Source organism: Micromonospora tulbaghiae, from assembly GCF_900091605.1.
Taxonomy (GTDB): Bacteria; Actinomycetota; Actinomycetes; order Mycobacteriales; family Micromonosporaceae; genus Micromonospora; species Micromonospora tulbaghiae.
In genome coordinates this window covers 746,787-802,011 of the sequence record NZ_FMCQ01000001.1, presented here as the reverse complement: position 1 = coordinate 802,011, position 55,225 = coordinate 746,787, and the positions used below count along the sequence as shown (strand labels likewise).

Genomic DNA, 55,225 nt, shown 5'->3' with positions numbered 1-55,225 from the left:
ATCGTCCGGTCCTTCCTCGACGAACGGCGGCGGGGCTGGTGGCGGCGGGAACGGGTGGGCACGCCCGACGCCGACCCGCCGGCGCCGGCGAGTCCGCCCGAGGACCGGCTCGTGGTGCTCCAGGCGCTCGCCGCCGTACCGCCCCGGCAGCGGGCCGTCCTGGTCCTGCGCTACTGGGAGGACCTGCCGGTCGACGAGGTGGCGGCGCTGCTGGACTGCTCGCCGGGAACGGTGAAGAGCCAGTCCGCCCGCGGTCTGGACACGCTGCGCGGCCTCCTGTCACCCATGCACTCACCGAGCGAAAAGGGGCAACGATGAACGGAGACCAGCTGCGCGAGGCGCTTCGCGACGAGATGCTCAGCGTGACCGCGCCACCGCAACTGAGCACCGACGGCATGCTGCGCTCCGCCCGGCGGGCACGCAACAAGCGCCGAGCCGTCCGGGCCTGCGCCGGATCGGCGACTGCGGTACTCGCGGTCGCGGGCGTCGCGGGTGTCGTGGCGCTCTCCACCCCGGACGGCGGCGACCGACGCCCGCCGGCCGCGCTGCCGCAGGCCGCCCCGCCGCCGTCGTCGGACGGCAGCGCCGAACCGATGCCCACCGGGCCCGACGGCCTGCCGCAGGAGGACCGCACCGCGCGGGCGGGTTCCCGGTATGACCAGGCCGCCCTGCTGCTCGACCGGCTCGTCACAGTGGTGCCCGCCGGCTACACCGCCGAGAGGACCGTCTCCAGCGAGACCGGGAAGGAGACGCTGGGCACCCATCAGGCGGGCTTCACCGGACGAGCCGGCGGCGTCGAGCTGTGGAGCTACCTGGCCTCGGTCGACGTGACGAAGGGGACGTGGAGGGGACGCCTGCTCACCGAGGTGCACACACCGGGGAACCTGCTGCCGACCGAACCGTGCGCCCTGGCGCGTGAGTTCTGGGGCATGGGGGGCGAGTGCCGGCCGACGACAGTCGGCGAGGCGACAGTGGGTGTGGTGGTCCGGCCCGGCTCGGACGACCGGTTCGACCAGTGGGCCGCCTACCGGCATCCCGACGGCGTGGTGGTCTTCGTCGCGCAGGGCGCCTACGACAGGCAGGCGCCCGCGTCCCCGCTGCCGTTCACCGCGCGCCAACTGGCGGCACTCGCCGTGGACGAACGGCTGCACCTTCGGTAGCCCCGCCGCGGGCACGCCTGAACTACCCTCGCCGCCGTGGACACTGTGGAGATCGATGCGCCGGTCGTCGGCGTGACCGTCTACCCGGACCGCGCCCGGGTCACCCGCCGCGGCGGCGTCCGGCTGGCCGCCGGCGACCACCGGGTACGCGTCGCCCCGCTCTCGCCGGGCCTGCGCCGGGACTCGATCCGGGTGGGTGGCCGGGGCGCGGTGACGGTGCTCGGGGTGGACGTGAGCGCGTGGCGGCAGGCCCGCAGCACCGACGCCCAGGTCGTCGAGCTGGAACGGCGGCGCCTGGAACTGGCCGACGAGCTGGCCGAGGTCGGCGACACCGACGCGGTCGAGGAACAGCGCGGCGAGTTCCTCACCCGGCTGGCTGAGCGGGCCGGTGGCACGTACGCCCGGGCGCTGGCCGCCGGCGACGCGGCCCCGGCCGACGTGGCGGCCTTCACCGACTCGGTGTCCGGTCAGCTCGCCGAGTCCCGGGCCCGGCGGCGCGGGCTGGCCCGGCGGCGCACCGAGCTGGCCGAGGAGCTGGCCGCTGTCGACCGGGAGCTGGACGCGGCGCGTGGCAAGCGGGAGCCGGACCGGCTGGCCGCCGACGTGTCCGTCTCGGTGGACGCCGACGACACCGAGGTGGAGCTGGAGCTGACGTACCTGGTGGACGGCGCCCGCTGGACGCCCTCCTACGACCTGCGGCTGGTCGAGGACACCATGACCGTCACCTGGTTCGGGCTGGTCAGCCAGGGCACCGGGGAGGACTGGCCGGAGTGCGAACTCCAGCTCTCCACCGCCCGCCCGGCGGCGGCGAGCGGCGTACCCGAATTGTCGCCCTGGTATCTCGACCGGCTCCGGCCGGAGCCGCCGATGGCCGCGTCGTTCGGCGGCATGGTGCCGCCGCCGGCGCCCGGCGCGGCGCCGGCGGGCCGCCCCCGCGCGGCGCGGTCGGCGGCGCCGGCAATGCGGGAGAGCGTCGCCGAGGTCGAGCAGGGTGTGACGGCGGCGACCTACCGGCCGGCCCGGCCGGTGGCGGTGCCGGCCGACGGCAGCGCGCACCGGGTGTCGATCGCGGTGCTGGAGCTGCCGGCCCGGCTGGACCATGTGAGCGCGCCGGTGCGCGCCGCCGAGGCGCACCTGCGGGCCACGGTACGCAACACGTCGGACCACACGCTGCTGCCCGGCCCGGCGTCGGTCTTCCACGGCGCTGATTTCGTGGCGGCGACGCGGCTGACGACGTGGGCGCCGGGCGAGGAGACGGAGCTGGCGCTCGGGATCGACGACCGGGTGCGGGTGGAGCGGAAGCTGTCCCGGCGCACCGAGAGCAAGGCCACGCTCGGGTCGACCCGGCGGCGGGAGGTGGAGTACCGGATCACGGTCGCGAACCACACGCCCCGCCCGGCCACCGTCGAGGTGCGGGACCAGCTACCGGTGTCCCGGGACGAGGCGGTGGCGGTACGCGAGACCGCGCTGACGCCACCGCCCGCCGAGCGTACGGAGCTGGGCGAGCTGACCTGGCGGCTGTCGCTGGCGCCGGGTGAGAGCGGCGAGATCGCGCTGGGCTTCCGGGTGGAGCTGGCCAAGGGGGTCGAGCTGACCGGCTGGCGGGAATAGCACGACGGGGCCGCTTCCGCGACGTGCGGAAGCGGCCCCGGCGCATGCGTCAGACGCGGCGACGACCGTACAGGCCGGCGAAGACGGCGACGCCGATGGCGGCGAAGGCCACCTGGAGCGCCAGCTCGATCCAGTCGATGCCGGCGGTGTCGTCGACGCCGAACGCGCCGGCCACCAGGGTGCCGACGAACGCGGCGACCACACCGATGAGCAGGGTCAGCCAGATCGGGATGTTCTGCTTGCCCGGCACCACCAGGCGCCCGAGCGCACCGATGACGAGGCCGATGATGAGCGCGGTGAAGAAGCCCGTGATCTCCACGAGAGGCGTCCCTTCCCTCGGATGTGTTGACGCCTCGCTGGTTGCCCCGATCAACCACCCGGCCAAACCCGGGAGCGGCTTTCGTCACGGAACTGTCATGACCGTCCCTGATCAGTGCTCCGAGGGCTGACGGCGGCGGGGTGCACCCGGTGCCTCCTCCCGGTCGATGCGCAGTTCCCGCTCCAGCTCGGCGATCACCATCCGCAGGTCGTCCAGGCGCTGGCTGATCGCGATCCGGTCCACCTCGTCCGGTATCCCGTCCCCGTCGGAGTCGTAGTCCGAGGCCAGCCCCTCGGTCATCTCCAGCCGGCGCGCCTCCTCCATCGAGTTGACGATGACGGCGATGAGGATGTTCAGCAGGAGGTTGACCGCGATCATCACGAAGCTGACGTAGTAGAGCAGCGTCCACGGCGACACCTCCAGACCCTGTTCCAGCAGGTCCGGCAGCGTCTCCAGGGACAGCAGCACGAACAGCGTGACGAGCGAGCGGCCGATGTCGCCGTACTGCTCGGGGTAGCGGTCGCCGAAGATCAGCCAGCCCGCCATTCCGTACACGTAGAGCGTGACGGCGGCGAGCGCGAGGAAACCCGCGACGCCGGGCAGGCTGCGCCACAGCGCCGCGACGATGGTCCGCAGGCCGGGCGAGAAGCGGACCAGGCGCAGCACCCGGGCGACCCGGATGAATCGCAGCACCGCGGAGTCGCCGTGCAGGCCCGGGATGAATATGGCCGCGGTGACCAGCAGGTCGAAGACGTTCCAGCCGTGCCGGAAGAAGTCCTGCGGGCGGCGGCCGTACGCGAGCACCCGGATGGTGATCTCCACGACGAAGACCGCCCGGAACATCCATTCCGTCCACCGCAGTACCGGCCCGGCGGCGCCGAGGTCCCGGTACGTCTCGATGCCCAGCACGACCCCGTTGGCCATGATGAGCACCACGATGGCCACCTCGAACGGCCGGGACGCGACGAGCCGTGCACAGTGGCCGGCCAGCCCGCGTTTTCCGGTGGCGGTCCGGCGCCCGCCGCGCGGTGCCGGAACCGTGTCCCCGATCAGCGTTCCCCTCCGGCACACGAGAACCGGCCGACGTGCGGACGACAGGGGGTAGCCACCCGGACACTCTAGTGGATCACCGACGGTGAACTGTTCCGGCCGAGGCGCGCCCGGCCGGGCTCACAGCCAGCCGCGGCGCTTGAACAGCAGGTAGAGCGCGGCGCAGACGGCCAGCATCAGGGCCACCGCGAACAGGTAGCCGAACCGCCAGTCCAGCTCCGGCATGTGGGTGAAGTTCATCCCGTAGACGGTGCCGATCAGGGTGGGCGCGAACAGGATCGCCGCCCACGCGGAGACCCGTTTGATCTCCTCGTTCTGCTCGAAGCTCGCCGCGGTCAGGCTGCGCATCTCCTCGTTCTGCGCCTGCGAGACCAGTGTGGCGTTGACGGTGAGGATGTTCTGGAGCAGGTGCCGGAACCCGTCCACCCGCTCCACCACCTGGGTCAGGTGGTCGGCCACGTCGCGCAGCCGGCGGCGCAGTTCCTCGTCCGTGCCGTACCTGTCGAAGCCGTGAGCGAGCGCGTCGACCACCTTCAGCAGCGGCCGGGCGGCTCGCTGGAACTGGATCACCTCGCGGCTCAGCTCGTAGATGCGGCGGCTGGCGTTCGGGTCGCCGCCGAACACACCGGTCTCGATCTCGTCGATGTCGTTCTCCAGCCCGGCGACCACCGGCGCGTAACCGTCCACCACCCGGTCGAGCACGGCGTAGAGCACGGCTTCCGGGCCGAGTGCGAGCACCTCGGGTTCCGCCTCCAGCCGCCGCCGTACCCCGGCCAGGTCGGGCGTGCCGCCGTGCCGGACGGTGATCACGAAACCGGGGCCGAGGAACAGGTGCAGCTCGGCGAACTCGACCGCGTCCCGCTCGTCCAGGTAGCGGGCGGCGCGCAGCACCACGAACAGGGTGTCGCCGTACCGTTCCAGCTTGGGGCGCTGGTGGGCGTTGATCGCGTCCTCGACGGCCAGGTCGGGAAGCTGGAACTCGGCGGCGAGCGAGGCGATCTGCTCACGGCCCGGCCGGCGCAGCCCGATCCAGGCCATCGCGTCGTCGAGCTGTTGCAGGCAGCGGTACGTGTCGGCGAGGCTGACCGGCGAAGCCAGGCGTACGCCGCCGACGTAGACGCCGCTGTCGACCAGCCCGTCGGGGCGCTCCGGCTCGGCCGCGCCGGCGTCGATGGCGTGCTCGTCCAGGCGCCGGCCGAACCCCTCCGAGGACCGGTTGTCCGCCATGCCCCTCCCCCGCTGCTCGGCCGGCTCGCCGAGTCCCCCGCCGAGGCTCGCGCAAACGTCAGGGGCGGTAGCGGTAGCCCATCCCCGGCTCGGTGATCAGGTGGCGGGGCCGGGCCGGGTCGTCCTCCAGCTTGCGCCGCAACTGGGCCATGTACTGCCGCAGGTAGTTCGTCTCGTGGTGGTACTCCGGTCCCCACACGTCGTGCAGCAACTGGCGCTGGCTGACCAGCTTGCCCGGGTTGCGCAGCAGCTTCTCCAGCATGGCCCACTGGGTGGGGGTGAGCTTGACCTCGACGCCGTCGTCCCGGGTGACGGTCCGGTCGGCCAGGTCGACGGTGTTGCGGCCGATCCGCAGCGCGGGCACGGCGGGCGAGGCCGGGGCGAGCCGCCGGGTCACCGCCCGGATGCGGGCGAGCAGTTCGTCGACCCCGAACGGCTTGGTCACGTAGTCGTCGGCGCCCGCGTCGAGCGCGGCCACCTTGTCCTCGCTGCCGGCCCGGCCGGAGAGCACGATGATCGGCACGGCGGTCCAGCCGCGCAGGCCCCGGATGACCTCGGTGCCGTCCAGGTCGGGCAGGCCGAGGTCGAGCACCACCAGGTCCGGCGGGTGACCGGCGGCGGCCTTGAGCGCGGCGGCGCCGCTGTCGGCCACCTCGACGTCGTAGCCCCGGGCCCGCAGGTTGATCCGCAGCGCGCGCAGGATCTGCGGCTCGTCGTCGACGACCAGGATCCGGGTCATTCCCGCGGCCCCTCCGGCTGGGTGGCGGCCGGCAGCCGCAGCACCATGGTGAGACCGCCACCGGGCGTGGTCTCCGGGGTGATGCTGCCACCCATCGCCTCGGCGAGCCCGCGGGACAGCGCGAGTCCCAGGCCCACCCCGGTCTGGTTGTCCCGGTCGCCGAGGCGCTGGAACGGCAGGAAGACGTGCTCCCACTGGTCTTCCGGGATGCCCGGCCCGGTGTCGATCACCCGCAGCTCGACCTGCCCGGCGTGCGCGCTGCCGGTGATCGTCGGCGGCCGGCCTCGTGGGCTGTGCCGCAGCGCGTTCGCCACGATGTTGACCAGCACCCGCTCCAGCAGGCCCGGGTCGGCCAGCGCCGCCGGCAGGTCGGCCGGGATGTCGGTGGTCACCTCGGCCGCCGCCGGGCCCAGCTCGTCGAGCGCCAGGGGTACGGCGTCCTCCAAGCCGATCGCGGTGGCGCTCACGCCCAGCGCGCCGGCCTGCAACCGGCTCATGTCCAGCAGGTTCGCAACCAGCCGGCCCAGCCGGTCCAGCGACTCGTCGGCGGTGGCCAGCAGTTCCTCCCGGTCGTCCGCGTCGAACTCGACGTCGTGACTGCGCAGGCTGCTCACCGCCGCCTTGGCCGAGGCCAGCGGCGTACGCAGGTCGTGGCTGACCGCCGCGAGCAGCGCGGTCCGCATCCGGTCGGCGGCGGCGAGCGGGCGGGCGGTGGCGGCCTCCTCGGCCAGCCGTTCCTGGCGCAGCGCCACGGCGGCCTGCGCGGCGAACGCCTCGACCACCCGCCGGTCGGCCGCCTCCAGCCGCCGGCCGGCGAGCACCACGCTGAGCCGGTCGTCGACCGGCACCACCGTCTCGCCCGCGCTCGGGCTGCCCGGCGGCCGCTCGCCGACGCTCGCCACCACCCGCCAGGCGTCCGCCTCCCGGGCGCGGGCCGGGCGTCCCCCGGCCTCGTCGGTCAGCTCCAGCACGCTCACCGCGCGCAGCCCGAACGTCTCCCGCAGCCGGTCCAGCAGCGCGGGCAGCGGCCGCTCGCCGCGCAGCACACTGCCCGCGACCGTGGCCAGGGTCTGCGCGTCGGCGGATGCCCGCGCCGCCTCCCGGGTACGCCGGGCCGCCACGTCGACCACCCAGCTCACCGCGATGGCGACGCCCACGAACACGCCCAGGGCGAGCAGGTTGTCCGCCTCGGCGATGGTCAGCGTCCGGTACGGCGGAGTGAAGAACCAGTTGAGCAGCAGCGAGCCGCCGAGCGCCGCGACCAGCGCGGGCCAGAGTCCGCCGACCAGCGCCACGCCCACCACACCGGCGAGGAACAGCAGGATGTCGTTGGTGAGGGTGAGGTCGGGCAGCGTCCGCAGCACGAGCGTGAGCAGCGGCATGCCGAGCACCGCGAGCGCGTACCCGATCAGCCGCCGGCGCCGGGACAGCGCGGCGGGCACCGCCGTGCCCCGGCGTCCGCGCCCGGCCTGCGGGTGGGTGACCAGGTGCACGTCGATCGGACCGGACAGCGCGGTGGTGGTCACCCCGACGCCCCGGGCGAACACCTGCGCGAACCGGCCCCGGCGGCTCGCGCCGAGCACGAGCTGGGTGGCGTTGACGCCCCGGGCGAAGTCGAGCAGCGACGCCGGGATGTCGGTGCCGAGCACCTGGTGGTATGTGCCGCCGAGGCTCTCCACCAGCACCCGCTGCCGGGCGAGTTGGGCCGGGTCGGCGCCGGCCAGCCCGTCGCTGCGGGCCACGTGCACGGCGAGCAGGTCGGCGCCCTTGCTGCGGGCGGCGATCCGGGCGGCGCGGCGGATCAGGGTCTCGCCCTCCGGGCCGCCGGTGAGCGCGACGACCACCCGTTCCCGCGCCTCCCAGGTGTCGGAGATGCCCTGCTGGGCCCGGTACGCGTCGAGCTGTTCGTCGACTTTGCCGGCCAGCCAGAGCAGTGCCAGTTCGCGCAGCGCGGTGAGGTTGCCGACCCGGAAGTAGTTGCCGAGCGCGGCGTCGATCTTGTCGGGTCGGTAGATGTTGCCGTGCGCCATCCGGCGGCGCAGCGCCTCCGGCGTCATGTCCACCAGCTCGACCTGCCCGGCGGCGCGGACCACCTGGTCCGGCACGGTCTCCCGCTGGGTGGTGCCGGTGATCTGCGCGACCACGTCGGTGAGCGACTCCAGGTGCTGCACGTTGACGGTGGAGAGCACGCTGATCCCGGCGTCGAGCAGCTCCTGCACGTCCTGCCAGCGCTTGTCGTGGCGGGAGCCGGGCACGTTGGTGTGGGCCAGCTCGTCCACCACGGCCACCTCGGGCCGCCGGGCCAGCACCGCGTCCAGGTCCATCTCGGTGAACTCGACGCCCCGGTAGGTCATCGACCGGCGCGGCACCACCTCCAGGTCGCCGATCATCTCGGCGGTGTGCCGGCGGCCGTGCGTCTCGACCAGGCCGATCACCACGTCGGTGCCGCGCTCGGCCCGGCGCTGGGCCTCCTCGAGCATGGCGTACGTCTTGCCGACGCCCGGGGCGGCCCCGAGATAGATCCGCAGTTCACCCCTGCCCACAGCGTCCATCCTCCCTGACCGGCCCGCGGCGGCCCCGGCTGTTCCCGGTGCCGCCGCGGTCGCTGTCGCGTCAGCGCGCCGGGAACGCCTCGTCGAGCGCGAGGTTGAGTTCCAGCACGTTCACGCCGGGCTGGCCCATGAAGCCCAGCGCCCGCCCGGTGGTGTGCTCCGCGACCAGCCGCCGCACCGCCGCCGGGTCCGCGCCGCGCTCCCGCGCCACCCGGGCCACCTGGATCCGGGCGTACGCCGGGGAGATGTGCGGGTCGAGGCCGCTGCCACTGGCGGTGACCGCGTCGGCCGGTACGGCGGGGCGCGCCGGGGCATCCCCGCGTACCGGGGTGACGATGCCGCCCTCGGCCACGTAGTCGTGACCGGGCCGCGCCGCCTCCACCGGTACGCCCTGCCAGGTGGTGACGAACAGCGTCGCGGGCGCGGCCTGGTTGACGCTCACCACGCGGGTGATCCGGCCGGTGAGACCGTGGGCGCGGAACACGGCCAGCACCGCGCCCACCCCGTCCGGCGTGCAGTACGGGCGCCGCCCGTCCACGCCGTCCAGTTCGCCGACCGCCTTGCTGCGCGCGCAGACCTGGGTGAGCAGGCTCTGCGCCGAGGTCTCCTCGTCGCCGGTGAGCGTGTCCACCACGCTCTCCGGGCCGAGGTTGCCCGCCGCGGTGGCGGTCGGGTCGTAGCCGTCCCCGGCGGCCGACGGGCGGGACTGGAAGTAGCGCGGGATCGGGTTGCCGTCCGCGTCGGTGAACGACTGGCCGATCAGCGAGCTGCCGACGGTCCGGTCGCCGACGGTGAGCAGTGAGCCGTCCGCCCTGCCGTCGAGGCCGGGCAACCGGCCCACGGCGACCAGGGCGAGCGGGTAGACCAGGCCGAGCAGCACGGTGAAGACGAGCACCGCGCGCAGGGCGGCCAGGTGCTGGGAGAGCCAACTGGGAAGGCGCATCACGAGATCCCCGGGACGAACTGGACGAGCAGGTCGATGAGCTTGATGCCGGCGAACGGCACCACGATGCCGCCGAGGCCGTAGAGCCACAGGTTGCGGCGCAGCAGCATCGAGGCGCTGGCCGGGCGGTAGCGCACGCCGCGCAGGGCCAGCGGGATCAGCGCCACGATGACTATCGCGTTGAAGACGACGGCGGAGAGGATCGCCGACTCGGGACCGGCCAGGCGCATGACGTTCAGCCGGTCCAGCGAGGGGTAGATGCCGGCGAACATGGCCGGGATGATCGCGAAGTACTTCGCGATGTCGTTGGCGATGCTGAACGTCGTCAGCGCGCCCCGGGTGATCAGCAACTGCTTGCCGATCTCCACGATCTCGATCAGCTTGGTCGGGTCCGAGTCGAGGTCGACCATGTTGCCGGCCTCCTTCGCGGCCGACGTGCCGGTGTTCATGGCGACGCCGACGTCCGCCTGGGCAAGCGCGGGCGCGTCGTTGGTGCCGTCGCCGGTCATGGCGACGAGCCGGCCGCCCTCCTGCTCCTTGCGGATCAGCGCGAGCTTGTCCTCCGGCGTGGCCTCGGCGAGGAAGTCGTCCACGCCCGCCTCGTCGGCGATCGCCTTCGCGGTACGCGGATTGTCACCGGTGATCATCACGGTCCGGATGCCCATCCGGCGCATCTCGTCGAAGCGCTCCCGCATCCCGGCCTTCACCACGTCCTTGAGGTGGATGACGCCGAGCGCCCGGGCCGGCTCCCCGGCCACGTGCTCGGCCACCACGAGCGGCGTGCCGCCGGTGCCGCTGATCGCGTCGACCAGTTCACCGACCTGCTCGGTCGGGCGGCCGCCGTTGTCGCGTACCCACTTCGTCACCGCGGCGGCGGCACCCTTGCGGACGCGCCGGACGTCGCCGCCGGCGTCCAGGTCGACGCCGCTCATCCGGGCCTGCGCGGTGAACGGCACGAACGTGGCGTGCGGGATGAGGCCGGGCTCGCGCTCGCGCAGCCCGTACTCGTTCTTGGCGAGCACCACCACCGACCGGCCCTCTGGTGTCTCGTCGGCGAGGCTGGACAGTTGCGCCGCGTCGGCGAGCGTGGCGGCGTCCACGCCGGTCACCGGCAGGAACTCGGCGGCCTGCCGGTTGCCGAGCGTGATCGTGCCGGTCTTGTCCAGCAGCAGCGTGTTGACGTCGCCCGCCGCCTCGACCGCCCGGCCGCTCATCGCCAGCACGTTGCGCTGCACGAGCCGGTCCATGCCGGCGATGCCGATAGCGGACAGCAGCGCACCGATGGTGGTCGGGATGAGGCAGACCAGCAGCGACACCAGGACGACGCCGGTGACGCCGGAGTCGGTGATCGCCGCGGTGTCGGACGCGGCGGCCTGGTAGCCCTTCGCGAAGATCGCCATGGGCTGGAGCGTGACGACGGCGAGCAGGAAGATGATCGTCAGCGCGGCCAGCAGGATGTTCAGCGCGATCTCGTTCGGCGTCTTCTGCCGGTTGGCGCCCTCGACCAACGCGATCATCCGGTCGATGAAGCTCTCGCCGGGCTTCTGCGTGATCCGGACGACGATCCGGTCGGAGAGGACCCGGGTCCCGCCGGTGACCGCGCTGCGATCGCCGCCGGACTCCCGGATCACCGGGGCGGACTCGCCGGTGATCGCCGACTCGTCGACGCTGGCGATGCCCTCGACCACGTCGCCGTCGCCCGGGATGACCTGCCCCGCCTCGACCAGGACGACGTCGCCCTGCCGCAGTTGCGGCGCGGGCACCGCCTCGTCCCGGTACCCGTTCGCGGCGGCACCGGGCGTCCAGCCGACCAGGCGGGTGGCGACGCTGTCCTGCTTGGCCCGGCGCAGCGTGTCGGCCTGCGCCTTGCCGCGCCCCTCGGCGACCGCCTCGGCCAGGTTCGCGAAGATCACGGTGAGCCAGAGCCAGACGGTGATCGCGATCGCGAAGACCGACGGGTCGGCCACCGCGAGCACTGTGGTGAACAGCGCGCCGATCTCCACGATCAGCATCACCGGGTTGCGCCACAGCGTGCGCGGGTCGAGCTTGCGCAGCGCGTCCGGCAGCGAGGCGAGCAACTGCTTCGGGTCGAGCAGTCCGCCGCCGACCCGGTCGTCGCGGCGGCCCGGCGTGCCGGGGACCGGCGCGTCGGCGGTCTGGAGAGGTGCGGTCATGTCCTTGTCTCTCATGGTGGTCACAGCCCTTCGGCCAGCGGGCCGAGCGCGAGTGCGGGAAGGAAGGTGAGCGCGACGAGGACCACTGTGACGCCGACGACCATGCCGACGAACAGCGGCCGGTGGGTCGGCAGGGTGCCCTCGGAGGCGGGTGTGGGTTGCTGGCGGGCCAGCGAGCCGGCCAGCGCGAGCACGAAGATGACCGGCAGGAACCGGCCGAGCAGCATGCAGAGCCCGAGCGCGGTGTTCCACCACGGCGTGTTCACGGTGAGGCCGGCGAACGCGGAGCCGTTGTTGTTGCTGGCCGAGGTGAACGCGTAGAGCACTTCGGACAGTCCGTGCGGCCCGGCGTTGAGCGCTGTCGAGGCGTTGCCGGTGGCGAACGCGGCGGCGGTGCCGGTGAGCACCAGCGCCGGGGTGACCAGGAAGTACATCGAGGCGAGCTTGATCTCGCGCGAGCCGATCTTCTTGCCCAGGTACTCCGGGGTGCGCCCGACCATCAGGCCGGCCACGAACACCGTGATCACCGCGAGGATCAGCAGCCCGTACAGGCCGGCGCCGACGCCGCCGGGTGCGACCTCGCCGAGCATCATGTTGCCGAGCGTCATCATCCCGCCCAGCGCGGTGTACGAGTCGTGGAACGAGTTCACCGCGCCGGTCGAGGTGAGCGTGGTGGCCGCCGCGAACGTGGCGGAGTTCGACACGTCGAAGCGCACCTCCTTGCCTTCCAGCGCCGCGCCGACCGCCTGCGGCACCGTGCCGTCGCCGGTCAGCTCGAAGACGTTGGTGAGGGCGATGCCGGCGAGCGCCAGGATCGCCATGACGGCGACGATCGCGTAGCCCTGCCGCTTCTGCCCCACCATCCGGCCGAAGACCCGGGGCAGACTGAACGGGATCACCAGGATCAGGAAGATCTCCAGCCAGTTCGTCCACGCGGTCGGGTTCTCGAACGGGTGGGCGCTGTTGGCGTTGTAGAAGCCGCCGCCGTTGGTGCCCAGCTCCTTGATGACCTCCTGGCTCGCCACCGGCCCGCCGGTGACGGTCTGGGCGCCGCCGGTCAGCGTGGTCACGTCGGTGCCGCCGGACAGGTTCTGCACCACCCCGCCGAGCATCAGCGCGAGCGCGCCGAGCACCGCGATCGGCAGCAGGATCCGCAGGGTGACCCGGGTCAGGTCGACCCAGAAGTTGCCCAACTCGCCGGTACGGCTGCGGGCGAAGCCCCGGACGAGCGCCACCGCCACGGCGATGCCGACGGCGGCCGAGACGAAGTTCTGCACCGCCAGGCCGGCCATCTGCACCAGATGGCCCATCGTCGACTCACCCGAGTACCACTGCCAGTTCGTGTTGGTCACGAACGACACGGCGGTGTTCCAGGCGCCGTGCGGCACCACCGGGTCGAATCCCAGCGAGAGCCACAGGTGGTTCTGCAGGCGCTGGAACGCGTACAGGAACAGCAGGGAGACGGCCGAGAAGGCCAGCACCGAGCGGGCGTACACGCCCCAGGTCTGCTCGGCGGCCGGGTCGACCCCGACCAGGCGGTAGATCCCCCGCTCGACCCGGGACGACCGGGTGCCGGCGACCACGCGGTACATGTGGTCGCCGAACGGCCGGTGCACGGCGACCAGCGCCGCCACCAGCGACAGGACGAAGAGCACGCCGGCTGTGGTCATGCTCATCAGAAGCGCTCCGGGAACAGCAGGGCGACGACCAGGAACACGCCCAGACCGATCGCCAGCACCAAGCCGACGGCGTTGACGGCGCTCACAGCTTCTCCACACCCCTCACCACGAGGGCGAGCGCCGCGAACAGCCCCACCGTCAGCAACACGAACAGCACGTCAGACACGGCTGATCTCTCCTAGCGGAAGATGTCCTCGCGACCGCCTCCCGGCCGCGCCGGGCAATCACAACGCCGTATCCGCCGGACGGACAGGGGCTTTGACGCGACCATCACGCGCGGCCACGGTTTCTTGACGCGCTTTTCACGCCGCCTCCGTGGCCGATGACCGGGGTCACGCGACGCACCGTCGCTCTTCGGACGCCGGCTCGTCCGCGCGGGGGCCGTGACGGGCCGGTCCGCCGCCTACGCTGGCCCGGTGGCCACCGAACTGACCCTGCTGTCGGACGTGGTCTGCCGGGGTGTGCCGGTCGGTGGGGCCCGGCTGCGCGGGCTGCTGGCGCTGCTCGCCGGGCGGCTCGGGGCGGGCTGCGGCGCCGGCGCGCTGGTCGAGGCGCTCTGGCCGGACGAACCGCCCCGGCACCCGGTGAAGGCGTTGCAGATCCTGGTGTCCCGGGCCCGCGCCGAGCTGGGCGCCGACCTGATCGTGCGGACCGCCACCGGCTACCGGCTGGCGCTCACCGACGCACAGGTGGACGCGGCGGCGGTGCTGCGGCACGCGGAGGCGGCGGCGCGGCGGGCCCGGGCCGGTGAGCACGCGGACGCGCTGGCCGAGGCCGAGGCGGGGCTGGCGTACTGGGCCGGTCCGCCGGGCGACGAGCCGGGCCAGGGCGATCCGCTCACCGCGTTGCGCGCGGACCGGGCGGCCACGTACCGCGCGCTGTCCCGGGCCCGGGCGATCGCGTTGTCCCGGCTCGGCCGGCCGGCGGAGGCGCTGCCCGGGCTCGCCGCGCTGGCCGCCGGGAGCCGCCACGACGAGGAGCTGCTGGCCGAGCTGCTCCGCTGCGAAGCGGCGGTGACCAGCCGGTCGGCGGCGCTGACCCGGTACGACGACTACCGCCGCTCGCTCCGCGACGAGCTGGGCGCCGACCCCGGGCCGGCGCTGCGCGAGCTGCACCGGGAACTGCTCGACGGGGAGGGCCGGGTGGCCCGGCCCGGCATCCCGTACGAGCCGAACCCGCTGCTCGGCCGCGACGACGACCTGGGCGCCGTGGAGTCCCTGCTGACCGGCTCCCGGGTGGTCTCGATCGTCGGTCCCGGCGGGCTGGGCAAGACCCGGCTCGCGTACGCGGTGGCCCGGCGCGCGCCGCAGCGGAGCATACGCCTTGTCGCGCTCGGCGCGGTCGGTGACGACGCCGACGTGCCGGACGCGGTCGCGGCGGCGCTGGGGGTCGGCGAGCCGGTGGCCGGCCCGGTCGGCGCGCTGCCGGTGCCCGCCGATCCGGCCGCCGCGATCGTGGCGGCGCTCGGCGCCGGGCCGGTGCTGCTGGTGCTGGACAACTGCGAACAGGTGGTCCGGGGCGTCGCCGAGCTGGTGGCGGCGCTGGTGGCGACGACACGGGAGCTGCGGGTGCTGACCACCAGCCGCACCCCGCTGGGGTTGACCTCGGAGGCGGTGCACGCATTGCCCGAGCTGCCGCCGGACACCGCTGTGGAGCTGTTCACGCAGCGCGCCCGCGCCGCCCGGCCGGGCGTGGTGCTCCCGGCCGACCAGGTGGCCGAGGTGTGCCGGCACCTGGACGGGATGCCGCTGGCGATCGAGCTGGCCGCCGCACGGGTCCGGGCGATGAGCGTGCCGGAGCTGGCCCGGCGGCTCGACGACCGGTTCGGCCTGCTGCGCGACGGCCCACGGGACGCCCCACCGCGCCACCACACGCTGCACGCGGTGGTCGACTGGAGCTGGAACCTGCTGCGGCCGGAAGGCCGGGCGGCGCTGCGGGCGCTGTCGGTGTTCCCCGACGGCTTCACCACGGCGGCGGCCGACCGGGTGCTGGGCGACGACGCGCTGCCGGTGCTCGAACATCTGGTCGACCAGTCGCTGCTGCGCGTGGAGGAGACCCCGGAGGCGATCCGGTTCCGGATGCTGGAGACGGTGCGGGAGTTCGGCGCGGCCCGCCGGTCCGAGGCCGGCGAGACGGACCGTGTCGTGGCGGCGTTCCTCGCCTGGGCCTGCGAGTTCGGCCTCGGGCAGCACGAGACGCTGCTCGGCCCCGAGCCGTTCACCGCCCTGGCGGCGGTCCGGTCCGAACAGGACAATCTCGTCGCCGCGCTGCGACTGGCCTCGGCCCGGTCGGACGCGCCCACAGTGGTCGGCGTCGCCGCCGCGCTCGCCGCGTTGTGGACGCTCGACACCAGCTACACCCGGATGCTCGCGCTGGTGGCCGACACCGACTTCCTGTTGTCCCACTACCGGCCGGCGCCGGAGTTCGTGGCGCCGGCCCGTACCGTCGCCGTGCTCGGCGTGGCGCACACCCTGATGATCGCCGGGCGGCGGGCGACCCGCTCGCTCGTGGTGCTGCGGAGGCTGCCGCCGCCCTCGCCGGACGACCTGGTCGGCGCGATGGCGACGGTCCTGGGCGCGATCCCCGAGATCGTGGCCGACCCGCCCACGCTCGCCGCGCTGCGCGCGCATCCGCAGCCGCTGGTCGCCGCGATGGCGAACGGCCTGGCCAGTTATCTGCTGGAGCAGGCCGGGCGGCCGGACGACGCGCTGGACGCGGCGCGGCGGATGCTGGACGCGCTGGCCCACCGGCCGATCCCGTGGCTGCGGGTGCTCGTCCACTCGCGGATCGGCGAGTTGTGCATGCAGACCGAACGCTCGGCGGAGGCCCGGGACCACCTCACCACCGCGCTGGACCTGCTCGCCGACTCCGGCCCGTGGTGGGACCGGCTCCAGATCCGGTGGAGCCTGGTCCTGGTGAACCTCGGGCTCGGCGAGGTCGACGAGGCGGAACGCTGGTTGCGGCTGGCCACAACCGACGCCTGCGACGGCCGGTACGACGCGCCTCCGGTCGAGGACGACCAGTACGGGATGCGGGCGTACGAGCGCGGCATCCGGGCCGAGTTCGCGCTCGGCCGGGGCGACGTCGAGGCCGGGTTGTCCGGCTGGCGGGAGGCGCTCGACCGGCTGCGGACGCCGTCGGACCCGCTCGTCTGGTCCGGGCCGCCCGGCGACGCGCCGTGGCACCTGGAGATCCGGGCCGCCGCCCTGGCGGCACACGCCCGGCACGGCCGGCTGCACCTGGTGCCCGGGCTCGCCGACGCGCTGCGCCGAAAGGCAGCCACGCTGCTCGCCGATCCGATCGCCGACGCGCCCGGCTTCCTCGTGCAACTACCCGTCCACGGGTCGCTGCTGCTCGCCCTCGCCCTGGTCGAACTGGACCGGGCCGGCCGTACCGGGGACCGGGCCGCCGGCGCGGCGGGCGCCCGGCTGGTAGCGCTCGCCGAGCGCTTCGGCTACCAGCGCAACTTCCAGCCCACCATGTCCTCGGCGGCGGCCCGGCAGGCGGCGCGGGACGCCGACCCTGCGGCGTACGACGCGGCCCGCGCGTCGTACGCCGCACTGGATCACGACGAGCTGCGGCTCGCCGCCGTGGCTGAACTCAGCGGGACGGATCACGGTCGTACAGGCGGCGCGCCCACAGGTAGCCGAGCAGGCTGACCCCCGCGCACCAGGCCACCGCGGCGAGCGCGTCGCCGCCGTCGACCGGACCGGCCAGGAGGAGCCCGCGCAGCGTCTCCATGATCGGGGTGAACGGCTGGTGCTCGGCGAACCAGGCGAGCCACCCGGGCATCGAGTCGGTCGGCACGAAACCGCTGCCCAGGAACGGCAGCAGCATCAGCGGCATGGGCAGGTTGCTGGCGCTCTCCACGCTCTTGGGCACCATGCCCAGCGCGACCGACAGCCAGGTGATGGCGAACGCGGTGAGTGTGAGCAGCCCGGCCGCGGCGAGCCACTGCGCCGGCCCGGCATCCGGCCGGAAACCGACGAGCAGGGCCACCCCGACGACCACCACGAGCCCGAGCAGCGTCTGCGTCACCGCGCCCACCACGTGCCCGGTGAGCACCGCCGCGCGGGCGATGGACATGGTGCGGAACCGGGCCACGATGCCCTCGGTCATGTCCATGGCCACCGAGATCGCGGTGCCCTGCGCGGCGCCGGTCATGGCGAGCAGGAGGATGCCGGGGGTCACGTAGTCGACGTACGCGGACCGGCCACCGGCGACACCGCCCAGGCCGTCGCCGAGCGTGCCGCCGAAGACGTAGACGAACAGCAGCAGGAAGATCACCGGCAGGGCGATCACCACTGCCGTCAGCGACGGGTAGCGGATCGCGTGCTTGAGGTTGCGGCGCAGCATCGTCGCCGAGTCGCCGACGGTGTGGGCGAGCGTGCTCATGGGTTCACCTTCTCCTCAGTGCGGTGGCCGGTGAGGGCCAGGAAGACGTCGTCCAGGTCGGGGGTGTGCAGGCTCATCGACTCGACCGCGACCCCGGCGGCGTCGAGCCGGCCGAGCAGGTCCTTCACTGCGCTGACGCCGCCGTCGCCGGGCACCCGCAGGGTCAGGTCGTCGTCGTGCCGGGTGGCCGCCGGGAACAGCCCGGCCGCCGCCGCGAGTTGCGCCGGCTCGGTGAAGTGCAGGCGTACGTGGCCGCCGGGAACGCGCCGTTTCAGCTCGGCCGGGCTGCCCTCGGCGACCAGGTGACCGCCGTCGAGCAGCGCGACCCGGTCGGCGAGCTGGTCGGCCTCCTCCAGGTACTGCGTGGTGAGGAAGATGGTGACTCCCCCGGTCACCAGCTCACGGACGATCTGCCACATGGCCCGCCGGCTGCGCGGGTCCAGGCCGGTGGTCGGCTCGTCCAGGAAGATCAGCCGGGGGCGGCCGACGAGCGTCATCGCCAGGTCGAGCCGCCGTTTCATCCCGCCCGAGTACGCGGCCACCGGCTTGTCCGCCGCATCGGTCAGGTCGAAGCGGGCCAGCAGGTCGTCCACCACCCGCCGTCCCTCGACCCGGCCCAGATGCCGCAGGTCGGTCATCAGCCGCAGGTTCTCCGCGCCGGTGAGAAGCGGGTCCACGGCGGAGAACTGGCCGGTCACGCCGATCGCGGCGCGTATCCGGTCCGGCTCGGCGGCCAGGTCGTGGCCGGCGACGCGCACGGTTCCGCCGTCCGGTCGGATCAGCGTGGAGAGGATCTGCACTGTGGTGGTCTTGCCGGCGCCGTTCGGGCCGAGCAGGGCGAAGACCGTGGCCTCGGGTACGCGCAGGTCGATGCCGTCGAGCACGACCTGCTTCCGGTACGCCTTGCGCAGCCCGGTCGCCTCGACCATCGGTGAGGTTGTCGTCGTCATGCCGTAACCGTGACGGCGGCGGGGATCAGCGCGGTTTCACGGCGGTTTCACGCCCACCGGACAGGGGCGCGGACCTCAGCGCTCGGCGGCGCGGGCGACGAGCGCCTCGGCGACGTCGCGCAGTTTGCGGTTGGAGTCCTGGGAAAGCTTGGCGAGCAGGGTGAACGCCTCGTCGGCCGAGCAGCGCCGCTGGCCCATGATGATGCCCTTGGCCTGCTCGATCACGGCTCGGCTGCGCATCGCCTCGCGCATCTGCTGGGCCAGCGTCGAGGTGCTGTCGTAGAGGTGCGCGTTGGCGAGCGCGACGGCCGCGTACGCGGCGAACTCCTCCGCCAGGTCGATCGACGACTTGTCGAAGGCGTGGGCCGAGCTGCCGTAGAGGTTCAGCGCCCCGGTCACCGCCTCCTGGATCGGCAACGCGATCGACAACGAACTACCCACGCCCGCCGTCCGGGCCTCGGCCGCCCAGCCCGGCCAGCGCGGATCGTCGGACAGGTCGGGCAGCGACACGCTCGTCGCGCTGACCGAGGCGTCGAGGCAGGGGCCGTCGTCGTGCTCGTACTGCCACTCGTCCAGCCTGCGGGCCAGGTCGCTGGTGTGGGCGATGGCCCGGTTCGCGCCGGCCTGCGTCAGGGAGACGGACACGTGCGCGCTGCCCGGGACGGCCCTGTTCGCCAGCCCGGCGACGCGCGCCAGGACGTCGTCGAGCGCGACCTCGTCGAGCCGGATCCGGCTCAGTTCGGCGAGCGCTTCGCCGGCGTCCATCCGCGGGGCTTCCATGCGCACGTCCTGTCCGGGTCGAGGTCATCGGCACGTGTCGTTCCGGCAAACGTACCCAGCGCGGGCGGTTCCGCAAGCGGTCCGCTCAGCGATCTTCACCCCATCGGCGTATCTTTGGGGCCGGGTCAAGCCATGTGCCCTCCTGCTCCCGGCGTTTCCGCCGGAGCGTCCGCTTACCACGCGGTGGGAGGTGTCATGTCGACCGATCTGCCGGTTTTCGGCTGTCACCATGTTCCGACGGCGTCCAGGTCGTTCCGGCCGGACGAGCCGATCATGTGGCTGAGCTGTGAGGCCCTGGAGGATGCGACCCGGATCTCGGTGGCCGGCGAGGTGGACCTCAGCAACGCGCACCTGCTGAGCGAACTGGTGGAGACCGCCGTCGCCGCACGCGCCCCGCTGGTGGTGGTGGATCTGTCGGCGGTCAGCTTCTTCGGCGCGCACGGCACGAACGCGCTCGTCGGCGCCCGGCGGCTGCTGGCCGAGCACGGTCGCCGCCTGGTCCTGCGCCGGCTCTCGCCTGTGGTCCGACGCGTCCTCGACATCACCGGCACGCTTGCCGCGTTCGAGGTCGTCGATCGGCCCGCGCTGCCCGCCGCCCACGGCCGGTCGGCACGTCCTGTCGCCCCCACCGGCACCGGGTCGTAGAGTTGTGCCGGTAGGTGACGTCCCGGCCGGGGCGTCACCGATGAGCGTCAAGAAGCGGCGCGCCGGTCCCGATCCGTCCGGATCGGGACGCTGGTCCGTCACCACGGGCCGACCCCGCCACCAGCCGTCCGCCCCCTCCGGGTCGACGGCGCCGCTTCCCCGAGGACGTCACAGCTCATGCCGCACGCCCACCCCGACCTCGCCGCCGCCTTGATCAGACTCGCTCGGATCAAGTACGACGAGGTCGACCTGGACGTGGTGCTGTCGACCATCGCGCAGGTCGCAAAGGACACCCTCCCCGGCACCGCCGAGGTGTCGGTGACCCTGGTCCAGGGCACCCGGGCGTACACCGCCGCGTACACCGGCGAGCTGGCGCTGACCCTCGACGAGTGGCAGTACGCGCACGGCCGCGGCCCGTGCCTGGACGCCGCCACCACGGGCACGGCCATGCTGGTGTCGGACATGTCGGCGGAGAGCCGCTGGCCGGAGTGGGCGGCGCGGGCGCACGAGGCGGGCGCGGCCAGTTCGCTGTCGATCGGCCTGCCCATCCAGGAGGCGATGGTCGGCGCGCTCAACATCTACGGGGCGGCGACCGGCGTGCTCGACCAGCACGTCGAGCTGGCGCAGACGCTGGCCGGATACGCCGCCATCGCGCTGGCGAACGTCCACCTCTACGAGAGCACCGCGACGCTGGCTCAGCAGATGCAGGAGGCCATGCAGAGCCGGGCCGTGATCGAGCAGGCCAAGGGCATCATCATGGGCCAGCGGCGCTGCTCGGCCGACGAGGCGTTCGCCATCCTGGCCCGGGTGTCGCAGGACTCCAACCGCAAGCTGCGCGAGGTCGCCGAGTCACTTGTGCAACGCGCTGTGCACGGCCCTCGTGACTGAGCGTGCGGTCAGCGCGGCATCGCCCGCCAGCCGGAGCCACTCGCACGCCACGCCCCGGCGAGGATGCTCGCCGAGCCACGGCTCGGGCATTGCTGGATCTTGGATCGGCCGGACGCCCCGCCGATCTGCGCCTGGACCTGCCACTGGCTTCCGTCGGTGCAGATGTAGACGTCACGCCGTCCGCGCGGGTTGTTGACGCCGTTCCACCAGTGTTCCTCGACCACCATGCCGTGACCGTACCGCAGGAGACCCGGAGCAGCACAGGCGCAAATCGGTTGCCACCGTCGACCGTACGGCGGCACGCTCCCCGAATGACCTCACCGGACCTGCCGCGCAGCTTCACCATCCGCGAGGGCGACCTGCGGATCCTCAACCCGTTCGACGAGGCCAAGCTGGCCGCGCTGGGCCGGGCGATCGGGCTGCGCCCCGGTGACGAGGTGCTCGACCTGTGCAGCGGCAAGGGTGAGCTGCTCTGCACCTGGGCCCGGGACCACGGGATCACCGGCACCGGGGTCGACATCAGCAGCGCCTTCACCGCCGCCGCCCGGGAACGCGCCGCCGAACTGGGCGTGACCGACCGGGTACGGTTCGTGCACGGCGACGCCGCGGCGTACACCCCGCAGCGGCCGGTCGACGTGGCCGCCTGCGTCGGCGCGACCTGGATCGGCGGCGGGGTCCCCGGCACGCTGGAACTGCTCGGCCGGGCGTTGCGGCCGGGCGGCATGGCGCTCGTCGGCGAGCCCTACTGGCGGCGTGACCCGCCGGACGACGAGGCGGTCACCGGCTCGCACGCCCAGTCCCGCGACGAGTTCAAGGACCTGCCCGGCCTGGTCGAGTCGTTCGGCGACTGCGGCTGGGACCTGGTCGAGATGGTCCTCGCCGACCAGGACAGCTGGGACCGGTACGCCGCCGCGCACTGGCTGAACCTGCGCCGCTGGCTCGACGCCAACCCGGACGACGAACTGGCCCCGGAGCTGCGCCGGGAACTGACCGAGGACCCGCCGCGGTACGTCCGTTTCCAGCGCGAGTACATGGGGTGGGGAGTGTTCGCGCTGTTGCGACGGTGACTGCTTAACGAACGGCTACGCAGGGTAAAGCCAGATCATGGGACAGTTGCGCACCTCGCCGCCGCCGCCACAGGCCTCGGAGCTGGAGCGGTGGGTGCTGGACAGTCCCGAGGATCTGCGCGGCCTGCGCGCGTGGCTGCGCGAGGCGCTGAACCGGCACGGCCTGGTGCAGGGTGAGGACCTCGACGAGGTGCCGCACCTGGTCGTGCTGGTTGCCACCGAACTGGCGAGCAACGCGCTGCGGCACGGCCGCCCGCCCACCCTCATCACGCTGCTCGCCACCGACGACCAGTTCCTGCTCGACGTGGCCGACCACGACGTGAGCTCGGTGCCGGAGCTGACCGACATCAGTCCGACGGACTCGGGTGGGCGGGGTCTGTTCCTGGCCCAGTCGGTCTCGCTCGACGTCGGCTGGTACGCCACCGACAAGACCAAGAACATCTGGGCCTCGTTCTCCCGCTGACGGCCCGGCCGGGCGACCCGGCCAACCGGTCCGGCTCAGCGGTCCCCGGCCGGGACCGGGTCGTCGTACTGGCCGGGTGGCCCGGCGAGCGGTTCGCCGCCCACGATCGGCCACGGGTTCGGCGTGCAGCCGTGCAGGCCGAGCGTCTGCTGCACCATCACCGGCGCCGGGCCGCCGGCTCGGGGGCAGCGCTCGTGGCCGCGGCCCAGCCGGTGACCGACCTCGTGGTTGAGCAGGTACTGCCGGTAGCGGGAGAGGTCACTGACGTGCGGCACCCCGTACACCCAGCGGGCCACGTTGATCACGACTCGGTCGCCGTTGCGGCAGGACGTGTAGCGGTCGCTCGGGTCGTCGCACAGCCGCCCCCGCGTCACCGGCGTGGTGAGCAGCACCCTGAAGTCGGCCCTGTCGTCGCGGCCCACCCGTTGCAGCCGCCACCGGCCGTCGCCGGTCCAGCCGCGCCGGTCGGCGAGGGTGGCGGCCACGTCCCGGGCGAAGCGTTCCACGTCCACGTTGCGGATGCCGTCCTCGACCGCGACCTGGTAGCGCAGCAGCTCGCCGGAGCTACCGGCGACCGCGCCGGCCGTGTCGGCGGTCCGGAACGTACCGGCGCCCCGGGCCGGGTAGCCGATGCCGGGGGCCACCCGGCCGGCCGCCGGGACCGGTGTCCGCGCGGCCGTCGGCGTGGGGCGGGCGTCCGGTGCGGGCGCGCTCGGTGCCGCCGCCGGCACGGTCCGGCGCACCTCGATGCGGTCCAGCAGGTCCGGATGCCGCGCGGCGTACCCGCCGGCGGCGAGCGCGGCACCGACCAGGACCACCGCCAGGAACCGCCCTGATCGCGACCTCCGCCGTCGCCGGTGCAGCCCCCGCTCGTGCCCGCCCACGTCGATCTCCGTCCGTCGCGCCGCCCCGCTCCGGACAGAAGTACGGACGCCGGGCCCGGACGGTTGAACGGGCGGCCGGGTACCGTCGGTGCCGGGGTGGACGACCTGCCGCCTGTCGGAGTCCAGGGAGAGCCACCCGTGTCACCAGCCGAGCGACTGCTCGACGCCGCCGTCGCGACCGCGCGCGGCACCGACGTACGCGCTGCCGAGCGAGCCCTCGACGGGCTCGTCGTGGCCGACGGCGCGGCGGTGGACGCGGCGCTGCTCGCCCGGCTGACCCGGGACGTGGGCCGGCTCTGGCCGCGTGGCTGGCAGCCCGCCGACCTCGACCGGCTCGCCAACCGGCGGCTCACCCCGCGCGGCGCCCGCCTGCTGCGCGACGCGATGGCCGCGCAGCGACGCACTCTGCCCGCGCCGGTCCCGGCCTGGTTCGACGAACAGCTCACCGAGACCGGCGCCTGCTGGGACGACGACACGGGCTGGCTGGACCGGCGGGCCGACGGCGACCGGATCACCGCGCTTCGGGACGCGGTCGACGCGGTCGTCCTGGTGACGGGGCTGCCGCCGATCGCGGCGCTCCGCCCGCCGCCCGGCTCGGCGGGCACCGCACTTGCCGCCGCGACGCCGAGCGGTTCCCGGATGCTCGACCGGGTACGCGCGCTGCTGGCCAAGGCCGAGTCGACCGGCTACCCGGCCGAGGCGGAGGCGTTCACCGCGAAGGCGCAGGAGCTGATGGCCCGGCACAGCATCGACGCGGCGCTGCTCGACGCCGGGGCCGAGCGCTCCGGCGGCCCGGGCGGCGTGCGGATCGGCGTCGACGCCCCGTACGCGGCGGCGAAGGCGCTGCTGATCCAGGAGGTGGCGGCGGCGAACCGGTGCGAGTCGGTCTGGTCCGACGACCTGGGCTTCGCCACGGTGCTCGGCTTCCCGGCCGACCTGGCGGCGGTCGAGCTGTTGCACACCTCGCTGCTCGTGCAGGCCACCGCCGCGATGCTGCGCGGCCGGGGTGAGCGTGGCCGGGCCGGCGGGCGGCGCACCAAGGGCTACGACGAGTCGTTCCTCAACGCGTTCTCGCTGCGCATCGGCGACCGGCTGCGGGAGGCGAGCACGGCGGCGGCCGAGGAACTCGACGACGACCGGCTGCTGCCGGTGCTCGCGGCCCGCTCCGACGCCGTCCGGGAACACGTCGACCAGCTCTTCCCGGGCACCACCCGGCACCGGCTCCAGGTGCGTGACGAGCAGGGCTGGGTCTCCGGCACCAGCGCGGCCGACCGGGCCTCGCTCGACCCGGGCCGCCCGGCGCGCCGTCCGCTTCGCGGGGGTCGCTGAACTTCCCGGGGGATGATGTCGGATCGGGCGGACCGGCTCCGACCCGTCTGCGAGGCGCCACCGCCGGTGGCCCGCACCCGAGGAGTGCACCGTGAAGTACATGCTGCTGATCTGGAACCGGCCCGGCTTCGTGGAGGAGCTGTCCGAGGCGGAACGCAACGCGATCTTCGGCGAGGTCGACGAGATCATGAAAGAGCTGACCGAGTCCGGCGAGCTGGTCGGCGGCGAGGCGCTGGCCCACCCCTCGCAGACCCGCACGGCACGCCCGGCCGCCGGCGGCGTCGAGATCACCGACGGGCCGTTCATGGAGAGCAAGGAGCAGTTCGCCGGCTACCTGACTGTCGACTGCGAGACCCCGGAGCGGGCCGCCGAGATCGCCGCGCGCTGGCCGGACGTACGGCACGGTTTCGGCGTGCTGGAGGTGCGCGCGGTGATGGAGCAGGCCGGGACGGAGATGTGACCTCCCGGGCGGTCGAGGACCTGCTGCGCGAACTCGCACCGCAGGTCCTCGGCGTGCTCGTCCGCCGGCACGGCCAGTTCTACGCCTGCGAGGACGCCGTCCAGGAGGCGCTGCTCGCCGCCGCCGTGCAGTGGCCGGAGCAGGGCCTGCCGGACCATCCCCGCTCCTGGCTGGTCACCGTCGCCACGCGCCGGCTCACCGACGAGTGGCGAAGCGAGCACGCCCGCCGGGAACGCGAGGTGGCGGTGGCGGTCCGGCAGCCCGCGTACGCGGCGGTCGCCCCGCCCGCCGACGAGGAGCCGCCCAGCGCCGACGACACGTTGCGGCTGCTGTTCCTCTGCTGCCATCCGGCGTTGCCGGTGAGCGGGCAGGTGGCGCTCACGCTGCGCGCCGTTGGTGGGCTGAGCACGGCTGAGATCGCCCGCGCGTACCTGGTGCCGGAGGCGACGATGAGCCAGCGGATCCGCAGGGCGAAACAGCGGATCGAGGCGGCCGGCGCGCGTTTCACGCTGCCGTCCCCGGCCGACCGGGACGAGCGGCTGGGCGCGGTGCTGCGCGTGCTCTACCTGATCTTCAACGAGGGCCACACCGCGTCCAGCGGCGAGGCGCTGCACCGGGTCGAGCTGACCGGGGAGGCCATCCGGCTGACCCGGGAGCTGCGCCGGCTGCTCCCGGACGACGGCGAGGTGGCCGGGTTGCTGGCGCTGATGCTGCTCACCGACGCGCACCGGGCCGCCCGTACCGGGCCGGACGGCGAGCTGGTGCCGCTGGCCGAGCAGGACCGCAGCCGGTGGGACCGGGACGCCGCCGCCGAGGGGGTGGCGCTGGTGACCGAGGCGCTCACCTGGTCGGCGCCTGGCCCGTACCAGGTGCAGGCGGCGATCGCCGCGGTGCACGCGGAGGCGCCCACCGCCGAGGACACCGACTGGCGGCAGATCGTCGCGCTCTACCGGGTGCTGGAGCGGGTCGCGCCGAACCCGATGGTCACGCTCAACCAGGCAGTCGCGGTGGCCATGGTGGACGGCCCGCGTGCCGGGCTGGCGCTGCTGGCCACACTCGACGCCGACGGCCGGACCGCGGGCCATCACCGGCTCGCCGCCGTCCGTGCGCACCTGCTCGACATGGCCGGCGACCGTGCGGAGGCGCGGGCCGCGTACCTGGCCGCCGCGCGGGCCACCACGAGCCTGCCGGAGCGGCGTTACCTGGAGGTACGCGCCGCCCGCCTGGCCGGTGAGCGGCCGCGCTGATCCGCGCCTGGACAGCACGCCGGGCCGGCCCGAAGGGCCGGCCCGGCGACGTGCACTGCGCGTACGTCAGCTCTTGAAGGCATCCTTGATCTTCTCGCCGGCCTGCTTGAGCTTGGCGCCGGCCTGGTCGTTGCGGCCCTCGGCCTCGAGGCGCTCGTTGTCGGTCGCCCGGCCGATGCCCTCCTTGACCTTGCCAGCGGTGTCCTGCGACGTGTTGTCGATCTTGTCGTCCAGACCCATGATGACCTCCACTGATGCGGTTGCCTGTCGACAACTGGTTACCCCGGAGGCCGTCCGCTCAATCCCCTCACCCGATCGGGCGAAAGCGCCGCAGCCGGAGGCTGTTGCCCACCACGAAGACCGACGAGAACGCCATCGCCGCCCCGGCGAGCATCGGGTTGAGCAGCCCGGCCGCCGCCAGCGGCAGCGCCGCGACGTTGTAGGCGAACGCCCAGAACAGGTTGCCCTTGATGATCGCCAGCGTCCGCCGGGAGAGCCGGATGGCGTCCGCCGCGACCATCAGGTCGCCCCGGACCAGCGTCAGGTCGGCGGCCTCGATGGCCGCGTCTGTGCCGGTGCCCATGGCCAGCCCGAGGTCGGCCCGGGCCAGCGCGGCGGCGTCGTTCACCCCGTCGCCGACCATGGCGACCACCCGGCCCTCGCCCTGGAGCCGCTCGATCACCGCGACCTTCTCGGCGGGCAGCACTTCCGCGATCACCTCGTCGATGCCGACCTCGGCCGCCACCGCCTTCGCCACAGTGGTGTTGTCACCGGTGAGCAGCACCGGCTTCAGGCCCAGCTCACGCAGCCGGGCGACCGCCGCCCGACTGGTCGGTTTCACCGCGTCGGCCACCGCGAGCACGCCCCGGGCCCGCCCGTCCCAGCCGGCCAGGATCGCCGTCCGGCCCGCCGCCTCCGCGCCGGTCGCGGCCCGCGCGACCTCCTCGGGTACGAAGAGACCCCGCTCTCGCAGCAGCCGGGCCCGGCCGACCACCACGGTCCGGCCGTCGACGGTGCCGGTCACGCCCAACCCCTCGGCGTTGGCGAACTCACCGACCGGAGGCAGCGCCCCGGCCTCGGCCGCGGCTTCGGCGACGGCCCGCGCGATCGGGTGCTCGGAGGCGGCTTCCAGCGCGCCGGCCACCCGGAGCAGTTCGGCGGCGTCCTCGCCGTCGGCGGGCAGCACCTCGGCCAGCGCCATCCGGCCGGTGGTGACGGTGCCGGTCTTGTCCAGCACCACGGTGTCGACCCGGCGGGTGGACTCCAGCACCTCCGGTCCCTTGATCAGCACACCGAGCTGCGCACCGCGCCCGGTGCCGACGAGCAGCGCGGTCGGGGTGGCCAGGCCGAGCGCGCACGGGCAGGCGATGATCAGTACGGCCACCGCGGCGGTGAACGCGGCGGTCGGCCCGGAGCCGGTGCCGAGCCACCATCCGAGCGTGGCGGCGGCCAGCGCGATCACGATCGGCACGAAGACACCGGAGATCCGGTCGGCGAGCCGCTGCACCGCCGCCTTGCCGGTCTGCGCCTGCTCCACCAGCCGCGCCATCTGGGCGAGCTGGGTGTCGCCGCCGACCCGGGTGGCACGGACCACCAGCCGGCCGCCGGCGTTCACAGTCGCGCCGACCACGGCGTCGCCCGGACCCACCTCGACCGGCACCGACTCGCCGGTGAGCATGCTGGCGTCGACCGCCGACGTGCCCTCCTCGACCACGCCGTCGGTGGCGACCTTCTCGCCGGGCCGGACCACGAACCGGTCGTCGACCGCGAGCCGGCCGACCGGGATCCGGGTCTCCTGCCCGCCGCGCAGCACCGCCACGTCCTTGGCGCCGAGTTCGAGCAGGGCGCGCAGCGCCGACCCGGCGGTGCGCTTGGAGCGGGCCTCGAAGTACCGCCCGGCCAGGATGAACACGGTCACCCCGGCGGCGGCCTCCAGGTAGATGTTGCCGGCGCCGTCGCCGCGGGTGATGTCGAAGCTGAACGGGTGCTTCATCCCGGGCATGCCGGCGTCGCCGAGGAACAGCGCCCAGAGCGACCAGCCGAACGCGGCCAGCGTGCCGAGCGAGACGAGCGTGTCCATGGTGGCCGCACCGTGCCGCAGGTTGACCAGCGCGGCGCGGTGGAACGGCAGCCCACCCCAGACCACCACCGGGGCGGCAAGGGTGAGGGAGGCCCACTGCCAGTAGTCGAACTGCCAGGCCGGAACCATGGCGAGCACGATCACCGGCAGGGTGAGCACGGCGGAGACCCAGAGCCGGGTACGCGCGGTGCGCAGCGCGTCCACCGGCTGCCCGGCCGGGGCCGTCTCCGCCTGCTCGGGCGGCGGCGGCACCACTGCCGTGTAACCGGTCTTCTCGACGGTGGCGATCAGGTCGGCCGGCGCGATGTCGTCGGCGTACCGGACGGTGGCCTTCTCGGTGGCGTAGTTCACGGTCGCCTCGACGCCGTCCATCCGGTTGAGCTTCTTCTCGATCCGGGCGGCGCAGGACGCGCAGGTCATCCCGCCGATGGCCAGTTCGATCAGGTTCGGCGCGGTGGGCAGCGCCTTTCCCGTGGCAGTCATCGCGGCACCTCCGGCGCTCAACTGTGCCCGTGCCCCGGGGTGCCGTGTCCGGCGTCCGGGGTCGGTGCGGTGGTGGATGCCGGCGCGGTGGGCACCGGCGCGGTCCGGTCGCCGGCCAGGACGGTGAACTCGGCGGTGTGCACCGCGTCGCCGTGCCGGAAGTCCAGGTACAGACGGTACGCCCCGGCCGAGGGCACCTCGGCGGCGAACGTGACCGCCGGACCGGCCGGTGTGCGCCCGTCGCCGGGCATGCCCTCCGGGTGCACGTGCAGGTACGCCAGGTCGCCCTGCCGCAGCGCCACCAGGTGCCCGTACGCGCCGAGGTAGGGCTGAAGGTCGGTGACCGGCTGCCCGTCGCGGCTGACGGAGAGAGTGAGCCGGCTGGTGCGGCCCGGCTCCGGCGTGCCGGTCAGCGTGACCGTGTAGCCGTCGACTGTGGTGCTGGTCACCGGCGTCGGCAGCGGCCGGGCGGCCAGCTCGCCGGGGACCGTGACGTCCAGGCCGAGGGTCAGCGGCTCCGCGCCTTCCGGGGTGAAGTCGGCGAAGGCCCGCCAGACGCCGGGGCCGTGCAGCGGCGAGGCGACCCGCCAGGTGCCGTCGCCGGTCATCTCCGGGTGGACGTGCCGGAACCCGGAGAGGTCCCGGCGGGCGACGATCAGGTGCATGCGCTTGTCGTGGGCCACCTCGAAGCGGGTGACCGGAGCGCCGTCCGGGCCGGTGATCCGGAAGGCGAACTGCCCGGCCGGGGCGGCGGCGGGCTGGAACGTGTAGCCGCGTTCGGAGACGAGCAGCCCGCCGGGCAGGTGCGCGGAGGCGCCGCTCTCGTCACCGTGGCCGGTGTCGCCGGCCCCGTGGTCGCTGTCGCTGTCGTCGTGGCGGGTCTCGGCGGCCGGGGCGACGGGATCGGCCAGGTTGCCGATCCCGTACGCCGCGCCGAACACCGCCACGAGGCCGAGGGCGAAGCCGCTGAGCTTCGTCGCCGTGTTCATGGTGTCTCCTCGGTTTCTGCGGGTCCGTCGGACCCGTCACGTACCGACGAGGTCGTAGCCGGCCTCGTCGACCGCCGCGCGGACCGCGTTCGCGTCCAGCGGGTTCTGACTGGTGACGGTGACCCGGCCGCCGGCCAGGTCGACCTGGACGTCGGTGACGCCCGGTAGCGCGCTCAGCTCGGTGCTCACCGAGTTGACGCAGTGCCCGCAGGTCATGCCGTTCACCTGGTAGGTGGTCTCCATCTCGCCCTCCGATCTGATACCCCCTAGGGGTACGTCTCGAACGTTAGCATACCCCCGAGGGGTACGGTATCCTCGGTTTCATGACCGCGCCGTCCAGCCCGACCCGGGGCTACACCGCCAGCAAGGACCAACTCCTCGCCCGGCTCCGCCGAATCGAGGGCCAGGTCCGTGGCATCGAGAAGATGGTCGAGGACGACCGCTACTGCATCGACGTGCTGACCCAGATCTCGGCCATCCAGGCGGCGCTGGACAAGGTCGGCCTGGGCCTGCTCGACGGCCACGCCCGGCACTGCATGCACGAGGGCGCCGCCGAGGGCCGGGCCGACGAGATGGCGACCGAGATGATGGCCGCCGTCGGCCGCCTGATGAAGCGCGGCTGAGCGGGGACCTCCGACCCTCGGAGCAGGGCACATCGACCCGCGCCGACGCGACCGGGCGGACGTACCGTCGAAGTGGCGGGCAGGCCGGACCGGCGGACCCGCGGTGACGGACGGAGGGCGGCCCGATGATGTGGCAGAGCCCGATGATGGGCTGGATGTGGATCTGGTCCCTGCTGGTGCTCGCGGTGCTGGCGGGGCTCGTCTGGGCGGCCGTGCGGTGGACCGGCCCGCAGTACCTGGGCCCGACGACGGCCCGGCGCATCCTCGACGAGCGGTACGCCCGCGGCGAGATCGACGAGGACGAGTACCGGCGACGCCGGGCGGGCCTGGCCTGATCCGCGCGGGCGCGCGTCACCGGCCACGGTGTCCGGGAGCGCCCGGCCGGGCTGCCTACCATGGCCGGGCGACGCCCCGGACGTGGACGACACGTCCGCGCCGGCCGGGTGACCAGACCGGCCCGGCGGACCAGGCGTCGCCGCGACCGTTGGGAGAGACGCCATGGGTGCCGACCACACCCACCCCGCACCACCCACGCCGCCGGGCGTACGACGGCTGCTCGTCGCCGTGGTGGTGCCGCTGTTCGTGATCACCGTGATCGCGGCGCTGGTGCTCTGGCCCCGGCAGGACCGGGAGCCGGTCGGCGGTGCGGACGTCCCCCGCTACCACGGCACCGTGACCCGGGTGGTCACCGAGCCCTGCCCCCCGACCCCGGAGGCCCCGGACGGTGGAGGTGGGCCCTGCGGCACGGTGACCGTCACCGCCGAGCAGGGCCCGGACGCGGGCCGGCAGGTCGAGACGCCGATCCCGGCCGGGCCGGGCGCGCCCCGGGTCGCGGTCGGCGACGAGGTCGTCCTGGTCGAGCTGACCGACCCCGCCGATCCGGCGGTGAAGTCCTACAACATCGCCGAACACCAGCGCGGTACGCCGCTGATCTGGCTGATGGTGCTCTTCGCCGCCGCGATCGTGGCGTTCGGCCGCTGGCGCGGGCTCGCCGCGCTCGGCGGCCTGGTGGCCAGCTTCGCCATCCTGCTCGGCTTCGTGCTGCCGGGCATCGGCGCCGGCCAGCCCCCGCTGCTGGTGGCGATCGTGGGCGCCGCGTTGATCATGTTCGTGGTGCTCTACCTGACCCACGGGATCACGGCGCAGACGTCGGTGGCGGTGCTCGGCACGCTCGGCAGCCTGGTGGTCACCGGCGTGCTCGGCCTGCTCGCCACGTCCGCCACCCACCTGACCGGATTCGGCAGCGAGGACGCCACCACGCTGTCCATGTTCCAGGGCGACGTGGACCTGCACGGCCTGCTGCTGGCCGGCATCATCATCGGCTCGCTGGGCGTGCTGGACGACGTCACAGTCACCCAGGCGGCCACCGTCACCGAACTGGCGCACGCCAACCCGGGGCTGTCCCGGCGGCAGCTCTACCGGGCGGCCACCCGGGTCGGCCGGGCCCACATCGCGTCCACCGTCAACACCATCGTGCTGGCGTACGCGGGTGCCTCGCTGCCGCTGCTGCTCCTACTGGTCGCGGACTCCCGCCCGGTGAGCGAGATCCTGACGAGCGAGTTCCTCGCCCAGGAGATCGTCCGCAGCGCGGTGGCCACGCTCGGCCTGATCGCCGCCGTACCGCTGACGACCGGACTGGCCGCGATCGTGACGACCGCCGGACGGCGCTCGCGCGGCGCGGAGCCGGCGGCGCCCGCGGCCCGACCGCCGGCCGGACGGGACGACGCGCTGGAGGCGCTCGGCGGCGGGAAGAGTACGGAGGCCGCATGGTGACACTCCGCAGCGTGACCATCGATTTCAAACGCGACGCTGGTCACGGTGCGCCACGGCGAAATCTCGCTATTGGTCGGCTTCCGGACGTAGATCCTCAGGAGTGCTGTCAGGTAACCTCGCTGCCGGTCACCGCCGAAGGCGCGCACCGGCGCCAGCGGTGCCGCCGCCCAATCGCCCGCGGGCGAGCCGGGGAACCAGGTACATGGGGTGAATCCGCAACAGCGGTAGGGGCCACTTCCGTCCCGAACCCGTCAGCTAACCCGGTCGGCGGCCGACGGAAGGGAACACTGTGACGGCACCCCTGCGCCGCTGGCTGACACCCGTGGTGGCCGTGCTGGCCTCGCTGGCCGTGCTGGCCGGGCCGACCCCGGCGACCGCGGCCCCCACCGCGGCGGCCCCCGGCACTCCCTCGGGACACGAGGAGGACGGCGAACCGCCACTCATCACCGAGGCGATCGACGCCGCCAACCGGAACTTCCTCCAGGCCAAGGCGAAGCTCGCCAAGTCGCAGGACCGCCAGCGGCGGCTGGCGGCCGAGGTGAAGACGGCACAGGCCGAACTCGAAGCGCTCAGCCCTCAGGTCAACCAGCTCGCCGCCCAGTCCTACCGGACCGGCCGGATGGGCGCCATGGCGATGCTGCTGGAGAGCAACTCGCCCGACTCGTTCGTCCGCCGGGTCAACGCCCTGGACGAGCTGAACCTCCTCAACGCGCAGCGCCTGGCCGCCATCAACGCGGTCAAGACCCGCGCCGAGCAGGCCAAGATCGCGCTCGACGCCGAGGTGCGCGAGCAGGAGAAGCAGAAGAACGCGATGGAGCGCGAGAAGGTGCAGGCCGAGCGCGCGCTGAAGCTCGTCGGCGGTCTCGGCTTCACCGGCGGCCTGGTCTCCGCCACCTCACCGGTCGCCAAGATCGCCCCCGGCCGCACCGCCGACGGCGGATGGAAGGCCGAGTCGTGCAGCGAGGACGACCCGACCACCTCGGGCTGCGTCACCCCGCGCACGCTGCACGCGTACAAGGAGGTCCGGCGCGCGGGCTTCAAGCGCTTCGTGGGCTGCTACCGGTCCGGCGGGCCGTGGGAGCACCCCAAGGGCAAGGCGTGCGACTGGTCGCTCCAGAACAGCGGCTTCGCGCCCTGGCACAACAACGACACCCGCCGGTACGGCAACGAGGTCGCCGCCTTCCTCATCCGCAACGCCGACCGGCTGGGCATCTACTACGTCATCTGGAACCGGCAGATCTGGTTCCCGGCCACCGGCTGGAGTTCGTACAGCGGACCGTCGAACCACACCGACCACGTCCACATGTCGCTGCTCTGACCGGGACACAGCGAAAGGGGGCCGTCCTCGGGCGGCCCCCTTTTTCGTCTTCCCTACCGGTCAGCCGGCCAGCGCCGGGTCGGCGGGCGCCGCCGGAGCGGGCAGCGGAGCCGGGGCCTGCGCCACGGTCCGCACCTCGCCGCCGGCGAGCCGGTACGACATGCCCACCACCGTGCACCGCCCGGCCGCCACCCGCTCGGCCAGCACGGCGGAGCGGGCCAGCAGCGTCTCGACGGTCTGCGCGATGTGCACGTCGATGATGCCGTCGAGGTCGTCGACGCCCTGGCGGGAGGCGCGCAGCAGGCTGGGCGAGACCGCGTCCACCACCGCGCCCAGGTGCCCGACCAGGGCGGCGCCGGTCCGGAACCCCTCGCGGGCGGCCTGGACCGCGCCGCACGAGTCGTGCCCGAGCACCACCACGAGCGGCGTGCCGAGCACGGTGACGGCGTACTCGACGCTGCCGAGCACCTCCGGCCCGGCGGTGTGCCCGGCCGTACGCACCACGAAGAGGTCACCGAGACCGCGATCGAAGATGATCTCGGCGGCGAGCCGCGAGTCGGAGCAGCCGACGATCACCGCGAAGGGATGCTGACCGTCGGCGACCGCCGTCCGGTGCCCGGCGTCCTGGTTCGGATGCTGCGGGGCTCCGGTGACGAACCGGTGGTTACCGGCACGCAGTTCGGCCAGTGCCTGCTCCGGGGTGCTCGGCGTCATGTTCCTCACCTCGTCTACCTGGGGAACCACCAGGCCTAACGGCCTCGCGACCCACGGTCACACGCACCTCGGGGCCCGTCAAGATTCGTGATACGCATTTCATACTTTCCCGTTGCCGCTCGCCTCGGCCCGCGCCGATTCGGCCGAGGGCGGCGGTGGCCATAGCATGGCCACCATGGCGACCACACCAGTTGAGGACGGGAGCCGCCGTAACTGGACCTTCCTCACCAACCACGGCCATGTGCTGCTGGCTATCGCGCGCAACCCCACCGCCCGGCTGCGCGACGTGGCCGACGAGGTCGGCGTGACCGAACGGGCGGCCCAGGCCATCGTCGCCGACCTGGAGGCCGGGGGCTACCTGCGGCGTACACGGGTGGGACGGCGCAACGAGTACACGATCAACCCGAAGGGCCGTTTCCGGCACCCGGCCGAGGCCGACCAGCAGGTCGGCGCCCTGCTCGCCCTCTTCGCCGCCGAGCCGGCCGGGGACGCCACCGCCGACAGGTGACCCGGGCCGGGCACACGTGTGCCGCGCGCGGGCGGGTGCGGCGGGTAATCTCAGCGCGTGCGCGACAGCTTGCGGCCGGGCGCGACCACGGGACGCGTCCGGGCCGGACACCGGATCAGGTCCGTCCTCTCCGGAGCAGCGGTGACCGCCCTGCTCGGCGGCGCGCTGGCGGTGCCCGCGCCCGCGCAGGCCGCCCCGAAGTGCGGCCCGGGCGGCGGTCCCGCGCCCACCGAGGTGCCCTGGGCGCTGAGCCGCCTCGACCCGGCCGCCGCGTGGCGGCTGGGCAAGGGCGCGGGGATCACCATCGCCGTGATCGACTCCGGGGTCTCGCCCACCCATCCCCTGCTGCGCGGACGGGTGCTGCCGGGTGAGGACTTCAACCAGCTCGTACGCCTGAAGGGGCAGTGCGACCTGGTCGGCCACGGCACCATGGTCGCGGGCATCATCGCCGGCCGGGAGGGCACCGGCTCGCCGTACACCGGCATCGCGCCGGAGGCGAAGATCCTGCCGCTGCGGGTGCTGGCCGAGAACAAGGAGAACTTCGACCCGGACGTGCCGGCCGAGATCGGCAAGGCGATCCGCTGGGCGGTCGACCACGACGCCGACGTGATCAACCTGTCCCTGGTCACGCTCGACGACCCGGCGCTGAAGTCCGCGGTGCAGTACGCGCTCGGCAAGGACGTGGTGGTCGTCGCCTCCGCCGGCAACCGGCAGGAGAACCGGGAGGACCGGCCGGCCTATCCGGCGGCGTACGACGGTGTCGTCGCCGTCGCCGGGATCGACGAGCAGGGCGGGCACGTCGGCAGCTCGGTCAGCGGGGACTATGTGGACATCGCCGGACCCGGCCTGAACATCGTCGGGCCCGCGCCGCAGGGACCGGGATACCGGGCCGAGCCGCAGGGCGGGACGAGCTTCGCCACCGCGTACGTCTCCGGGGTGGCCGCGCTGGTGCGGGCCGCACACCCGGACATCAGCGCCGACGAGGTCGCCTACCGGCTGACCCGTACCGCGGACAACCCGCCCGACGGGCACAACGCCGACGTCGGCTACGGGATGGTCAACCCGTACCGGGCGGTCACCAGCCTGCTGGGCACCCGGAACGACCCGCCGCTGGGCGCGATGCCGCCACCGGCGCCGCCGGCCGACCCGCTGGCCTGGCAGCGCACCGTCGCGATCTGGGTCGCTGTCGTCGGCGCGCTGCTGGCCGGCGTCCTGCTGACACTGCGCCCGATCCTGGTACGCGGACGCCGGCGCGGGTGGCGTCCCGGCCGGCGCGACGTCCCGCAGGACGCCTGACAAACACGACGGCTCCGCCCGGCACGAGCCGGAGCGGAGCCGCTGTGGACCGGTCCGAGGTCAGTTGCCCCAGACCTTGGAGTTGCTCATCTCCGTGGTCATGTAGTTCTCGCGCGCGATGCCCACGGCACCACCGATCTCGTTCAGGACCTTGTTGATGTCCCGCACGGCGGCGTCCCACTGGGCCTGGTGCTGCTGGTAGGCGGCCCGGTCCTGGCCCTCCCACTCGAGCTTGGTCAGCATCGCCCGCAGCGTGTCCAGCTTCTCGTCGATGGTCCGCGAGATGGCCTGCATCTGCTGGTTGCTGCTCTCCAGAACAGCGTAATCAACCTTGATGCTCATCGATTCCTCCTCTGCCTGTCTTCGCGGATCACGGGTTGAGAGCAGAGTGGAACTTGTCCAGCATCTGCTGCTGCTCTTCGTCGTTGACCTGGTGCGTGGTGCCCGACTTGTCGAGCAGGTCCGCGATGTTGTCCATCGCGGTCAGCAGCTTCGTAGTGTCCTCGTTCCAGCGAGTCATCAGGCTCTGGAAGCCCGTGGACGCCTGGCCCTTCCAGGCCATCGCCAGGTCGTCGACCACGTTCCACAGCTTCTTGAGCTCGCCGTCGACATCGCTGCGCGTGGACCGCACGTCACTCGCGGCGGTGTGCAGAGTCGCTGCACTGACCTCGAACGCCATGCTTCACACCCTTCCGTCATCTTGTGGCGGCGGTTCCGCCGCGCCCTCCCCCGCGGCAAGGCGTGCACACCCCACCGACGGACACTTCATCCGAACCGTAGCGGACGATGTCCAACCCGCGCAGCCCTGCCTGTCCCATCGTCGTATTCCGACAGCCCCGAATCGACAACGCGATCCGGCATTCTCCGTACGAGTTGGACGGTCCTTCTGAGCTCAGGATCGTTCGCGCGACGATTTGACGATCGTCGACACGCCGAAGACCAGCACCGCGACCAGCAGCACCACAACGGCCCACAGCATCGGCTTCTCGAACGCGCGCTGGAACGACAGCACCAGCAGCGCCGCGCAGGTGCTCAGCGACACCACCTCGGCGGCCCGCCGCAGCCGCGCCGAGCGGGTCAGCGCGGCGAACAGCATCAGGACAACGAAGACCGGGATGGTCAGCAGGACGTACAGCAACAGCGAGAAGAGCAGGGTGTCCATGCGTCGCTCCCGTCACCCGTAGAACTTGGCGTCCCGCACCCAGTCGATCTTGATGTCCTTGATGTCCGGGTCCGAGCCGGTCGGCGCCCAGCCGGGGCGGGAGTCCGCGGCGAAGGTGAACCGGTTGTCGGTGTGGAAGGCGGCCAGCAGCGCGTGCAGCAGCGCGCTGATCTCGCCGAAGACCAGGACCAGGACGGCGGCGGTGGCGGTCAGCCCGACGATGCCGATGGCCTGGGCCAGCGCGGTGGTGGCGGGAAAGAACTGGAGCGCGATCGAGGCGATCACCGCGACCAGGATCGGCATGAGCGCCTGGGCCAGCCCGGAGATCGCGTCGTTGTAGGCATCCCGGGCGGCGGTGAGCGTGTCCCGGTTGGCGGCGAACGCCTCGGCCAGCGAGTTGATCTCCGCGCCGAGCTTGCGGAGGAACAGGTCGAACGCGTCCCGGTCGTCGAAGTCCCACTCCGCCGCGTCCGGCGGAACCGCCGCCATGGCCGCGCCGAACTGGTCCGCGCCGAGCAGGCGGGCGGCCTCGTCCCACTTCTTGATCGACTCGTTGACCTGCTGGTTGTCGAACGACTCCAGGTAGAGGATCGCGCCGATCAGCGCCGCCGAGGCGACGATCCAGACCAGGTTGCCCTTGGCGACGGCCGCCGCCGACCGGACCGGAGCCGTGGTCTCGGCGACCGTCACGGTGCCGGTCACCGTCCCCGAGGCGTTGGCGATGAGGATCTCCGGTGGCATCAGGCGTCCTTCCCGTCGCGGACCCGGCCGGTCACTTGACCACCCAGGGCTGATCCGACCTCTCCCAGTTCTTCGCGCTCTGTTCGAGCTGCGCGGCGGCCCTGCGCAGATGCTCCACGCCGGTACGGACGTTGTCCAGGTGCCCGTCCACAGCCGCGTTGTGCCGCTCCACCGCGCCGGTGCCGAACCAGCTCAGCGCGCCGCCGGGCAGCTTGACCTCGCCCAGCAACGTCTCGACGTTGCGCAGGTATTGGATCGGGCCGTCCGGGGCGTCGAGCATCCGACCCGCCTTCCGGATCGCGTCGACGTCGACGGTGTTCGGCATCGCCGGCCTCCCTCTCGCTCAGCGCCGCAGGTTGCGGGTCGGGTCGGACACGTCCACCCCGAACTGACGGAACCAGTCCTCCGGGGTCAGCGTGCCGTCCTGCGCCCGGCGGACCATCTCGGAGTCGCCGAGCATCTCACTCAGCATCTCGCGCTGGCGCTCCTCGAAGGCCGCGTAGGCCGCGTCGATCGCCGCCTGCATCGCCTCGGCCAGGGAGAAGCTGTCCAGCCGCATCGCCCGCGCGTTCAGCTCGATGTCGCCGACCTTCATGTCGCCGTCCACCGTCACCCGCACCAGCCCGTCCGGGCTGTCCCCGGTCACCCGCAGCTCGGCGCGCTGCCGCTGGAGATCGGCCAGCCGGCGCTGCTGTTCCTGCGCCTGCCGCAGCAGGCCCTCCATGGCCGCACCGAAACCCGACGGGCTGCTCACCTGCGCCCCTCTCCACTCGCGACGATCGATCGGCCCGACGCTACCGGACCCGGCCGCCCGCCGTCCGTCCCGTCAGGCCGGTTCCGTCCACGCGGTCTGGATCAGCTGCTGACCGTCGCGGCGACGGACGAGTGTGCCCCGGCCCGGCGGCTGCGGGGTCGGCCGCAGGTTGCCGAAGACCGCACCCTCCTCCCGGCTGCCGGACATCAGCAGACCCGGCGAGTCCAGCTCGCGCAGGCGTTGCAGCACCGGCTCGTACAGCGCCCGGGCCACACCGCCGACCCGGCGCGTGATGATCAGGTGCAGGCCGATGTCCCGCGCCTGCGGCAGCAGCTCGTGCAGCGCGCTCAGCGGGTTGCTGCCGCCGGAGGCGACCAGGTCGTAGTCGTCCACCAGGATGTACAGGTCCGGGCCCTTCCACCAGCTCCGGTCGCGCAGCTGCGCGGTGGTCACGTCCGGGCCGGGCAGCCGGTTCTGGAGCGCGCTGCGGATCGAGCCGAGCCCCTGGCTGAACACCTGGTTCGACGGCGCGTAGTCGAGCAGGTGGTCACCCTCGACCGCGCCCAGCAGGCCACGCCGGTAGTCGGCGATGACCAGCCGCGCCTGGGCCGGGGTGTACCGCTCGGCGATCCCCCGGGCGATCAGCCGCAGCAGGTTCGTCTTGCCGCACTCGGCGTCGCCGAACACGGTCAGGTGCGGCTCGCCGGCCAGGTCCAGGTAGACCGGGGCGAGCGCCGACTCGTTGACGCCGATCGGGATACCCGGGGCGGACCGGTCGACCACCTTCGCCAGCTCGGTGACGGTCAGCTTGCGCGGCAGCAGCCGCACCTTCGGCGCCGGCTGCCCCGGCCAGTTCGCCGCGACGTGACCGGCGAGCGCCACCGACGCCTCGGTCAGGTCCTCGATGTCACGCTTGCCGTCGATCCGCGAGATCGCGGTCAGGAAGTGCAGCTTGTCCCGGGTCAGGCCGCGGCCGGGCGCGCCCACCGGCACGTTCTGCGCGGCCCGCCGGTCGATCTCCGACTCGGACGGGTCACCGAGCCGCAGCTCCAGCTTGGTGCCGAGCAGGTCCCGCATGTTGATCCGGATCTCCGCCCAGCGCACCGCCGTGATCACCACGTGGACGCCGAAGCCGAGGCCCCGGTTCGCCAGGTTCGTGATCGTCTGCTCCAGCTCCTCGTACTCCTGGCGCAGCGTGTTCCAGCCGTCCACCACGAGGAAGACGTCACCGAACGGGTCGTCGGCGAACTCACCGGCCGCCCGGCGGCGCCGGTAGCTCGCCACCGAGTCGATGCCGTGCTGGGTGAACCGGTTCTCCCGCTCGTCGATCACGGCGACCACCTCGGCCACCGTCCGCCGGACCGCCTCGACGTCCCGCCGGCCCGCGACACCCGAGGTGTGCGGCAGCCCGTCCAGGCTGCGCAGCGCGCCGCCGCCGAAGTCGAGGCAGAAGAACTGCGCCTCGCGCGGCGTGTGGGTGAGCGCCAGCGAGGCCAGCATCGAGCGCAGCATGGTGCTCTTGCCGCTCAGCGAAGCCCCGACGATCACCACGTTGCCGCCGGCCCCGGCCAGGTCGACCATCATCGGGTCGCGGCGCTGCTCGTACGGCCGGTCCACGATGCCGACCGGCACGGCGAGCCGGCCGCGGCCCGGCCAGTCGGCGGTGGTCAGGCCGTACGTCGGGTGCACGCTCAGCTTGGGCAGCAGCTCGGCCAGCCCGGACGGCTCGGCCAGCGGCGGCAGCCACACCTGGTGCGCCGGCTTGCCCCGGCCCTTGAGCTGGTCGATCAGCACGTCCAGCATCGCGACCGCCTTGCCGTCGCCGGACTGCTCCGGCTCCGGCGTGGCCTCCGCCGGGCTCGGCAGCGCCGGTGCCGGCACGTAGTCGATGCCGTACGGGACGATCCGGCGCTGCACCTGTGCCCGGGTGGAGCGCTGCACCTGCCCCGGCGCCCGGTACGGGCCGGACACGTACGCGGCGCGGAACCGCAGCATCGTCGCGGTGTCCGTCTTCAGGTAGCCGTGACCGGGCGCGCTGGGCAGCTCGTACGCGTCCGGCACGCCGAGCACGATCCGGCTCTCCACGGCCGAGAACGTGCGCAGACCGATCCGGTACGACAGGTGCGTGTCCAGGCCGCGCAGCTTGCCCTCCTCCAGCCGCTGCGAGGCGAGCAGCAGATGCACGCCGAGCGACCGGCCGAGGCGGCCGATCATCACGAACAGGTCGATGAAGTCCGGCTTGGCGGCCAGCAGCTCGGAGAACTCGTCACAGATGATCAGCAGGCTGGGCATCGGCTCCAGCGGCTCACCGGCGGCCCGCGCCTTCTCGTAGTCGTACCGGGAGACGTAGTTGCCCGCCGCGCGCAGCACCTCCTGCCGGCGGTTCATCTCACCGGCCAGCGCGTCCCGCATGCGGTCGACCAGCGGCAGCTCGTCCGAGAGGTTGGTGATCACCGCGCTGGTGTGCGGCAACGCGTCCAGCGAGGCGAAGGTGGCGCCGCCCTTGAAGTCGACCAGGACGAAGTTCAGCTCCTCCGACGAGTGCGTCACCGCGAGCGCCGCGACCACCGTACGCAGCAGTTCGCTCTTGCCGGAACCGGTCGCGCCGATCACCAGGCCGTGCGGGCCCATGCCCTCGTGCGCGGACTCCTTGAAGTCCAGCTCCACCACGTTGCCGTCCGGTCCCAGGCCGAGCGGGATGCGCAGCCGGTCGCGGTGGCTGCGCGGACGCCAGGTCTGCCGGGTGTCCACAGTGGCCGCGTCGCCCACGCCGAGCAGGTCGGGCAGCTCCATGCTGCGGGCCAGCGGCTCGTCGGTGCTCGCGCCCTGCTGCTGGGAGAGCCGGAACGGGGCGATCTGCCGGGCCAGCCCCTCGGCCGCGCTCAGGGACAGCCGGTCCGGCCGGCCGAGCCGCGACGTGGCGGTGCCGCGGACCAGGTCGAGCCCGGTGCCGTCCCCGGCGTCCAGGCAGAGCAGCCAGCGGCCGGCGTCGCGCGGGACCGCGCCGGACAGGTCGAACACGGTCGTGCCGAGCAGGCCCGGCCCGGTCAGCGCGCAGGTCGCCGAGACCTCGCCGCCGTCCAGCACCACCACCACGTGCGGCGCGGTGGTCAGCGGCTTCGCCTCCGGCGCGAACCGGGGCCGTCCGCCCAGGTCCTGGGCCAGCGCGGTCTCCGCCTCGTCCAGCGCGGCGAACACCATCCGGCGCGCGCCCGCCGCGTCCGTACGCCCCGGGTGCTGGGCGTGCGGCAGCCACTTCACCCAGTCCCAGGCCGCCTGCCGGTCCGGCGCGGCCACCACGACCACCAGGAGATCCTCCGGGGCGTGGAACGTGACCAGCTGGCCCAGCGCGGCCCGGGCCAGGTCGAGCACCGGCTCCCGGTCGCCGCGCAGGGCGATCCGGCTGAACGCGCGCAGCGACAGCGCGGTCGGCAGGTCCGGCACGTTGGAGTGGGCCCGGACGAACCGGCGCAGCGCGATCGCGCTCATCGGTTCCAGGTCCTCCACCGGCTTGGTCTCCGGCGGCACGATCTCCACGGCCAGCCGCTGCGGGCCGAGCGCGATCCGCACCTCGCCGAAGTCGTCCTCGGTGATCCGCCGCTCCCAGAGCCGGCGGGATGCGGCGATCGACCAGAGCGCGTCCGGCTCCGGGTGCCGCCACGTCATCGCGGCGCGCTGCTGCTCGGCGGCCCGCCGGGTGCGCTTGCGCATCTGCGCGAGATAGCGCATGTAGTCGCGCCGCTCGGCGTTCAGCTCGGCCTTGTCCTTGCCGCCGTTGCCGAGCGTACCGATCGCCATGCCCAACATGGACACGCCGAACAGCCCACCCGCGACGTACGTCATCATGCCGCCGCCCCGGCCGGCGTAGAGGAACGCCATCGCGCCGACGCCGCAGAGCATCGGCAGGATCATCAGCACCTGGCCCATGCCCTTGGCCTGCGGCTCCGGCAGCTCGGGCGGGGACTCCAGCAGCACCTCGCCGCGCGGCAGCGCGGGCCCCGGTTGACGCGGAAGTCGGCGGAACACCACCGTACTCACGGCTCTCCCCTCCCCAGAAGTGGCCCTGATCGTGGTCTGCCACCGCCGGTGAGCGTCGGGTGGGCAACCTGTGCGACCGCCATCGTAGGTAATCTCCCGGTGGCGTCGTGGACCCGTAGGGGGCGACGCCGACGGCCCAGCGGATCGTATGCGAGCACGAGGAGGCCACTGTGGCGACGAAGACGGCGACCGGTGGGCTGAGCCGGATCACCATCGTGGCGCCGCGTACCAGGATGGATCTGGCGCTGCCGTCCGACGTGCCGCTCGCCGACCTGCTTCCCACGCTGCTGCGGTACGCCGGCGAGGACCTGGCCGACGAGGGCGTGCGGCACGGCGGCTGGGCCCTGTCCCGGCTCGGCGGTCAGCCGCTCGACGGCGGCCGGACCGCGGCGCAGCTCGGCGTACGCGACGGCGAGGTGCTCTACTTCAACCCGCGTGCCGCGACCGCCCCCGAGATCGTCTTCGACGACGTGGTGGACGCGGTCGCCACCTCCACCACCCAGCGGGCGGGCGCCTGGCAGGTCGGCACCACGCGGGTGTTCGCGGTCCTGCTCGCCGCCTCGGCGCTCGCCGCGGGCGCGGTGGCGACCCTGCTGACCGGCCCGCCGCAGCTACCGGGCGCGGCCGCCGCGTTCGTGGTCGCGGTGGCACTGCTGGTCGGCGCCGCGGTGCTGTCCCGCGCCGCCGGCGACAGCCGCACCGGCGCGGTGCTGGCCCTGGTGGGGGTCGGTTACGCGGGCGTCGGCGGCCTGCTGGTGCTCGCCGGGGACCGGACGCTCGGCGAGCTGGCCAGTCCGCACGTCCTGCTCGCCGGCACCGCCGTGGTGGTCTTCGGCGCGATCGCCGCGCTCGCCGTCGGTGACCGCCTGCCGCTGTTCCTCGGCGCGGTGGGCGTGGGCGCGGCGGTCGGCCTCGGCGCGGTGCTCAGCCTGGCCTTCGACATCGGCGCGGCGGCCTCGGCGGCGGTGGTCGCGACGGTCGCGTTCGGCGCGCTGCCCGCGCTGCCGATGCTCGCCTACCGCCTGGCCCGGCTGCCGGTGCCGTCCATCCCCACCGGCCCGGACGACCTCAAGACCGACACCGAGTCGGTGGACGGGCCGTCGGTGCTGCGCAACAGCGAGCGCGCCGACGCGTTCCTCACCGGTCTGCTCTGGACCGTCTCGCTGCTGGTGCTCGGCGGCGAGGTGGTGCTGGCCGGGAACGGCCGGCTCCCGGCGGTCCTGCTCTGCCTGGTGCTGGCGCTGCTGTCGCTGCTGCGGGCACGCCCGTTCCTCAGCCGCGCCCAGCGCACGCCGGTGCTGCTGTCCGGCACCGTCGGCCTGGGGCTGGTCGCCGCCGCCACGTTCGCCGCCGGCTCGCTGGCGGTACGGCTCGGGCTGATCCTGGGCGGCCTGGCCGTGCTGGCCGTGATCAGCCTCGTCTACGGCCTGACCGTGGCCGGCAAGCGGATCTCCCCGGTCTGGGGCCGGACCCTGGACATCGTCGAGATCCTGCTGATCATCGCGCTGGTGCCGCTGGCCGTCTGGGTCTGCGGCGCGTACGGCTGGATCGTCAACCTTCGACCGTGACGGTCCCCATCGCGGTGCCGACCGGCGCGGTGGCGTAGACGCCGGGGCCGTGCTGGCCGTCCAGCGGGCGGGCCGGCACGCCCGCGCGCCGGGCCATCTCCCGGACCGCCTTCACCAGCGCCTCGGCGTGCCCGTCCATGGCTGCCACCCGCAGCAGCGGCGGCACCCGCCGCCCGCCCGGGAGCACCACCGCGGCGACCGTGTGCGAGGGCGCGGAGGTGGCCGTGACCGCGTCCACGAGTGCGCCGAGCGAACCGTTGGGGCGTACCCGCAGGGCCAGGCAGCGCTGCGTCCAGCCGCCCCCGCGCAGGCTGGTCCACGTCTCCACCGGGGACTCCGGCGCCAGGTCGAGCCCGGCCCCGGACACCACGGCCGCGTGCAGCTCGTTCCGGTCGAGCACCCGGTGACCGAGGCCGGCGGCGTTGAGCGCCTTGCCGACCCGGCCCACCCCGGCCGCCACCGTGCGGTGCACGCCGCGCAGGCCGCCGCCCCGGCTCACCGCCTCGGCCCGCGCGTCGGACACCGACAAACGCAGCGCCACCCACACGGTCCGGTAGGCCGACGGCGGCGCGCCGGGCGCCGGGTACCAGACCAGGGTGTGCGAGACGACCTGGGTCTGGGTGACCGGGCCGGAGAAGTCGGCGAGCACCGCGAGCGCGCGGTCCACCACCGCCGCCTCGATCGAGCCGGCGGGCGCGCCGGGACGGCCGGTCAGCGCCAGCGCGGCGAACCAGCCCCGGTCGTCCTGCCCGATGCCGAGCCGGGTGCCGCGCTCGGTCAGCTCCACCACGGTCAGCTCCGGGGCGAGCGCGGCCAGCCTCGGGTCACCACCGGGCTCCGCGCCCCGGGCCCGGTCGCGGCGCCGGCGCAGCCGGCGGCGGAGCATCAGATCCTCGTACCACCAGCGGCCGCCCCGGCGCGCGAACGCCGCCGCCACCGCCAGCAGCGCCGGCACGCCGACCGCAGCGATCAGCCAGGCCGGGCCGGCAGTGGCGAACCAGACGGCGAGCGCGGCGCACTCCACCACCACGAGCTGCCCGACCACGACCGGGCCGAGCCGTCCCCGGCGGCGCTTGTCGGCCGGGGTGACCGGCCGGTCCGGCGGTGCGGCGGGAACGGTGGCGGTACGACCGGGTGGCGCCTGGAGCTGCGTCATCGGTGTGCGTCCCTTCTGGACATCCTGGGCATCCGCCGGGCGGGTGCGGCCGTTCGGGCGGCGGACGGGGTCCGGCGCACCCCCGACGGCCCCTTATCGTAGGGAAGCCCGCGGCGCCGTTCGGACCTGTCGCCGTGGACCCACCCCCGCCGGAGGTTAGTCATGCGGACCCGCCGCGATCAGGTGCAGGCGTACCGCTTCGTCACCCGCCGCATCGTCTCGGCGCTGCTCTCCGGTGATCCGGAGACCAACGAACTGCCGATGCGCCGCCTCGGCATGGCGGTGTTCGGCAGCGTCATCGCGGCGGCCGTGGTGCTCGGCGGCGTGGGCGCGTACGGGCAGCTCACCAGCAACTCCGCGCCGCTGGAGCCGAACACGCTGGTGATCGAGCGGGAGACCGGCGCGACGTACTACTTCGGCGAGGACGAGGTGCTGCGCCCGACGCTCAACTACGCCTCGGCGCGGCTGATCGTCAACGACGCCGCGGCGCAGCCACGCACCATGTCCCAGGCGTCGATTAAGGACCGTCCGCGCGGGCGGCTGGTCGGCATCGTGGGCGCCCCGGACGACCTGCCCGATCGAAAGTCACTGGTCGGGCTCCCCTGGTCGGTGTGCGACGTGCCGGACCCGAACGACCCGCAGCGCTCCACCACGCACCTGGTGATCGACCGGGCGCTGCCCGGCGGCACGGCACTCACCGACCGGGCCGTGGTGGTGCGGACCAGCGACGCCCGTTACCTGCTCACCGGCGGTTCCCGGCTGCGGGTCGCCGGCGACGAGCAGGCACTGGTGGCGTTGAAGATGGCCGGCGCGACGAACCTGACCGTCGGGCAGCAGCTGCTGAACGCGGTGCCGGTCGGGCCGGTGCTGCGCAAGCCGGCGATCGCCGGGGACGGCAGCGCGAGCGGGCTCACAGTGGCCGACCGGCCGGCCCGGATCGGCCAGGTCTACCAGGCCGCCGGCCAGTACTACGTGCTCACCCGGCAGGGCCTGGCGACCGTCCGCGAGGTCACCGCGCTGCTGCTGCTCGGCAGCGGTGGCGAGGTGACGCAGATCACTCCGGACGAGGCGGGCCGGCTCCTCACCGACCAGCGCCTGGACGCGGACGGCCTGCCGGCCCGGCTGCCGACGCTGCACGAGGTCCGCCCGGGGCGGACGGTGCTCTGCGCCACCTACCGCCCCGGCCCGGCCGGTCAGCCGCCGACCACCACGCTGGAGGTCTTCGACTCCCCGCCGGCCGAGCTGACCTCGGCGACCGCGATGCCGGCCCGGCAGGGCGCCCGGGACGCGGTACGCACCGCCGAGAGCGTGCTGCTGCCCGGCGGCAAGGGCGTGCTGGTGCAGGCCACGGCCGGGGAGAGCGGCAAGGCGGCGGCCGGCTCGACGGTCTACCTGATCACCGCCCAGGGCATCCGCTATCCGCTCGGCACCGCCGGGGGCGACGCGAGGAGCGCGCTCGGGTACGGCGACGTGACGCCGCTCGCCGTACCCGCCTCGCTGCTGGCGCTGGTGCCGACCGGCCCGACGCTGTCCCGCGAGGACGCGATGACCTACTTCGATGCGTCGACGCCGCCGGGGGCCACCGCGACGCCCTCGGCCGGTGGCGGGGCGGCGCAGGTCCAGGGCGGTTGACCGACTCTCGGCCGATCCGAAGTGGAGGATCTCCGTCACGGGTCGCCCGGGTTGGCTCGCTTCGACTAACCTGAGTACGGCGAACGGTTATCGACGATGACTACGGGGATGCAGCCATGACGGGGCGCACGACAGTAGACGTACTGTCCCTGGAGGACTTTCACCAGCGACTTGAGCGGCGCCTGCACGAGGCGGAGTCGGTGTTGCGCAAGCTCAACACCCAGATGCAGTGCCGCCCGCCGGCGCTCGGCACGTTCACCGACGCGACCGACAACGCACGTCGCTACTCCGAGACGCACCAGAGCTACGTCAACCACGTCGACCGGCTGCGTCGGGCGATCCTGGCCGCCCGCGAGGCGACCCACAAGATCATGACGAACTACAAGACCGCCGAGGCCCGCAACGCCGCCGCCGCGGCCGACATCGCCGCCGCCCTCTCGGGGCTGAACGAGGCGATGAAGCAGCCGAAGGAGGACCCGCGTGTCTGAGTACACCCGGCGCTACGAGCACGTCAGTCACGAAGAGCTCTACCAGGGCGTCAACGCCGGCGACCCGAGGCAGATCGAGGCGCTCAGCGCCCAGTGGACCTCCCTCAAGGGCACGCTCGACGACCTCAGCCGCGACCTCACCGCCGACCTGGAGGCGCTGTCCAAGAGCTGGACGGGCGACGCCGCGCGCGAGTTCACCAGGCGGCTCGACATGGTGGTGCACTACTCCGGCAACCTCGCCGAGGGCATGACCGGCATCCGGCAGGGCCTCGACATGATGTCCAGCGAGCTGCGGGCCGCGCAGACCAAGGCGGAGAGCCCGGAGAAGACCGACGACAACGACAAGCTGCTCTCCGGCGCCGGCAAGGGCTTCCTGCTCGGCGGCGCCCCCGGCGCGGTGATCGGCGGGATCGTCGGCCACCAGCAGGACAAGGCCGAGCAGGAGAAGGCGCACCAGCGGATGGTGCAGGTCGTGGCGAAGCTCGCCGAGGGCTACGACTTCTCGGCGTACGGCCGGATCGTCGTACCGGAGCCGCCGGAGACCGAGCTGCCCGGCCACACCGGCAACGGTGACCCGACGCTGCAGAACGGCCCGTCGGTGAAGACGCCGTCGTCCGGCCCGAGCCTGGGCAGCTTCGGCCCGGGCGCGAACGCCACCGCCACCACGTCGGGCGTGCACCACACGGCCCCGACCGGCGGCACGCCGGGCGGGGCCACGCCGGGTGCCGGCACTCCGGGCGGCCAACCGGGCGCCGGCGCTCCGGGTTCGGTGCCGGCCGGCGGCACCGTCGACCCGACCGGCACCTCACTCGCCGGTGCCGCTCCGCTGACCAGCACCGTCGGCGGCCCGACGATCGGCGGCGGCCCTGGCTTCGGTCCCGGCGGCGCCGGCCCGACGACGATGAGCGCCGGCGGACCCGGTGGCGGGCTCTACGGCGCCCCCGGCGTCCTGAGCACCGGCTCGCTGGCCGGCACCGGCGCCAACTCGGCGTCGGCGGCTCGCCTCGGCGGCATGCCCGGCGCGGACAACCGCTCCGCCGCCGGCACGGGCCGTCTCACCTCCGGCCGTGGCCTCGTCGTCGACGCCGGGAGCAAGTCCGCCGAGCGCGCCGGCGGTGCCACCGGGCGGCCCGCGATGGCCGGCCGCGGCGGTGTGCTGGGCGGGCGCGGCGGCCAGGGCGACGACGAGTCCGACGGCCGGCTGACCTGGCTCACCGAGGACGAGATGGTCTGGGGCGACGGCGACGCCGCCCCGCCGCCGGTGCTCGGCGGCAACTGACACGGCATCCACACGACGGCGCGGCGCCCCCGGCAGGGGTGCCGCGCCGTCGCGCGTCGGGCCCTGCGTGGGCCTCCGTCCACACCGACCCGTGGGGCGGCTCACGTAAACCGCAAGATCCTTGAGCTGCGAGATCCTCCGCCGACCGATAGGTTGAAACGGTGCTGCCCGTAGCGTTCGCCCCGTCCACCTGGACGGCGACGCTGCGCCGGATCGCCCGCACGGCCGTGGCCAGCCTGGTGCTGATCGCCGGTTTCCAGGGCATCGCCGCCACACCCGCCCACGCCGCCGCGGCCTCGCACGCCACCATCGCCGCGCACGCCGTCACGACTGAGCACGTCGCGGCGATCAAGCACGTCGCCGCCGTCGAGCACGTCGCGACGCGGCAGGCGGTCACGACCGCCGCCACGCGTTCCGCCGAACTCACCGCGGCCGACGCCCCGACCGCCGCGCTGCGGACAACCGGCCCCGGCACCGGCCCGGCCGTCACTGCCACCCCCTCCGCCGACGCCGCCGGGCCCGTTCCCGGCGTCGAGGTCGTCGCCGCCGCCGAACCCGGCCGGGCGGACATCGCCCGTCGCGGTCCGCCGCGCGCCTGACCGCGCGTCCTTCCGGTACGCCCCGGAGCGGTCCCACGGGCCGCACGCCCCGCGCCCTGCCGCGCGTCCCGTCGCGTCTGAAGTCACGACGCGCACCCGCCCGGATGTCCGGGCCACAACCGTTGATCGTCCTTCGTTCCACCTTGAGGTGCTGGTGATGCAGACCGTCTTCTCCACCGTCCTGCCCGACATGCCGGCGGCCGCCGTGATCTGGCTGGTCCTGCTCGCCGTGGCCGCGACCGTGGTCGCCGCGCTGATCGTCCGCCCGTCCCGGTTCCGTTCGGAACTGGTCGACCGGATCAGCGACGCCGCCCGGCCGAGCAGCATCGAACGAGCCGAGCGGGCTCGCGTACAGGACCGGGAGCGGAACCGGTACGCCGACGAGGTGGCGGTGGCGGCCGCCCGCGCGGCGGCGACCGCCGAGCGGAGCCGGACGGAGTGGCTGACCGCCCAGGAGGACGCGGAGGTGGCCTGGCAGGCGTACCAGGGGGCCGAGGAGGACGTCCGGCGCCTGACCGCCGCCGCGGCGCTGCCGCTGCCCCGGACCGCCAAGACCCCGGCCGAGTACGCCGACCGGGAGCGCTGGCTGCACCGGGCCGCGATGGACGCCCAGTGGCGCGACGAGATCACGGTGCGGCAGCTCAGCGACATCCTCGGCGGTAACGGCTGGGACCCGAGCCGGCACCCGGTGGAGCAGGAACTGCTGCTGCGCCGGCTGGTCCGGGACAACATGGCGGCACGGCACCGGGCCGCCACGCAGCGGGAGCAGGCCGCCTGGCAGGCAGCCGAGCTGGCCGCGGCGGCGGCGCAGAGCCTGCGCGACGAGGCGTTCGCGGCGCTGCACCCGGTCGCCGAGCCGCAGACCGCGCTCTCCATCGTGGGCTTCGCCGGCCCGGAGACCACCCGGGAACTGCCGGCCGGGACGGGCACCGACGTCACCCGCGAGCTGCCGCCGGTGGCGCGCGGCCGGGCTGCCGTGGCGACCTGAGGACGCCGGCAGCGGCTCTACGGGGGCGGCGCCCCCGGCGCGGCCCGACGGGGTCGTCACCCGACAGCGGTCTGACGGGCGTCGCCGGGCAGCGGCGTGACGGGATGTCGCCCCGGCCGCGACCCGGCCACGGGGCGGACGCCCCTCGCGGCGGGGACGACCGCCGGGCGTGGCGGGCCCGGCTCGGCTAGCGTGGTGGCGTGTCCCGTGAATCCTGGGTGCTGGTCGTCCTCGCCGCCGTCCTCGCGGCGGCCATGCTGGCCGGGGCGGTGCTGCTCGCCATCCGGGTGGTCCGCACCCGCCGCATGCTCGGCGCGCTCGGAGCCGGCGGCAAGGTCGCGTTCTACGGCGCGCTGATCTACACGATCCTGCCGGTGGATCTGCTGCCCGACCCGATCTATCTGGACGACATGGGCGTGCTGGCCGGCGCGCTGTTCTACCTGGGCCGGCTGGTCGCCAAGCACCGCGCCGAGCAGCGGGCCGCCGGGGAGTCCCCGGTGGCGACGTTGCCGCCCGGCGCGGCTCCCCGCCGCTGAGGCGTCACCGGTACGCGAGCGAGGAGACGACATGGCGGGACGGCACCGGTTGGATCCGCACGACGAGCGGGTGGCCCGTTTCTTCGCGGACCGGCACCTCGCCACGCTCACCACACCGCGCGCCGACGGCACCCCGCACGTCGTACCCGTGGGGGTGACCTTCGACCCGGCGGCCCGGCTGGCCCGGGTGATCACCTCCGCCGGGTCGGCCAAGGCCCGGCACGTCGCGGCGGCCGGACCGGACGGCGTCCCGGTCGCGGTGTGCCAGGTCGACGGCCGGTGGTGGCTGACCGTGGAGGGCCGGGCGGTGCTGCGCAGGGACCCGGAGTCGGTGGCCGAGGCCGAGCGCCGGTACGCCGAGCGGTATCGCATGCCACGACCGAATCCGGAGCGGGTCGTCATCGAGATCGCGGTGACCGGGCTCCTGGGAAGTCTCCCCGGCTGAGGCGTCTGTCCGGTTCCGCGGTGGCCCCGGTCACGCCCGGAAATGGGCCGCCGCGGCAGGGCGGTTGAACACTCCGTACGCCGAGCGCCACTCCTGGTGCCGCGTCTCCCGCACGGAGCCGTCGACCCCCGAATGGAGCCTCGACCATGAACCCGATCATCCGTAAGTGTGTGCTGTCCGTCGCCGGTCTGGCCGCCGCCGGCGGTGCCGTCGCCGGTCCGGCCGTCGCCGCCCACGCCGCCCCGGTCAAGGGCAAGGGCGACCGCGCCGCCGACTACGAGTACCAGGCGCAGCCGAACTTCTTCTACTGCGGTCCCGCGTCGACCCGGATCGCGCTGTCGGCCGAGGGCAAGGACGTGAGCCAGGACGAGCTGGCCGCCAAGCTCGGCACCACCGAGAACGGCACCGACTCGGCCATCGACATCACCCGGGTGCTCAACGAGTACACCGGCGGCAAGTACCGGACCACCGAGATCCGCGACGACGTGGCCACCCGGGAGCAGGTCGCACGCCTGCGCGCGGACATCCGTACCGCTGTGGACGACGACCGGCCTGTGGTGGCGAACATCCTGGGCGGCGCGCGGGACATCGACGGGGTGGAGCACAGCTACCCCGGCCACTACGTGACTGTCGTGCGGTACGAGGGCGACGGCGACCGGGTGCTGATCGCCGACCCGGCCCGGCCGGACGAGCCGACGTACTGGATGGACGTGACCGAGCTGGCCAACTGGATCGCCGGCCGCGGTTACAGCTCCTGACCCGCGACGCCTGACGGACGGGCCGGTCTTCCCTGTGGAGATCGGCCCGCCGGCATCGATCCGCCCGTGGTGAATTCGGCTGTCAGGGGGTCTGCGGGTACGGGTCGAGCGGGCGCTCGAAGAAGCTCTCCAGCACCACCACGGTCTGCGTCCCGGTGACGCCCTCCACCTGGAATAGCCGGCGCAGGCTGGCCTGGAGCTGCTCCGGGGTGCCGACGCGGATCTTCACGAGCAGCGAGGCAGGGCCGGCGATGACGTGCGCCTCCATCACCTCGGGCAGCGCCGCGAGCGCGTCTCGGGTGGGGTGGTCGCCCATCCAGGCATTCGCCTCCACCAGCACGAACGCGAGCACACCCCGGCCGACCGCGGCCGGCTCGACGTCCACCGTGGTCCGGCGAACCACGCCCTGCTCGCGCAGCTTGCGCACCCGCTCGTGGACCGCCCCCGTGGAGAGCCCGACCTGCCCGGCCAGCGCCGCGTACGACTGGGTGGCGTCGTGTTGCAGCGCCGCCAGCAGCGTCCGGTCGACGTCATCCATGACCGTGCCTCCGTTCGGCGTCTAACCTCACAGGTGATCCTGGTTCGGTAATGTTAGCTTTCTGCCGAACATCAGTCACGGGTGGAGGCGATCGGCGTGGATCGGTTCAGGACGCGTTTCGAGGTGCGGGACGAGCGGTTCCGCCGGGTGAACGGCGACGAGTGGACGGAGTGTCTCTGGACCGGGGGCCGCTGGTTGGAGGGGCCGGCCTGGTTCGCCGCCGGGCGCTACCTGCTCTTCAGCGACATCCCCAACGACAGGCTGCTGCGCTGGGACGAGGCCACCGGCGCGATCGGGGTGTTCCGCCAGCCGGCCGGCTACGCCAACGGGCACACCGTCGATCGACGGGGGCGGCTGGTGAGCTGCGAGCAAGGCGGGCGACGGGTCACCCGGACCGAGGCCGACGGCACCGATACGGTCCTCGCCGAGCGCTGGCGCGGCAAGCGGCTGAACAGCCCGAACGATGTGGTCGAGCACTCCGACGGCTCGATCTGGTTCACCGACCCGAGCTACGGCATCGACAGCGACTACGAGGGTCACCGGGCGGAGAGCGAGATCGGCGGCAACCACGTCTACCGGGTCGACCCGCACGACGGCGAAGTTCGCCGCGTCGCCGACGACTTCGGGCAGCCGAACGGTCTGGCGTTCAGTCCCGACGAGTCGCTGCTCTACGTGGTCGACACCCGGGCGGCGCACCTGCGCCGGTTCGCTGTCAGCGAGGGCGGCGCCCTGCGCGGTGGCGAGGTCTTCGCCACCTGCGACACCGGCTCCTTCGACGGGGTACGCCTCGACGACGCCGGCCGGGTCTGGGTGGCCGCCCACGACGGGCTGCACTGCTTCGACCCGGACGGCACGCTGCTCGGCAAGCTGCACCTGCCGGAGGTGGTCGCAAACTTCACCTTCGGCGGCCCGAGGCGCAACCAGCTCTACATCTGCGCCTCCAATTCGCTGTTCAGCCTGCGGATCAACGTGAACGGGGCGCGCTACCCCGGCTGGTGACCGGTCAGCCTTGCAGGGCGATCCGGCCGAAGGTTGTCCAGGTCGGACACGCCGGTCGCCTCCAACGGGCAGGACACGACGATCCCGGCCGCCCTCAGTGGGACGGCGCGGGATCGCCAGGTGCGGTCAGCGGCCGGTGTCGCCTTCGCCGGTGCGCTGCTGCGCCGTGTCGACACCCTTGTCGATCTGGTTGTCGTACTTGCCGCCGGTGCGCTTGTCGGCCGCGTCACCGGCCTTCTCGATGCCCTGGTCGACCTGCTTGTCGTGCTTGTCCGCGAAGTCCTTGGCCTTGTCCATGAAGTCGCCCACGTCGGATCTCCCTTCGATACGTTGAATGCCTTCCCTGAGGCCGGGGGCACAAACACCGGCTGGGCGGTCACCGCCCTGGTGTCGGATCGATCCCGGTCGGGTACCAACGGCCTCGATCGAGGAGGGCGACGTGGACGACGACGCTGGTATACCCGGGCGGGCACCGACCGCCGGACCGCGGCAGACCTGGGCCGGACTGCCCTGGCCGGTACGGACGGCGGTCACGTGGAGCGCCTGCCTGCTGGTGGTGACGGCCGGGCTGTGGCTGCTGGGGCAGATCGCCGTACTGCTCGCGCCGCTGGCGGTGGCGCTGGCCGGCACGCTCTTCCTCGCCGCACTGCTCGACCCGGTGCTGGTACGCCTGCGCCGGCTGCGGGTGCCGGCCGGGCTCGCCGCGCTGCTGAGCATCCTGTTGCTGCTCGGCATCCTGGGTGGCGCCGGTGTCCTGGTCTGGAACCTCACCGCGAGCCAGTTCGGCGAGCTGAGCCAGCAGCTCGACGAGGGGTTGCAGCGCACCCGCGACTTCGTCACGTCCAGCCTGCCGGTCACCGACCAGCAGCTCGACCGGCTCGTGGAGCAGATCCGGCAGGGCCTGAGCAGTGGCGCACCCGACCCGGTCGCCGGTGCGCGCAAGGTCGCCGAGGTCGCGGGCGCGGTGCTGCTCGCCCTGGTGCTGCTGTTCTTCCTGCTCAAGGACGGCCGCTCGATGTGGCGCTGGGTGCTGCGCCGGCTGACCGGCCCGCGCCGGGAGCTGACCGCCGAGGCGGGACGGGCCGGCTGGCGGACGCTCGGCGCGTACAGCCGGGGCACGATGGTCATCGCGGCCATCGACGCCATCGGGATCGGGTTGGCCCTGGTCGTGTTGCGTGTCCCGCTGGCCCTGCCGCTC

57 protein-coding genes and 1 riboswitch (2 of these 58 only partly in view) are annotated in these 55,225 nt (G+C 73.6%); of the genes, 28 read left to right on the top strand and 29 right to left on the bottom strand.

Features of this window, described 5'->3' with window-relative positions:
* The 3 genes in view from GA0070562_RS03880 to GA0070562_RS03870 are tightly spaced (at most 36 nt apart) and all read left to right on the top strand, a layout consistent with a single transcriptional unit that may run on beyond the window.
* A protein-coding gene (locus GA0070562_RS03880) for a SigE family RNA polymerase sigma factor (protein WP_091414885.1) crosses the window boundary here: on the top strand, positions 1–318 show its 3' portion. Its footprint begins 192 nt before the window's first position; 318 of the gene's 510 nt are visible here — the last part of the coding sequence; its start codon lies beyond the left edge, outside the window; the stop codon is at positions 316–318.
* Positions 315–1,160, top strand: a complete 846-nt coding sequence (locus GA0070562_RS03875) for a hypothetical protein (protein ID WP_091414882.1) — start codon at positions 315–317, stop codon at positions 1,158–1,160. Before GA0070562_RS03880 ends, GA0070562_RS03875 begins: the two co-directional genes overlap by 4 nt.
* A 36-nt stretch (positions 1,161–1,196) precedes the next feature.
* The gene (locus GA0070562_RS03870; protein ID WP_091414880.1) at positions 1,197–2,771 is read left to right on the top strand and encodes a DUF4139 domain-containing protein; all 1,575 of its coding nucleotides are present in this window, start codon (positions 1,197–1,199) and stop codon (positions 2,769–2,771) included.
* 49 nt (positions 2,772–2,820) lie between these two features.
* Here GA0070562_RS03870 and GA0070562_RS03865 read toward each other — a convergent pair whose 3' ends face one another.
* From GA0070562_RS03865 to kdpF, 9 genes are all read right to left on the bottom strand, one after another.
* On the bottom strand, positions 2,821–3,090 hold the full coding sequence (locus GA0070562_RS03865) for a GlsB/YeaQ/YmgE family stress response membrane protein (protein WP_091414878.1): 270 nt from the start codon (positions 3,088–3,090) through the stop codon (positions 2,821–2,823).
* 111 nt (positions 3,091–3,201) lie between these two features.
* On the bottom strand, positions 3,202–4,161 hold the full coding sequence (locus GA0070562_RS03860) for an ion transporter (protein ID WP_091414876.1): 960 nt from the start codon (positions 4,159–4,161) through the stop codon (positions 3,202–3,204).
* Positions 4,162–4,260: 99 nt separating this feature from the next.
* Positions 4,261–5,367 (bottom strand): magnesium and cobalt transport protein CorA, encoded by a 1,107-nt coding sequence (locus GA0070562_RS03855; protein WP_091414874.1) that lies wholly within the window; start codon positions 5,365–5,367, stop codon positions 4,261–4,263.
* Positions 5,368–5,425: 58 nt separating this feature from the next.
* Positions 5,426–6,106 (bottom strand): response regulator, encoded by a 681-nt coding sequence (locus GA0070562_RS03850; protein ID WP_091414872.1) that lies wholly within the window; start codon positions 6,104–6,106, stop codon positions 5,426–5,428.
* Complete coding sequence (locus GA0070562_RS03845; RefSeq protein ID WP_091414870.1) at positions 6,103–8,649, bottom strand: sensor histidine kinase; 2,547 nt, start codon at positions 8,647–8,649, stop codon at positions 6,103–6,105. The genes GA0070562_RS03850 and GA0070562_RS03845 overlap by 4 nt, the downstream gene beginning before the upstream one ends.
* A 70-nt stretch (positions 8,650–8,719) precedes the next feature.
* Positions 8,720–9,601, bottom strand: coding sequence for a potassium-transporting ATPase subunit C (locus GA0070562_RS03840; protein ID WP_091414868.1), 882 nt, complete (start codon positions 9,599–9,601; stop codon positions 8,720–8,722).
* Positions 9,601–11,775 carry a potassium-transporting ATPase subunit KdpB gene (kdpB, locus tag GA0070562_RS03835; RefSeq protein WP_091414866.1) on the bottom strand — a complete coding sequence of 725 codons (2,175 nt, stop codon included), beginning with the start codon at positions 11,773–11,775 and terminating at the stop codon, positions 9,601–9,603. The genes GA0070562_RS03840 and kdpB overlap by 1 nt, the downstream gene beginning before the upstream one ends.
* A gap of 20 nt (positions 11,776–11,795) precedes the next feature.
* A complete protein-coding gene (kdpA, locus tag GA0070562_RS03830) occupies positions 11,796–13,451 on the bottom strand; it encodes a potassium-transporting ATPase subunit KdpA (protein ID WP_091414864.1) in 1,656 nt (551 codons plus the stop codon).
* Entirely contained in the window at positions 13,451–13,540 is a 90-nt protein-coding gene (gene kdpF / locus GA0070562_RS03825; RefSeq protein ID WP_036343797.1) for a K(+)-transporting ATPase subunit F, read from the bottom strand. The genes kdpA and kdpF overlap by 1 nt, the downstream gene beginning before the upstream one ends.
* Before the next feature lie 330 nt (positions 13,541–13,870).
* Between kdpF and GA0070562_RS30855 the strand changes: the two genes are divergently transcribed.
* Complete coding sequence (locus tag GA0070562_RS30855) at positions 13,871–17,113, top strand: ATP-binding protein (protein WP_091416166.1); 3,243 nt, start codon at positions 13,871–13,873, stop codon at positions 17,111–17,113.
* On the opposite strand, the gene GA0070562_RS03815 is transcribed toward GA0070562_RS30855, so the two are convergent.
* The 3 genes from GA0070562_RS03815 to GA0070562_RS03805 all read right to left on the bottom strand — a co-directional run bounded on the left by GA0070562_RS03815 (position 17,055) and on the right by GA0070562_RS03805 (position 19,579).
* On the bottom strand, positions 17,055–17,849 hold the full coding sequence (locus tag GA0070562_RS03815; RefSeq protein ID WP_091414862.1) for an ABC transporter permease: 795 nt from the start codon (positions 17,847–17,849) through the stop codon (positions 17,055–17,057). The genes GA0070562_RS30855 and GA0070562_RS03815 overlap by 59 nt on opposite strands.
* Entirely contained in the window at positions 17,846–18,799 is a 954-nt protein-coding gene (locus tag GA0070562_RS03810) for an ATP-binding cassette domain-containing protein (RefSeq protein WP_091414860.1), read from the bottom strand. The genes GA0070562_RS03815 and GA0070562_RS03810 overlap by 4 nt, the downstream gene beginning before the upstream one ends.
* Before the next feature lie 75 nt (positions 18,800–18,874).
* Complete coding sequence (locus GA0070562_RS03805; RefSeq protein WP_091414858.1) at positions 18,875–19,579, bottom strand: GAF and ANTAR domain-containing protein; 705 nt, start codon at positions 19,577–19,579, stop codon at positions 18,875–18,877.
* A gap of 273 nt (positions 19,580–19,852) precedes the next feature.
* Between GA0070562_RS03805 and GA0070562_RS03800 the strand changes: the two genes are divergently transcribed.
* Entirely contained in the window at positions 19,853–20,224 is a 372-nt protein-coding gene (locus tag GA0070562_RS03800; protein WP_225853155.1) for an STAS domain-containing protein, read from the top strand.
* Positions 20,225–20,401: 177 nt separating this feature from the next.
* Complete coding sequence (locus tag GA0070562_RS03795) at positions 20,402–21,112, top strand: GAF and ANTAR domain-containing protein (protein WP_091414854.1); 711 nt, start codon at positions 20,402–20,404, stop codon at positions 21,110–21,112.
* An 8-nt stretch (positions 21,113–21,120) separates the two neighbouring features.
* On the opposite strand, the gene GA0070562_RS03790 is transcribed toward GA0070562_RS03795, so the two are convergent.
* A complete protein-coding gene (locus tag GA0070562_RS03790; protein ID WP_073825840.1) occupies positions 21,121–21,339 on the bottom strand; it encodes a hypothetical protein in 219 nt (72 codons plus the stop codon).
* Positions 21,340–21,423: 84 nt separating this feature from the next.
* On the opposite strand from GA0070562_RS03790, the gene GA0070562_RS03785 reads away from it, so the two are divergent.
* The gene (locus GA0070562_RS03785; RefSeq protein ID WP_091414852.1) at positions 21,424–22,179 is read left to right on the top strand and encodes an SAM-dependent methyltransferase; all 756 of its coding nucleotides are present in this window, start codon (positions 21,424–21,426) and stop codon (positions 22,177–22,179) included.
* Between the two features lie 37 nt (positions 22,180–22,216).
* Positions 22,217–22,642, top strand: coding sequence for an ATP-binding protein (locus tag GA0070562_RS03780; protein ID WP_091414850.1), 426 nt, complete (start codon positions 22,217–22,219; stop codon positions 22,640–22,642).
* A 35-nt stretch (positions 22,643–22,677) separates the two neighbouring features.
* Here the strand turns inward: GA0070562_RS03780 and GA0070562_RS03775 are convergent, their stop codons facing one another.
* Positions 22,678–23,526: a DUF3152 domain-containing protein gene (locus GA0070562_RS03775; RefSeq protein WP_091414847.1), complete on the bottom strand. Its 849-nt coding sequence runs from the start codon at positions 23,524–23,526 to the stop codon at positions 22,678–22,680.
* Between the two features lie 138 nt (positions 23,527–23,664).
* On the opposite strand from GA0070562_RS03775, the gene GA0070562_RS03770 reads away from it, so the two are divergent.
* The 3 genes from GA0070562_RS03770 (at position 23,665) to GA0070562_RS03760 (ending at position 26,562) form a co-directional block, all read left to right on the top strand.
* Complete coding sequence (locus GA0070562_RS03770; RefSeq protein ID WP_091414845.1) at positions 23,665–24,855, top strand: DUF2786 domain-containing protein; 1,191 nt, start codon at positions 23,665–23,667, stop codon at positions 24,853–24,855.
* 100 nt (positions 24,856–24,955) lie between these two features.
* A complete protein-coding gene (locus tag GA0070562_RS03765) occupies positions 24,956–25,315 on the top strand; it encodes a YciI family protein (protein WP_225853158.1) in 360 nt (119 codons plus the stop codon).
* Complete coding sequence (locus GA0070562_RS03760) at positions 25,312–26,562, top strand: RNA polymerase sigma factor (protein ID WP_091414840.1); 1,251 nt, start codon at positions 25,312–25,314, stop codon at positions 26,560–26,562. The genes GA0070562_RS03765 and GA0070562_RS03760 overlap by 4 nt, the downstream gene beginning before the upstream one ends.
* 66 nt (positions 26,563–26,628) lie before the next feature.
* Here GA0070562_RS03760 and GA0070562_RS03755 read toward each other — a convergent pair whose 3' ends face one another.
* From GA0070562_RS03755 to GA0070562_RS03740, 4 genes are all read right to left on the bottom strand, one after another.
* The gene (locus GA0070562_RS03755) at positions 26,629–26,802 is read right to left on the bottom strand and encodes a CsbD family protein (RefSeq protein ID WP_091416163.1); all 174 of its coding nucleotides are present in this window, start codon (positions 26,800–26,802) and stop codon (positions 26,629–26,631) included.
* Between the two features lie 67 nt (positions 26,803–26,869).
* Entirely contained in the window at positions 26,870–29,125 is a 2,256-nt protein-coding gene (locus tag GA0070562_RS03750) for a heavy metal translocating P-type ATPase (protein WP_091414838.1), read from the bottom strand.
* 17 nt (positions 29,126–29,142) lie between these two features.
* The gene (locus tag GA0070562_RS03745; RefSeq protein ID WP_091414836.1) at positions 29,143–30,114 is read right to left on the bottom strand and encodes a hypothetical protein; all 972 of its coding nucleotides are present in this window, start codon (positions 30,112–30,114) and stop codon (positions 29,143–29,145) included.
* 36 nt (positions 30,115–30,150) lie between these two features.
* Positions 30,151–30,357, bottom strand: coding sequence for a heavy-metal-associated domain-containing protein (locus GA0070562_RS03740; RefSeq protein WP_091414834.1), 207 nt, complete (start codon positions 30,355–30,357; stop codon positions 30,151–30,153).
* Between the two features lie 80 nt (positions 30,358–30,437).
* On the opposite strand from GA0070562_RS03740, the gene GA0070562_RS03735 reads away from it, so the two are divergent.
* From GA0070562_RS03735 to GA0070562_RS03720, 4 genes are all read left to right on the top strand, one after another.
* Positions 30,438–30,737 (top strand): metal-sensitive transcriptional regulator, encoded by a 300-nt coding sequence (locus GA0070562_RS03735; RefSeq protein ID WP_013283780.1) that lies wholly within the window; start codon positions 30,438–30,440, stop codon positions 30,735–30,737.
* Positions 30,738–30,862: 125 nt separating this feature from the next.
* On the top strand, positions 30,863–31,072 hold the full coding sequence (locus GA0070562_RS03730; protein ID WP_030503502.1) for an SHOCT domain-containing protein: 210 nt from the start codon (positions 30,863–30,865) through the stop codon (positions 31,070–31,072).
* A 163-nt stretch (positions 31,073–31,235) separates the two neighbouring features.
* A complete protein-coding gene (locus GA0070562_RS03725) occupies positions 31,236–32,510 on the top strand; it encodes a YibE/F family protein (protein WP_091414832.1) in 1,275 nt (424 codons plus the stop codon).
* 154 nt (positions 32,511–32,664) lie between these two features.
* Positions 32,665–32,795: riboswitch (cyclic di-AMP (ydaO/yuaA leader) on the top strand.
* 4 nt (positions 32,796–32,799) lie between these two features.
* Positions 32,800–33,828: a coiled-coil domain-containing protein gene (locus tag GA0070562_RS03720; protein ID WP_091414831.1), complete on the top strand. Its 1,029-nt coding sequence runs from the start codon at positions 32,800–32,802 to the stop codon at positions 33,826–33,828.
* A gap of 60 nt (positions 33,829–33,888) precedes the next feature.
* Here GA0070562_RS03720 and GA0070562_RS03715 read toward each other — a convergent pair whose 3' ends face one another.
* Positions 33,889–34,542 carry a carbonic anhydrase gene (locus GA0070562_RS03715; protein WP_091414829.1) on the bottom strand — a complete coding sequence of 218 codons (654 nt, stop codon included), beginning with the start codon at positions 34,540–34,542 and terminating at the stop codon, positions 33,889–33,891.
* A gap of 166 nt (positions 34,543–34,708) precedes the next feature.
* Between GA0070562_RS03715 and GA0070562_RS03710 the strand changes: the two genes are divergently transcribed.
* Together GA0070562_RS03710 and mycP are read left to right on the top strand one after the other, a co-directional pair.
* Complete coding sequence (locus GA0070562_RS03710; protein ID WP_091414826.1) at positions 34,709–35,050, top strand: helix-turn-helix transcriptional regulator; 342 nt, start codon at positions 34,709–34,711, stop codon at positions 35,048–35,050.
* Positions 35,051–35,107: 57 nt separating this feature from the next.
* Complete coding sequence (mycP, locus tag GA0070562_RS03705; protein ID WP_225853156.1) at positions 35,108–36,346, top strand: type VII secretion-associated serine protease mycosin; 1,239 nt, start codon at positions 35,108–35,110, stop codon at positions 36,344–36,346.
* Positions 36,347–36,406: 60 nt separating this feature from the next.
* Here the strand turns inward: mycP and GA0070562_RS03700 are convergent, their stop codons facing one another.
* The 7 genes from GA0070562_RS03700 to eccCa all read right to left on the bottom strand — a co-directional run bounded on the left by GA0070562_RS03700 (position 36,407) and on the right by eccCa (position 43,041).
* Entirely contained in the window at positions 36,407–36,688 is a 282-nt protein-coding gene (locus GA0070562_RS03700; protein ID WP_013283773.1) for a WXG100 family type VII secretion target, read from the bottom strand.
* Between the two features lie 28 nt (positions 36,689–36,716).
* Positions 36,717–37,025 carry a WXG100 family type VII secretion target gene (locus GA0070562_RS03695; protein ID WP_091414823.1) on the bottom strand — a complete coding sequence of 103 codons (309 nt, stop codon included), beginning with the start codon at positions 37,023–37,025 and terminating at the stop codon, positions 36,717–36,719.
* A gap of 213 nt (positions 37,026–37,238) precedes the next feature.
* Entirely contained in the window at positions 37,239–37,508 is a 270-nt protein-coding gene (locus GA0070562_RS03690) for a hypothetical protein (protein WP_091414820.1), read from the bottom strand.
* Between the two features lie 12 nt (positions 37,509–37,520).
* A complete protein-coding gene (locus tag GA0070562_RS03685) occupies positions 37,521–38,249 on the bottom strand; it encodes a hypothetical protein (protein WP_091414818.1) in 729 nt (242 codons plus the stop codon).
* 31 nt (positions 38,250–38,280) lie between these two features.
* Entirely contained in the window at positions 38,281–38,574 is a 294-nt protein-coding gene (locus GA0070562_RS03680; protein WP_091414816.1) for a hypothetical protein, read from the bottom strand.
* A gap of 18 nt (positions 38,575–38,592) precedes the next feature.
* Positions 38,593–39,003, bottom strand: a complete 411-nt coding sequence (locus GA0070562_RS03675) for a YbaB/EbfC family nucleoid-associated protein (RefSeq protein WP_091414813.1) — start codon at positions 39,001–39,003, stop codon at positions 38,593–38,595.
* 72 nt (positions 39,004–39,075) lie between these two features.
* Positions 39,076–43,041 (bottom strand): type VII secretion protein EccCa, encoded by a 3,966-nt coding sequence (eccCa, locus tag GA0070562_RS03670; RefSeq protein ID WP_091414811.1) that lies wholly within the window; start codon positions 43,039–43,041, stop codon positions 39,076–39,078.
* Positions 43,042–43,211: 170 nt separating this feature from the next.
* On the opposite strand from eccCa, the gene eccD reads away from it, so the two are divergent.
* Entirely contained in the window at positions 43,212–44,609 is a 1,398-nt protein-coding gene (gene eccD, locus GA0070562_RS03665) for a type VII secretion integral membrane protein EccD (RefSeq protein WP_091414808.1), read from the top strand.
* Here eccD and GA0070562_RS03660 read toward each other — a convergent pair.
* Entirely contained in the window at positions 44,593–45,765 is a 1,173-nt protein-coding gene (locus GA0070562_RS03660; protein ID WP_091414806.1) for a type VII secretion protein EccE, read from the bottom strand. The two genes, eccD and GA0070562_RS03660, sit on opposite strands and share 17 nt — an antisense overlap.
* A 162-nt stretch (positions 45,766–45,927) precedes the next feature.
* Between GA0070562_RS03660 and eccB the strand changes: the two genes are divergently transcribed.
* From eccB to GA0070562_RS03620, 8 genes are all read left to right on the top strand, one after another.
* A complete protein-coding gene (eccB, locus tag GA0070562_RS03655) occupies positions 45,928–47,397 on the top strand; it encodes a type VII secretion protein EccB (protein WP_091414803.1) in 1,470 nt (489 codons plus the stop codon).
* Positions 47,398–47,513: 116 nt separating this feature from the next.
* The gene (locus tag GA0070562_RS03650) at positions 47,514–47,885 is read left to right on the top strand and encodes a hypothetical protein (RefSeq protein WP_013283763.1); all 372 of its coding nucleotides are present in this window, start codon (positions 47,514–47,516) and stop codon (positions 47,883–47,885) included.
* Positions 47,878–49,164, top strand: coding sequence for a WXG100 family type VII secretion target (locus GA0070562_RS03645; RefSeq protein WP_091414801.1), 1,287 nt, complete (start codon positions 47,878–47,880; stop codon positions 49,162–49,164). The genes GA0070562_RS03650 and GA0070562_RS03645 overlap by 8 nt, the downstream gene beginning before the upstream one ends.
* 161 nt (positions 49,165–49,325) lie before the next feature.
* Positions 49,326–49,763, top strand: a complete 438-nt coding sequence (locus tag GA0070562_RS03640) for a hypothetical protein (protein WP_091414799.1) — start codon at positions 49,326–49,328, stop codon at positions 49,761–49,763.
* 157 nt (positions 49,764–49,920) lie between these two features.
* Complete coding sequence (locus tag GA0070562_RS03635) at positions 49,921–50,751, top strand: hypothetical protein (protein ID WP_091416159.1); 831 nt, start codon at positions 49,921–49,923, stop codon at positions 50,749–50,751.
* Between the two features lie 200 nt (positions 50,752–50,951).
* Positions 50,952–51,287 carry a YkvA family protein gene (locus GA0070562_RS03630; protein WP_091414797.1) on the top strand — a complete coding sequence of 112 codons (336 nt, stop codon included), beginning with the start codon at positions 50,952–50,954 and terminating at the stop codon, positions 51,285–51,287.
* Between the two features lie 31 nt (positions 51,288–51,318).
* Positions 51,319–51,732 (top strand): pyridoxamine 5'-phosphate oxidase family protein, encoded by a 414-nt coding sequence (locus GA0070562_RS03625; protein ID WP_091414795.1) that lies wholly within the window; start codon positions 51,319–51,321, stop codon positions 51,730–51,732.
* 146 nt (positions 51,733–51,878) lie between these two features.
* Positions 51,879–52,490, top strand: coding sequence for a C39 family peptidase (locus tag GA0070562_RS03620; RefSeq protein ID WP_091414793.1), 612 nt, complete (start codon positions 51,879–51,881; stop codon positions 52,488–52,490).
* 82 nt (positions 52,491–52,572) lie between these two features.
* Here the strand turns inward: GA0070562_RS03620 and GA0070562_RS03615 are convergent, their stop codons facing one another.
* Positions 52,573–53,028: an Lrp/AsnC family transcriptional regulator gene (locus GA0070562_RS03615; RefSeq protein WP_091414791.1), complete on the bottom strand. Its 456-nt coding sequence runs from the start codon at positions 53,026–53,028 to the stop codon at positions 52,573–52,575.
* Between the two features lie 96 nt (positions 53,029–53,124).
* Between GA0070562_RS03615 and GA0070562_RS03610 the strand changes: the two genes are divergently transcribed.
* Complete coding sequence (locus tag GA0070562_RS03610; RefSeq protein ID WP_091416156.1) at positions 53,125–54,027, top strand: SMP-30/gluconolactonase/LRE family protein; 903 nt, start codon at positions 53,125–53,127, stop codon at positions 54,025–54,027.
* Positions 54,028–54,153: 126 nt separating this feature from the next.
* On the opposite strand, the gene GA0070562_RS03605 is transcribed toward GA0070562_RS03610, so the two are convergent.
* On the bottom strand, positions 54,154–54,336 hold the full coding sequence (locus GA0070562_RS03605) for an antitoxin (protein ID WP_091414789.1): 183 nt from the start codon (positions 54,334–54,336) through the stop codon (positions 54,154–54,156).
* A 130-nt stretch (positions 54,337–54,466) separates the two neighbouring features.
* On the opposite strand from GA0070562_RS03605, the gene GA0070562_RS03600 reads away from it, so the two are divergent.
* Positions 54,467–55,225, top strand: the 5' portion of a protein-coding gene (locus GA0070562_RS03600) for an AI-2E family transporter (RefSeq protein WP_225853157.1). It continues 408 nt past the right edge of the window; 759 of the gene's 1,167 nt are visible here — the first part of the coding sequence; its start codon is at positions 54,467–54,469; its stop codon lies beyond the right edge, outside the window.

What these genes read in the sequence shown, in the direction of transcription:
- GA0070562_RS03800 (WP_225853155.1), top strand. Translation starts at nt 19,853, where the DNA reads ATGTGGCTGAGCTGTGAGGCCCTGGAGGATGCGACCCGGATCTCGGTG.
- GA0070562_RS03740 (WP_091414834.1), bottom strand. Translation starts at nt 30,357, where the DNA reads ATGGAGACCACCTACCAGGTGAACGGCATGACCTGCGGGCACTGCGTC.
- GA0070562_RS03710 (WP_091414826.1), top strand. Translation starts at nt 34,709, where the DNA reads ATGGCCACCATGGCGACCACACCAGTTGAGGACGGGAGCCGCCGTAAC.
- GA0070562_RS03785 (WP_091414852.1), top strand. Translation starts at nt 21,424, where the DNA reads ATGACCTCACCGGACCTGCCGCGCAGCTTCACCATCCGCGAGGGCGAC.
- GA0070562_RS03625 (WP_091414795.1), top strand. Translation starts at nt 51,319, where the DNA reads ATGGCGGGACGGCACCGGTTGGATCCGCACGACGAGCGGGTGGCCCGT.
- GA0070562_RS03615 (WP_091414791.1), bottom strand. Translation starts at nt 53,028, where the DNA reads ATGGATGACGTCGACCGGACGCTGCTGGCGGCGCTGCAACACGACGCC.
- GA0070562_RS03790 (WP_073825840.1), bottom strand. Translation starts at nt 21,339, where the DNA reads ATGGTGGTCGAGGAACACTGGTGGAACGGCGTCAACAACCCGCGCGGA.
- GA0070562_RS03650 (WP_013283763.1), top strand. Translation starts at nt 47,514, where the DNA reads ATGACGGGGCGCACGACAGTAGACGTACTGTCCCTGGAGGACTTTCAC.
- GA0070562_RS03780 (WP_091414850.1), top strand. Translation starts at nt 22,217, where the DNA reads ATGGGACAGTTGCGCACCTCGCCGCCGCCGCCACAGGCCTCGGAGCTG.
- GA0070562_RS03695 (WP_091414823.1), bottom strand. Translation starts at nt 37,025, where the DNA reads ATGGCGTTCGAGGTCAGTGCAGCGACTCTGCACACCGCCGCGAGTGAC.
- GA0070562_RS03745 (WP_091414836.1), bottom strand. Translation starts at nt 30,114, where the DNA reads ATGAACACGGCGACGAAGCTCAGCGGCTTCGCCCTCGGCCTCGTGGCG.
- GA0070562_RS03680 (WP_091414816.1), bottom strand. Translation starts at nt 38,574, where the DNA reads ATGCCGAACACCGTCGACGTCGACGCGATCCGGAAGGCGGGTCGGATG.
- GA0070562_RS03690 (WP_091414820.1), bottom strand. Translation starts at nt 37,508, where the DNA reads ATGGACACCCTGCTCTTCTCGCTGTTGCTGTACGTCCTGCTGACCATC.
- GA0070562_RS03805 (WP_091414858.1), bottom strand. Translation starts at nt 19,579, where the DNA reads ATGGAAGCCCCGCGGATGGACGCCGGCGAAGCGCTCGCCGAACTGAGC.
- GA0070562_RS03700 (WP_013283773.1), bottom strand. Translation starts at nt 36,688, where the DNA reads ATGAGCATCAAGGTTGATTACGCTGTTCTGGAGAGCAGCAACCAGCAG.
- GA0070562_RS03735 (WP_013283780.1), top strand. Translation starts at nt 30,438, where the DNA reads ATGACCGCGCCGTCCAGCCCGACCCGGGGCTACACCGCCAGCAAGGAC.
- GA0070562_RS03750 (WP_091414838.1), bottom strand. Translation starts at nt 29,125, where the DNA reads ATGACTGCCACGGGAAAGGCGCTGCCCACCGCGCCGAACCTGATCGAA.
- GA0070562_RS03755 (WP_091416163.1), bottom strand. Translation starts at nt 26,802, where the DNA reads ATGGGTCTGGACGACAAGATCGACAACACGTCGCAGGACACCGCTGGC.
- GA0070562_RS03815 (WP_091414862.1), bottom strand. Translation starts at nt 17,849, where the DNA reads ATGAGCACGCTCGCCCACACCGTCGGCGACTCGGCGACGATGCTGCGC.
- kdpA (WP_091414864.1), bottom strand. Translation starts at nt 13,451, where the DNA reads ATGAGCATGACCACAGCCGGCGTGCTCTTCGTCCTGTCGCTGGTGGCG.
- GA0070562_RS03635 (WP_091416159.1), top strand. Translation starts at nt 49,921, where the DNA reads ATGCAGACCGTCTTCTCCACCGTCCTGCCCGACATGCCGGCGGCCGCC.
- eccB (WP_091414803.1), top strand. Translation starts at nt 45,928, where the DNA reads ATGCGGACCCGCCGCGATCAGGTGCAGGCGTACCGCTTCGTCACCCGC.
- GA0070562_RS03810 (WP_091414860.1), bottom strand. Translation starts at nt 18,799, where the DNA reads ATGACGACGACAACCTCACCGATGGTCGAGGCGACCGGGCTGCGCAAG.
- GA0070562_RS03855 (WP_091414874.1), bottom strand. Translation starts at nt 5,367, where the DNA reads ATGGCGGACAACCGGTCCTCGGAGGGGTTCGGCCGGCGCCTGGACGAG.
- GA0070562_RS03875 (WP_091414882.1), top strand. Translation starts at nt 315, where the DNA reads ATGAACGGAGACCAGCTGCGCGAGGCGCTTCGCGACGAGATGCTCAGC.
- kdpB (WP_091414866.1), bottom strand. Translation starts at nt 11,775, where the DNA reads ATGACCGCACCTCTCCAGACCGCCGACGCGCCGGTCCCCGGCACGCCG.
- GA0070562_RS03685 (WP_091414818.1), bottom strand. Translation starts at nt 38,249, where the DNA reads ATGCCACCGGAGATCCTCATCGCCAACGCCTCGGGGACGGTGACCGGC.
- GA0070562_RS03715 (WP_091414829.1), bottom strand. Translation starts at nt 34,542, where the DNA reads ATGACGCCGAGCACCCCGGAGCAGGCACTGGCCGAACTGCGTGCCGGT.
- GA0070562_RS03725 (WP_091414832.1), top strand. Translation starts at nt 31,236, where the DNA reads ATGGGTGCCGACCACACCCACCCCGCACCACCCACGCCGCCGGGCGTA.
- GA0070562_RS03765 (WP_225853158.1), top strand. Translation starts at nt 24,956, where the DNA reads ATGCTGCTGATCTGGAACCGGCCCGGCTTCGTGGAGGAGCTGTCCGAG.
- GA0070562_RS03850 (WP_091414872.1), bottom strand. Translation starts at nt 6,106, where the DNA reads ATGACCCGGATCCTGGTCGTCGACGACGAGCCGCAGATCCTGCGCGCG.
- GA0070562_RS03840 (WP_091414868.1), bottom strand. Translation starts at nt 9,601, where the DNA reads ATGCGCCTTCCCAGTTGGCTCTCCCAGCACCTGGCCGCCCTGCGCGCG.
- GA0070562_RS03660 (WP_091414806.1), bottom strand. Translation starts at nt 45,765, where the DNA reads ATGACGCAGCTCCAGGCGCCACCCGGTCGTACCGCCACCGTTCCCGCC.
- GA0070562_RS03730 (WP_030503502.1), top strand. Translation starts at nt 30,863, where the DNA reads ATGATGTGGCAGAGCCCGATGATGGGCTGGATGTGGATCTGGTCCCTG.
- GA0070562_RS03620 (WP_091414793.1), top strand. Translation starts at nt 51,879, where the DNA reads ATGAACCCGATCATCCGTAAGTGTGTGCTGTCCGTCGCCGGTCTGGCC.
- GA0070562_RS03795 (WP_091414854.1), top strand. Translation starts at nt 20,402, where the DNA reads ATGCCGCACGCCCACCCCGACCTCGCCGCCGCCTTGATCAGACTCGCT.